General features: G+C 68.5%; 57 protein-coding genes and 1 tRNA gene (2 of these 58 cut by a window edge). 22 read left to right on the plus strand and 36 right to left on the minus strand.

Going from position 1 to position 56119, the window contains the following annotated elements:
- The 4 genes from C5C17_RS15215 to C5C17_RS15230 all read left to right on the plus strand — a co-directional run.
- Window positions 1-461, plus strand: the end of a protein-coding gene (locus tag C5C17_RS15215) for a CPBP family intramembrane glutamic endopeptidase (protein WP_104254246.1). It extends 592 nt beyond the left edge of the window; only the last 461 of its 1053 coding nucleotides appear in the window; its start codon lies off the left edge, out of view; the stop codon is at window positions 459-461.
- A 107-nt stretch (window positions 462-568) separates the two neighbouring features.
- Window positions 569-1642 (plus strand): YbdK family carboxylate-amine ligase, encoded by a 1074-nt coding sequence (locus C5C17_RS15220; protein ID WP_104254247.1) that lies wholly within the window; start codon window positions 569-571, stop codon window positions 1640-1642.
- A 35-nt stretch (window positions 1643-1677) separates the two neighbouring features.
- Complete coding sequence (locus tag C5C17_RS15225; protein ID WP_104254248.1) at window positions 1678-2142, plus strand: hypothetical protein; 465 nt, start codon at window positions 1678-1680, stop codon at window positions 2140-2142.
- A 9-nt stretch (window positions 2143-2151) separates the two neighbouring features.
- Complete coding sequence (locus C5C17_RS15230) at window positions 2152-2958, plus strand: IclR family transcriptional regulator (protein ID WP_104254249.1); 807 nt, start codon at window positions 2152-2154, stop codon at window positions 2956-2958.
- Window positions 2959-2983: 25 nt separating this feature from the next.
- On the opposite strand, the gene C5C17_RS15235 is transcribed toward C5C17_RS15230, so the two are convergent.
- From C5C17_RS15235 to C5C17_RS15245, 3 genes are read right to left on the minus strand one after another with little or no spacing between them, the layout of a single operon-like run.
- On the minus strand, window positions 2984-3922 hold the full coding sequence (locus C5C17_RS15235) for a hydroxymethylglutaryl-CoA lyase (protein WP_104254250.1): 939 nt from the start codon (window positions 3920-3922) through the stop codon (window positions 2984-2986).
- On the minus strand, window positions 3919-5190 hold the full coding sequence (locus C5C17_RS15240) for a CaiB/BaiF CoA-transferase family protein (protein WP_104254251.1): 1272 nt from the start codon (window positions 5188-5190) through the stop codon (window positions 3919-3921). The genes C5C17_RS15235 and C5C17_RS15240 overlap by 4 nt, the downstream gene beginning before the upstream one ends.
- A gap of 41 nt (window positions 5191-5231) precedes the next feature.
- The gene (locus C5C17_RS15245) at window positions 5232-6680 is read right to left on the minus strand and encodes a GntP family permease (protein ID WP_104254252.1); all 1449 of its coding nucleotides are present in this window, start codon (window positions 6678-6680) and stop codon (window positions 5232-5234) included.
- A gap of 135 nt (window positions 6681-6815) precedes the next feature.
- Here C5C17_RS15245 and C5C17_RS15250 point away from each other — a divergent pair, with 135 nt between their 5' ends.
- Window positions 6816-7757, plus strand: coding sequence for a 2-hydroxyacid dehydrogenase (locus tag C5C17_RS15250; protein ID WP_104254253.1), 942 nt, complete (start codon window positions 6816-6818; stop codon window positions 7755-7757).
- A 55-nt stretch (window positions 7758-7812) separates the two neighbouring features.
- Here the strand turns inward: C5C17_RS15250 and C5C17_RS15255 are convergent, their stop codons facing one another.
- Both C5C17_RS15255 and C5C17_RS15260 read right to left on the minus strand, forming a co-directional pair.
- Window positions 7813-9492 carry a methyltransferase gene (locus C5C17_RS15255; RefSeq protein ID WP_104254254.1) on the minus strand — a complete coding sequence of 560 codons (1680 nt, stop codon included), beginning with the start codon at window positions 9490-9492 and terminating at the stop codon, window positions 7813-7815.
- Window positions 9493-9495: 3 nt separating this feature from the next.
- Window positions 9496-10560: an LLM class flavin-dependent oxidoreductase gene (locus tag C5C17_RS15260; protein ID WP_104254255.1), complete on the minus strand. Its 1065-nt coding sequence runs from the start codon at window positions 10558-10560 to the stop codon at window positions 9496-9498.
- A gap of 166 nt (window positions 10561-10726) precedes the next feature.
- Here C5C17_RS15260 and C5C17_RS15265 point away from each other — a divergent pair, with 166 nt between their 5' ends.
- Both C5C17_RS15265 and C5C17_RS18680 read left to right on the plus strand, forming a co-directional pair.
- Window positions 10727-11812, plus strand: coding sequence for a serine protease (locus C5C17_RS15265; protein ID WP_104254256.1), 1086 nt, complete (start codon window positions 10727-10729; stop codon window positions 11810-11812).
- Entirely contained in the window at window positions 11812-12717 is a 906-nt protein-coding gene (locus tag C5C17_RS18680) for a hypothetical protein (RefSeq protein ID WP_181028629.1), read from the plus strand. Before C5C17_RS15265 ends, C5C17_RS18680 begins: the two co-directional genes overlap by 1 nt.
- On the opposite strand, the gene C5C17_RS18685 is transcribed toward C5C17_RS18680, so the two are convergent.
- The gene (locus C5C17_RS18685; protein ID WP_181028630.1) at window positions 12714-13088 is read right to left on the minus strand and encodes a hypothetical protein; all 375 of its coding nucleotides are present in this window, start codon (window positions 13086-13088) and stop codon (window positions 12714-12716) included. The two genes, C5C17_RS18680 and C5C17_RS18685, sit on opposite strands and share 4 nt — an antisense overlap.
- Before the next feature lie 153 nt (window positions 13089-13241).
- Here C5C17_RS18685 and C5C17_RS18690 point away from each other — a divergent pair, with 153 nt between their 5' ends.
- Window positions 13242-13892, plus strand: coding sequence for a DUF4333 domain-containing protein (locus tag C5C17_RS18690; protein ID WP_181028631.1), 651 nt, complete (start codon window positions 13242-13244; stop codon window positions 13890-13892).
- Window positions 13893-14293: 401 nt separating this feature from the next.
- Here C5C17_RS18690 and C5C17_RS15275 read toward each other — a convergent pair whose 3' ends face one another.
- The 4 genes from C5C17_RS15275 to C5C17_RS15290 all read right to left on the minus strand — a co-directional run bounded on the left by C5C17_RS15275 (window position 14294) and on the right by C5C17_RS15290 (window position 17578).
- Window positions 14294-14890 carry an NUDIX domain-containing protein gene (locus C5C17_RS15275; RefSeq protein ID WP_104254257.1) on the minus strand — a complete coding sequence of 199 codons (597 nt, stop codon included), beginning with the start codon at window positions 14888-14890 and terminating at the stop codon, window positions 14294-14296.
- Between the two features lie 5 nt (window positions 14891-14895).
- A complete protein-coding gene (locus C5C17_RS15280) occupies window positions 14896-16014 on the minus strand; it encodes a VIT1/CCC1 transporter family protein (protein ID WP_104254258.1) in 1119 nt (372 codons plus the stop codon).
- Between the two features lie 139 nt (window positions 16015-16153).
- Window positions 16154-16759, minus strand: coding sequence for a dCTP deaminase (dcd, locus tag C5C17_RS15285; protein ID WP_104254259.1), 606 nt, complete (start codon window positions 16757-16759; stop codon window positions 16154-16156).
- Window positions 16760-16870: 111 nt separating this feature from the next.
- Window positions 16871-17578 carry a hypothetical protein gene (locus tag C5C17_RS15290; protein ID WP_104254260.1) on the minus strand — a complete coding sequence of 236 codons (708 nt, stop codon included), beginning with the start codon at window positions 17576-17578 and terminating at the stop codon, window positions 16871-16873.
- A 157-nt stretch (window positions 17579-17735) separates the two neighbouring features.
- Here C5C17_RS15290 and C5C17_RS18695 point away from each other — a divergent pair, with 157 nt between their 5' ends.
- Both C5C17_RS18695 and C5C17_RS15295 read left to right on the plus strand, forming a co-directional pair.
- Window positions 17736-17909, plus strand: a complete 174-nt coding sequence (locus C5C17_RS18695; RefSeq protein ID WP_181028632.1) for a hypothetical protein — start codon at window positions 17736-17738, stop codon at window positions 17907-17909.
- 85 nt (window positions 17910-17994) lie between these two features.
- Window positions 17995-18068 (plus strand) — tRNA-Gly (locus tag C5C17_RS15295).
- A gap of 100 nt (window positions 18069-18168) precedes the next feature.
- On the opposite strand, the gene C5C17_RS15300 is transcribed toward C5C17_RS15295, so the two are convergent.
- Window positions 18169-18327: a hypothetical protein gene (locus tag C5C17_RS15300; protein ID WP_219820520.1), complete on the minus strand. Its 159-nt coding sequence runs from the start codon at window positions 18325-18327 to the stop codon at window positions 18169-18171.
- Between the two features lie 15 nt (window positions 18328-18342).
- Here C5C17_RS15300 and C5C17_RS15305 point away from each other — a divergent pair, with 15 nt between their 5' ends.
- Window positions 18343-18798, plus strand: a complete 456-nt coding sequence (locus C5C17_RS15305) for a hypothetical protein (RefSeq protein WP_181028633.1) — start codon at window positions 18343-18345, stop codon at window positions 18796-18798.
- 74 nt (window positions 18799-18872) lie between these two features.
- On the opposite strand, the gene C5C17_RS15310 is transcribed toward C5C17_RS15305, so the two are convergent.
- The 10 genes from C5C17_RS15310 to cls all read right to left on the minus strand — a co-directional run bounded on the left by C5C17_RS15310 (window position 18873) and on the right by cls (window position 25984).
- Complete coding sequence (locus tag C5C17_RS15310; protein ID WP_104254263.1) at window positions 18873-19364, minus strand: hypothetical protein; 492 nt, start codon at window positions 19362-19364, stop codon at window positions 18873-18875.
- Window positions 19365-19571: 207 nt separating this feature from the next.
- Entirely contained in the window at window positions 19572-19880 is a 309-nt protein-coding gene (locus C5C17_RS15315; protein ID WP_104254264.1) for a hypothetical protein, read from the minus strand.
- Between the two features lie 42 nt (window positions 19881-19922).
- The gene (locus tag C5C17_RS15320) at window positions 19923-20834 is read right to left on the minus strand and encodes a DUF3800 domain-containing protein (RefSeq protein ID WP_104254265.1); all 912 of its coding nucleotides are present in this window, start codon (window positions 20832-20834) and stop codon (window positions 19923-19925) included.
- 280 nt (window positions 20835-21114) lie between these two features.
- Complete coding sequence (locus C5C17_RS15325; protein WP_104254266.1) at window positions 21115-22008, minus strand: hypothetical protein; 894 nt, start codon at window positions 22006-22008, stop codon at window positions 21115-21117.
- A 255-nt stretch (window positions 22009-22263) separates the two neighbouring features.
- The gene (locus C5C17_RS15330; RefSeq protein WP_104254267.1) at window positions 22264-22470 is read right to left on the minus strand and encodes a hypothetical protein; all 207 of its coding nucleotides are present in this window, start codon (window positions 22468-22470) and stop codon (window positions 22264-22266) included.
- Window positions 22463-22660, minus strand: coding sequence for a helix-turn-helix domain-containing protein (locus tag C5C17_RS15335; protein ID WP_104254268.1), 198 nt, complete (start codon window positions 22658-22660; stop codon window positions 22463-22465). The genes C5C17_RS15330 and C5C17_RS15335 overlap by 8 nt, the downstream gene beginning before the upstream one ends.
- Window positions 22660-22869: an AlpA family transcriptional regulator gene (locus tag C5C17_RS15340; protein WP_104254269.1), complete on the minus strand. Its 210-nt coding sequence runs from the start codon at window positions 22867-22869 to the stop codon at window positions 22660-22662. The genes C5C17_RS15335 and C5C17_RS15340 overlap by 1 nt, the downstream gene beginning before the upstream one ends.
- 259 nt (window positions 22870-23128) lie before the next feature.
- On the minus strand, window positions 23129-23365 hold the full coding sequence (locus C5C17_RS15345; RefSeq protein WP_104254270.1) for a DUF3072 domain-containing protein: 237 nt from the start codon (window positions 23363-23365) through the stop codon (window positions 23129-23131).
- Between the two features lie 98 nt (window positions 23366-23463).
- The gene (locus C5C17_RS15350; RefSeq protein WP_104254271.1) at window positions 23464-24381 is read right to left on the minus strand and encodes a VOC family protein; all 918 of its coding nucleotides are present in this window, start codon (window positions 24379-24381) and stop codon (window positions 23464-23466) included.
- A 124-nt stretch (window positions 24382-24505) separates the two neighbouring features.
- Window positions 24506-25984 (minus strand): cardiolipin synthase, encoded by a 1479-nt coding sequence (cls, locus tag C5C17_RS15355; RefSeq protein ID WP_104254272.1) that lies wholly within the window; start codon window positions 25982-25984, stop codon window positions 24506-24508.
- 113 nt (window positions 25985-26097) lie between these two features.
- Here cls and C5C17_RS15360 point away from each other — a divergent pair, with 113 nt between their 5' ends.
- Both C5C17_RS15360 and C5C17_RS15365 read left to right on the plus strand, forming a co-directional pair.
- Window positions 26098-26721, plus strand: a complete 624-nt coding sequence (locus C5C17_RS15360; protein ID WP_258066243.1) for a TetR/AcrR family transcriptional regulator — start codon at window positions 26098-26100, stop codon at window positions 26719-26721.
- Window positions 26722-26779: 58 nt separating this feature from the next.
- On the plus strand, window positions 26780-28546 hold the full coding sequence (locus C5C17_RS15365) for an MDR family MFS transporter (protein ID WP_104254274.1): 1767 nt from the start codon (window positions 26780-26782) through the stop codon (window positions 28544-28546).
- A 44-nt stretch (window positions 28547-28590) separates the two neighbouring features.
- Here C5C17_RS15365 and C5C17_RS15370 read toward each other — a convergent pair whose 3' ends face one another.
- The 3 genes from C5C17_RS15370 to C5C17_RS18700 all read right to left on the minus strand — a co-directional run bounded on the left by C5C17_RS15370 (window position 28591) and on the right by C5C17_RS18700 (window position 31439).
- Complete coding sequence (locus C5C17_RS15370; protein ID WP_146079205.1) at window positions 28591-29268, minus strand: hypothetical protein; 678 nt, start codon at window positions 29266-29268, stop codon at window positions 28591-28593.
- Window positions 29269-29272: 4 nt separating this feature from the next.
- Window positions 29273-30961, minus strand: coding sequence for an HNH endonuclease signature motif containing protein (locus C5C17_RS15375; RefSeq protein ID WP_181028634.1), 1689 nt, complete (start codon window positions 30959-30961; stop codon window positions 29273-29275).
- Window positions 30962-31277: 316 nt separating this feature from the next.
- Window positions 31278-31439 carry a hypothetical protein gene (locus C5C17_RS18700; protein ID WP_181028635.1) on the minus strand — a complete coding sequence of 54 codons (162 nt, stop codon included), beginning with the start codon at window positions 31437-31439 and terminating at the stop codon, window positions 31278-31280.
- A 98-nt stretch (window positions 31440-31537) separates the two neighbouring features.
- On the opposite strand from C5C17_RS18700, the gene C5C17_RS15380 reads away from it, so the two are divergent.
- The 3 genes from C5C17_RS15380 (at window position 31538) to C5C17_RS15390 (ending at window position 34118) form a co-directional block, all read left to right on the plus strand.
- A complete protein-coding gene (locus C5C17_RS15380; RefSeq protein ID WP_104254277.1) occupies window positions 31538-32257 on the plus strand; it encodes a DedA family protein in 720 nt (239 codons plus the stop codon).
- A gap of 174 nt (window positions 32258-32431) precedes the next feature.
- Window positions 32432-33628, plus strand: a complete 1197-nt coding sequence (locus tag C5C17_RS15385) for an MFS transporter (RefSeq protein ID WP_104254278.1) — start codon at window positions 32432-32434, stop codon at window positions 33626-33628.
- A gap of 283 nt (window positions 33629-33911) precedes the next feature.
- Entirely contained in the window at window positions 33912-34118 is a 207-nt protein-coding gene (locus tag C5C17_RS15390; RefSeq protein WP_146079207.1) for a hypothetical protein, read from the plus strand.
- Between the two features lie 16 nt (window positions 34119-34134).
- Here C5C17_RS15390 and C5C17_RS15395 read toward each other — a convergent pair whose 3' ends face one another.
- The 6 genes from C5C17_RS15395 to C5C17_RS15420 all read right to left on the minus strand — a co-directional run bounded on the left by C5C17_RS15395 (window position 34135) and on the right by C5C17_RS15420 (window position 41043).
- The gene (locus tag C5C17_RS15395; protein WP_104254280.1) at window positions 34135-34680 is read right to left on the minus strand and encodes a CPBP family intramembrane glutamic endopeptidase; all 546 of its coding nucleotides are present in this window, start codon (window positions 34678-34680) and stop codon (window positions 34135-34137) included.
- 233 nt (window positions 34681-34913) lie between these two features.
- Entirely contained in the window at window positions 34914-36374 is a 1461-nt protein-coding gene (locus C5C17_RS15400; protein WP_104254281.1) for a GntP family transporter, read from the minus strand.
- A 93-nt stretch (window positions 36375-36467) separates the two neighbouring features.
- Window positions 36468-37403 carry an NAD(P)-dependent oxidoreductase gene (locus tag C5C17_RS15405; RefSeq protein WP_104254282.1) on the minus strand — a complete coding sequence of 312 codons (936 nt, stop codon included), beginning with the start codon at window positions 37401-37403 and terminating at the stop codon, window positions 36468-36470.
- 47 nt (window positions 37404-37450) lie between these two features.
- Complete coding sequence (locus C5C17_RS15410; RefSeq protein ID WP_374953925.1) at window positions 37451-38941, minus strand: four-carbon acid sugar kinase family protein; 1491 nt, start codon at window positions 38939-38941, stop codon at window positions 37451-37453.
- Window positions 38942-39141: 200 nt separating this feature from the next.
- Window positions 39142-39849, minus strand: a complete 708-nt coding sequence (locus tag C5C17_RS15415; RefSeq protein WP_104254284.1) for a FadR/GntR family transcriptional regulator — start codon at window positions 39847-39849, stop codon at window positions 39142-39144.
- A gap of 333 nt (window positions 39850-40182) precedes the next feature.
- Entirely contained in the window at window positions 40183-41043 is an 861-nt protein-coding gene (locus tag C5C17_RS15420) for a MerR family DNA-binding transcriptional regulator (RefSeq protein WP_104254285.1), read from the minus strand.
- Between the two features lie 134 nt (window positions 41044-41177).
- Between C5C17_RS15420 and C5C17_RS15425 the strand changes: the two genes are divergently transcribed.
- Entirely contained in the window at window positions 41178-43277 is a 2100-nt protein-coding gene (locus C5C17_RS15425) for a heavy metal translocating P-type ATPase (protein ID WP_104254286.1), read from the plus strand.
- Between the two features lie 156 nt (window positions 43278-43433).
- Window positions 43434-45764 (plus strand): FdhF/YdeP family oxidoreductase, encoded by a 2331-nt coding sequence (locus tag C5C17_RS15430; RefSeq protein ID WP_181028658.1) that lies wholly within the window; start codon window positions 43434-43436, stop codon window positions 45762-45764.
- Between the two features lie 60 nt (window positions 45765-45824).
- Here the strand turns inward: C5C17_RS15430 and C5C17_RS15435 are convergent, their stop codons facing one another.
- The 3 genes from C5C17_RS15435 to fdhA all read right to left on the minus strand — a co-directional run bounded on the left by C5C17_RS15435 (window position 45825) and on the right by fdhA (window position 48339).
- Window positions 45825-46109: a DUF3253 domain-containing protein gene (locus C5C17_RS15435; protein WP_104254287.1), complete on the minus strand. Its 285-nt coding sequence runs from the start codon at window positions 46107-46109 to the stop codon at window positions 45825-45827.
- Window positions 46106-46927: an alpha/beta fold hydrolase gene (locus tag C5C17_RS15440; RefSeq protein WP_104254288.1), complete on the minus strand. Its 822-nt coding sequence runs from the start codon at window positions 46925-46927 to the stop codon at window positions 46106-46108. Before C5C17_RS15440 ends, C5C17_RS15435 begins: the two co-directional genes overlap by 4 nt.
- 197 nt (window positions 46928-47124) lie before the next feature.
- Window positions 47125-48339, minus strand: a complete 1215-nt coding sequence (gene fdhA, locus C5C17_RS15445; RefSeq protein ID WP_104254289.1) for a formaldehyde dehydrogenase, glutathione-independent — start codon at window positions 48337-48339, stop codon at window positions 47125-47127.
- Window positions 48340-48597: 258 nt separating this feature from the next.
- Between fdhA and C5C17_RS15450 the strand changes: the two genes are divergently transcribed.
- Window positions 48598-49455, plus strand: a complete 858-nt coding sequence (locus tag C5C17_RS15450) for an NAD(P)H-binding protein (protein ID WP_104254290.1) — start codon at window positions 48598-48600, stop codon at window positions 49453-49455.
- Between the two features lie 519 nt (window positions 49456-49974).
- Here C5C17_RS15450 and C5C17_RS15455 read toward each other — a convergent pair.
- A complete protein-coding gene (locus C5C17_RS15455) occupies window positions 49975-51150 on the minus strand; it encodes an FAD-dependent oxidoreductase (protein ID WP_104254291.1) in 1176 nt (391 codons plus the stop codon).
- Between the two features lie 52 nt (window positions 51151-51202).
- Here C5C17_RS15455 and C5C17_RS15460 point away from each other — a divergent pair, with 52 nt between their 5' ends.
- From C5C17_RS15460 to C5C17_RS15470, 3 genes are all read left to right on the plus strand, one after another.
- Window positions 51203-51745 carry a TetR/AcrR family transcriptional regulator gene (locus C5C17_RS15460; RefSeq protein WP_181028636.1) on the plus strand — a complete coding sequence of 181 codons (543 nt, stop codon included), beginning with the start codon at window positions 51203-51205 and terminating at the stop codon, window positions 51743-51745.
- Between the two features lie 155 nt (window positions 51746-51900).
- Window positions 51901-53424 carry an APC family permease gene (locus C5C17_RS15465; protein WP_104254606.1) on the plus strand — a complete coding sequence of 508 codons (1524 nt, stop codon included), beginning with the start codon at window positions 51901-51903 and terminating at the stop codon, window positions 53422-53424.
- Window positions 53425-53550: 126 nt separating this feature from the next.
- Window positions 53551-54789: a saccharopine dehydrogenase family protein gene (locus C5C17_RS15470; protein WP_104254292.1), complete on the plus strand. Its 1239-nt coding sequence runs from the start codon at window positions 53551-53553 to the stop codon at window positions 54787-54789.
- A 165-nt stretch (window positions 54790-54954) separates the two neighbouring features.
- On the opposite strand, the gene rbsK is transcribed toward C5C17_RS15470, so the two are convergent.
- Together rbsK and C5C17_RS15480 are read right to left on the minus strand one after the other, a co-directional pair.
- Window positions 54955-55884, minus strand: a complete 930-nt coding sequence (gene rbsK, locus C5C17_RS15475; RefSeq protein ID WP_104254293.1) for a ribokinase — start codon at window positions 55882-55884, stop codon at window positions 54955-54957.
- Window positions 55881-56119: the 3' portion of a DUF6157 family protein gene (locus C5C17_RS15480; protein WP_104254294.1), read on the minus strand. 172 nt of this gene lie beyond the right edge of the window; only the last 239 of its 411 coding nucleotides appear in the window; its start codon lies off the right edge, out of view; its stop codon occupies window positions 55881-55883. The genes rbsK and C5C17_RS15480 overlap by 4 nt, the downstream gene beginning before the upstream one ends.

The following is a 56119-nucleotide window of genomic DNA, read 5'->3' on the forward strand; positions in this document are numbered from 1 at the left end:
AGCTCCTCCGGCTCGGCACCGTTCCCGCGCTCCTCATCTCCGGGGTCATCTGGGGACTCTGGCATGCACCGTTGATCCTCCTCGGCTACAACTACGTGGATGCGCCTGGCTGGCTCGCGCTGACCATGATGACGGGCATGTGCGTCCTCGTCGGTGCCGTGTTCGCCTGGCTGCGCATCCGCTCCGAGTCGGTGTGGCCCGCGGCCCTCGCTCACGGAGCGTTCAACGCGGCCGCCGGTTCGTACCTGCTCTTCGCCGCGGCTGGCGAGCGGGTCGACACGACGCAGGCCACGATCCTCGGCTGGACGGGGTGGATCGTGCCGCTCATCCTCGTCGGCGTGCTGCTCGTGACGAAGCAGTTCTCGCCCCCGAAACCCGTCGAGCTGCCGGCTGACATGCCGGGCCAGCTACCGGGCCAGCCGGCACAGCCGCACTCAGCATCCCCCTCGTCAACCCCCTGACGAACCTCAGGCCCTCTCTGCTTTGATGCAGCCACGAAGAGCCACCCGCTGCGGGCTGACCTGCACAGCGCCAGCGCGGGCGCCAGGGGACGGGGAAGGGGACCTCAATGGAGACGTTCGGTATCGAAGAGGAAGCGATGCTCGTCGACTCGGACACGCTCGAGCCGCGACCCGTCGCGGAGACCGTGCTGCGCATCCTGCGCCGCGACGCGGAGCTGCGCCCGTTCGTGACCCGCGAGTACCTGCGTTCGCAGGTCGAGTACTGCTCGCCCGTGCTGCGTTCCGCTCAGGAGGCGCACGCACAGCTCACCAGGCACCGCCGCGCGCTCGACGACGCGGCCAGCGAGGTCGGGGTGACCCGGTGGCATGGTGCGGTCCCCTTCGTCCACGGTGAACCGCAGGCATCACCCACCCCCAGGTACACGGAGATCGCGAGTGAGTACCGGGGGCTCGTTCGCGAACATCAGATCAACGCCATTCACGTGCACGTGGGCATCCCGTCGCGAGAGGTCGGCGTGCAGGTCATGAACGCCGTCAGGGGGTGGACGCCGGTGCTGCTCGCCCTGAGCGCGAACTCGCCGCACTGGCGCGGCCAGGACTCCGGGTTCGACAGCTGGCGGACCATCCAGATGCGTCGGTGGACGACCCACGACTGCCCGCCGGCGTTCGCGGACGCGGACGACTACCAGCGGCGCATCGAACGTCTCGTGGGTGTGGGCGGCACGATCGACGCCGGCACCGTGGCCTGGAACCTGCGCCTGTCCGCGAACCATCCGACGATCGAGTTCCGAGTCTTCGACGCGCAGCTCGAGGCGCGGGAGACGGTGCTGCTCGCGCTCATCTGCCGGGCGCTCGTGACGGCGACCGTGGCGGGGGATGCGGGCGGGGCGCTCGCCGACCTGCCTCCCGAGCTGCTCGAGGCCTCGCTCTGGCAGGCGGCCCGCGATGGAATCGATGCGCGCCTCCTCGATCCGGTCACGGGTGAGCTGTCGGGAGCGCGCGCGGTTGCCGACGCGCTCCTCGCGCATCTCGGGCCGGCGGCGGAAGCGCTCGGCGACGGCGATGAGATCCGTTCGGGCATCGATCGGCTCTTCCGCCACGGCACCGGGGCCGCGAGGCAACGGCAGCGCCACCTCGAGGGTGGCCCGCACGCGTTGCGCGCCCTGCACGAGGCCTGCTGAGCGGACGGTCCACCGGGAGGGCGCAGACTGGTCCGGTGGCCCAGACAACTCCCCCAGCCAAGCCCCGACGCACGTCCCCGCCTCGGACCATCGGCCGTGTAGTCCTTGGCGCGTTCCTGCTGTTCGCCGGCGTCGCGCACCTGAGCTTGGCCCGCGAGGAGTTCCAGGCGCAGGTGCCCACGTGGGTGCCGTTGGATGCTGACCTCGTGGTGCTCGCATCCGGTGTCGTCGAGGTGCTGCTCGGGGCGGCGCTCATCGCGGCCTGGCGCTGGCGCGTCGCGGTCGGCTTCACGGTCGCTGCGTTCTTCGTGGCCGTCTTCCCCGGCAACGTCTCGCAATACGTGACGGGCACGGACGCGTTCGGCCTGGACACGGACCTGAAGCGGCTCATCCGGTTGCCCTTCCAGGTGCTCCTCGTCGCACTCGCGCTCTGGTCGACGGGCGCGTGGCGCGACCGTCGCGAGCTCCTGCAGCCGTTCCGCCGGAGGCGGATGCTCTAGATTTCTCCTATGACAGATCCCGGCAGCGCAGCCTCGCCCGCCACCGGAACCTCCGGGGTCGCCCCGCTGCTCGTGCTCGGCAAGATCACCGACATCCTCGACAGCTTCACGCTCGAGTCGCCGTCGCTGTCACTCGCGGAGATCAGGACGAGGACGGGGCTCCCAACCTCCACCACGCAGCGCCTCGTCACGAATCTCGTCGCGCAGGGCTTCCTCGACCGGGATGAGGATCGCTTCCGGATCGGGTTGAAGATGGCGTACTGGTCGGCGCCAGCCGTGCGAGGCATCAAGGCCATCGACCTGCTCGCACCGCTGCTCCGCGAGCTGCGGCAGGCGACCGGCGAGAGCGCGACCCTGTTCAGAGCGGACGACGACTACCGCGTCTGCATCGCCGTCGACGAGACCCGCCACGAGCTGAAGCAGGACGTGCACGTCGGCAAGGTCGCGCCGCTCACGGTCGGTTCCGCGGGGCGTGTCCTTCTCGCCTGGAACGATGACCTGCGCGAGAGCATCCTCGCCCAGCCGATCCCCGACCTCGCGGCCAGCACCATCACCGACCCCGCCGAACTCCGGACCGTGCTCGATCAGACGCGGCGGGACGGATTCGCGATCACGCGCAATGAGCGCATCGACGGCCTCGTGGGCCTCGCGGCCCCGGTGTTCGAGCCGAGCGGGCGAGTGCGCATGGCCATGGGCGTGAGCGGGCCCGCCGCCCGCATCCAGCCACACATGCTGGAGGAGTGGGCCCCGATGCTCGTCGAGATGGCTGAACGCGCGACTCGCCTGATCGGCGGGCGCGCCCCCGCCGCAGCCTGACAGGGGGGCACCCCGCTGGCAGCCGTCAGAGCGAGGCCGGCAGGACCCACTCGAACGCCGGAGCCTTCGAACGGGCGCCCTGCCTCGCCTTCGATCGGTTGGGTTCGCCGAGGTCGTCGAGCAGCGCCTCCGACTCGCGGACGATCTGAGCGAACGCCGCCGGAGTGAGCCAGTCGGGGCGCATGGCGAAGAGCAGGTCCTCCGTGGCCGTGTTGCCGCTGGCGCCGGGGGCGAAGGGGCAGCCACCCAGGCCGCCGAGAGCGCCGTCGACGACGCCCGCGCCCGCGAGCACTGCTGCGATCGAGTTCGTTACACCGGCACCCCACGTGTCGTGGCCGTGGAAGACGATCTCGCGCCGAGGGGTCTCGGCCGCGACCCGCGAGATGAGCGACGACACCTGCCCGGGATGCGCCTGCCCGAGGGTGTCGCAGATCACGATGTCCGCAGCGCCCTCCGCTCGGGGGTCGTTGGCGATCTGGATGACCCGGTCAGGGTCGACCTGCCCATCGAACGGGCACGTGAAAGACGTGGCGAGGCACAGCTGGATGCGCCCGCCGGCCTCACGGGTCAGGGCGACGGCATCCGGCATCGCTGCGAGGCTCGTGTCGGTGGTGCGGCCGATGTTCGCCTGGTTGTGGGCGTCGGAGACGGAGAGGCAGTACTGGAAGTTCTTCGCCCCGGCGGCCGCGGCCTTCTCGATATGCCGCGGGGTCGCGACCCACACCCAGCTGCGCTCGAGCTCCTGAGGCGTGAGCGCCTCGATCACCTCGAGCGTGTTGGCCATGGGCGGGACGAGGTCGCCGCGCGCCATCGAGCCGATCTCGAGCTCTGGCACCCCGGCGGCGAAGAGCTGGCGAGCGAGGGCGACCTTGCGGTCCGTCGACAGGAGCTTGCCGGTGAGCTGCAGGCCGTCGCGCAACGTGACGTCGCGCAGGCGCGCGGCGGTGATCGGGGTCTGGGTCATCGTGTCTCCACCTTGCTGTCGTCGTCGAGCTGGGTCCTGTTGTCGTCGCGCGGCTCCCGCTGCGCGTGGCCGGCGTAGGCGGCGAGCACCGCCTCGGTGTCCTGGCCCAGCTGGGGCGCGAGTGTGCGAATGGGGAGGGACGCGCCGCCGAGCACCGGGACGATGCCGGGGAACCCGACCCCCTCGACCGTCTGATCGCCGTCGGCCACGTCGAACTTCTGGATCATGTCGCGGGCCGCGTACTGCGGGCTCTCGCTGATGTCCTCGGCCGTGTAGATGGGGCCGGATGGGACGCCCGCGTCGTCGAGGATGTCGAGGACCTCCTCGGCGTGCAGGGTGGCCGTCCACGCGCCGATCGCCGCGTCGAGCTCATCGCGGCGCTCCCAGCGGAGGTTGTTCGTCGCGAGCCCAGGGTCGCCCGCGAGATCGTCGCGGCCGATGATGCCCATGAAGCGCACGAAGATCGCATCCGCGTTGCCTGCGATGACGACGCTCTTGCCGTCACCGCACACGTAGGCGTTCGTCGGGGCGATGCCCTCCATGCGTCCGCCGACCCGCTCGCGGACCACGCCGTGGGCCTGGTAGTCGGGGATGAGCGACTCCATCATGGAGAACATTGCCTCGTTGAGGGCGACGTCGATGACCCGCTCCTCGAGCGGCGCGGGTTCGAGGCCGGCACCGCGGCGCTGCTCGCGCTGGAACAGCGCCATCATCACGCCGTAGGCGGCGTACACGCCCGCGATGGAGTCGCCGATGGAGACGCCGACGCGCACGGGGGCGCGGTCCGGGTCGCCGACGAGGTTCCTGAACCCGCCCATCGCCTCGGCGACCGCCGCGAACCCGGGCCTGCTCGAGAGCGGTCCCGTCTGCCCGAACGCGGAGATGCGGCCGATGACGATCCCGGGGTTGATCTCGTTGAGCACGTCGGGTCCGATGCCCCACCGCTCGATCGTGCCTGGCCGGAAGTTCTCGAGGATGACGTCGCAGTCGGCGGCGAGCGCGCGCACCGCATCCCTCCCCTCCTCCGTGCGGAGGTCGAGGGTGATCGACTTCTTGTTGCGGTTGATGGTGTGGAACAGCATCGACGTCGTCGAGCCGGGATGCAGTCGCCACGAGCGCAGCTCGTCCCCCGTTCCGGGCCGCTCGACCTTGATGACCTCGGCGCCGAAGTCGGCGAGCATCCGCCCTGCCGTGGGGGCCGCGATGAAGTTCCCGAGCTCGAGCACGCGGACTCCCTTGAGCGGGGCGATCTTGGCGTTGGTGTGCATGTCGGTCCTTTCCGGACGAGTGATCGGTCGAGGCCTGCGGGTCAGAGGAAGATGCTGAGGACGAGCGTGACGAGCAGCGCGACGATCGAGGCGACGGAGACACCGACGGTGCAGGTCTTCAGTGTGCCTCGTGTCGTCTGCCCGAGCAGCGATTGCAGCAGCCAGAAGGTGTTGCTCGTGACGTGCACGGCGAACAGTGAACCGGCACCGGCCGCGAGGGCGATGAGGATCGGGTCGAGGCCGATGACCGAGGCGATGGGCGCGAGGATGCCCGCGGCGGTGATGGCGGAGATCGTGACCGAGCCGACGGCGATATGCAGGACGGCGGCGATGGCCCACACGATGAGCAGTGGCGCGAAGCTGTTGGCGTTGAACGCCTGCCCGAGGATGTCGCCGAGACCGGTCGCCGCGACCGTCGCGGCGAGCGACCCGCCCACCCCCGTGAGGATGAGGATCTGGCCGCTCTCGCGGAAGCCGGCGACGACCGACTTCTCGACGGCCTTGCCGCCGACCGTGAGCCGACCGATCACACTCGTGCCGAGCACGGCGAGGAGAAGGGCGAAGACTGGGTCGGTGATGAGGACCAGGGCGTCGATCTCGACGCCGGCGATCTGCAGGATCGCGCCGGTCGCGATGAGGCCGAGGCAGAGGAGGAGGGGCGCGAAGAGCAGGATCAGCTTCGGCTCGGAGGTGGTGGTTCGCTCGGCGACCGCGACGCCTCGGGGCACTCCGCCGACCTTGCTGAGGCGGTCGCCGACCGGGATGCTCTCGGTCTTGAGCGGCCCGACGGGCTCGCGGGAACCGTCGATGCTGTCGTCAGCCGCGTCTGCACCGTCGACGGGCTGCGTCTCGTCGAGCTGCTCGTTCCAGAGTCCGATTCGGAACAGCAGCGTCATGATGAAGATCGAGATGACGATGGTCGGGACGATGACGATGAGGCCGAAGAGCAGCATCTGGCCGAGCGGGACGCCGAGGACGCCAGCAAGCGCGAGGGCCGCGACACCCGGCACCATGAAGACGATGCCGCACTCGAGACTGATGGCGAGGGCGGTCGCGATGCGCGGTGTGCCGTGCTTGCCGATGAGGGGCGCCATCTTGCGGGCGAGCGGCGCGGAGATGACGAGGAGCACGTCGAGGAAGATCGACTGGAGCACGGTGCCGATCGTGAGCCCCATCGCGTACGGCAGCCCCTTGGGGCCGAAGATGCGCAGCAGGTGCGAGACGAGGCGCTGGATGGCGTTCATCTCGCTGAGCATCGACCCGAGCAGCACGCCGAAGGTGATGAGGAGGCCGACCTCGGCCATGATCTCGCCGAAGCCGCCGGTAATGGTGCCGATGGTGTCGGTCGGGGAGTTCCCCGTCGCGAGCCCGAGGTAGAGGGAGCCGATGACCAGCGCGACCGCGGGGTTCAGGCGGAAGCGGGTGATGAGCACGACGACGCCGAGGATGGCGATCGCCGTGTGGATGATGGTGATGATCTCTGACGTCATTGTCGTCCAATCGTGGTGGGTCTCGCGCGGTGCCCTGGCCGGTTCGAGGGGAAGCGGTTGAGGTCTTGGCCTGAGGCCGCGTCTGGTTTACATTATGTGCATGAACTCAGAATGTAAGCAAGGGCTCACATCGTGATGTGTGATTCGCGGGTCAGCATCTCCCTGCCGACACCGGCACTCGCGGCGGCCGTCGCGGACCTCGACCTCGCCGACCGCGTGGAGTCCATCGCCTGGGATCTGACGACGCCGTCACCCTCCGCGCACATCGACCTCGTCGTCCTCCCCTACCAGCAGGACCCGCGCCGTGCCGCCAATCTCGGGGCGACGGCAACCCAGCTCGTCCAGGCGCAGACCATCGGGTACGAGGATGTGCTCGCCAATCTGCCGCCCGGCCACACGGTCGCCAACGCCCGCTCGGTGCACGAGGCTTCGACGGCAGAGCTCGCCCTCGGACTCGCGCTCGCCTCACTGCGACGCTTCCCGGAGTACACACTCGCCGCGCAGGGAGGACAGTGGCAGCAGCTCCCCGGCCAGAGCCTCGCCGACCGCACCGTCGCCCTCGTCGGCTACGGCGGTGTCGGACAGGCCATCGAGCAGCGCTTGAACGGATTCGAGGCGCGAGTGCTCCGCTTCGGGCGCACCGCCCGCTCCGGCGGGCCCGACGGCGCGGGCCGCGTCCGCGAGATCTCAGACCTGACAGGCCTGCTGCCGGAGATCGACGTGGTGATCCTCACGGTTCCCCTCACCTGGGAGACCAGGCACCTCGTCGACGACGCCTTCCTGGCGGCCATGCGCCCCGGCGCGCTGCTCGTGAACGTCGCGCGCGGCCCCGTCGTCGATACGGACGCGCTCGTCCGTGCCCTCGAGGCCGGCCACGTCCGCGCCGCCCTCGACGTCACCGACCCGGAACCGCTGCCGTCAGGCCACCCGCTCTGGAGCCTCGACGGCGCGCTCATCACGCCGCATGTCGGGGGCGCTTCCTCGGCCATGCACCCTCGCATGGTCGCCCTCATCGAACGGCAGGTTCGTGCGCTCCTGAACGGGGAGACTCCCGAGAACATCGTGGCGTCGTCGTGACGCGAAGCTGACCGCCAGGCACCGCTGACCGCCAAGCACGGTGGCGGCTCCGCCCCTACCGCCAGCGCGGCGCGAGGAAGCCGAGCGCGACGAGCTCGCGCACGTCGGGGACGAGGCTCTCGCGCAGCGCCTTCTCCTCGACATCGACGAGCGAGGCGATGGCGGTGACGATCTGCGAGCCGACCAGCTCGCCGTCGCACACCGACACGAAGCCCGTGAGCTCGGTCGACATCGACATCGTGCGGCGGAACCCGGCGCCCTGGCGCAGCATGATGATGCTCGGGTCCTCGTCTCCTGGCCGCGAGTGGCGCTCCTCGGTGACGTCGCCAGCGACGATGAGCGGCTCGTCGAACAGCTCGGCGTCGTCGAGCCCGCGAAGCCAGGTGAGGGCCTCGAAGCCGTCGCGGATGTGCTCGGCGAGCGGGTGGCCGAGGGCGTGCGTGAGGTGCTCGAAGCGCCGCAGCGGGCCGCCGACGGCGCCCTCGTGCGTGCGGCGGAGGAAGAACATGCCCATGCCGATGCGCTCGACGTCGCGGCTCGCGAAGTCCTGCAGGTAGCGGCGGAAGGCGTGCTGCCAGCTCGACAGCTCGGCGTTCTCGGCCGCATCCTTCAGCCACATGTCCGCGTACTCGACGGGCGTCGCGTCCTCGCGCTGCACGACCCACAGGTCGACGTCGCTCGCCGGCCACGTCTCGAGGCGCGCGTGCCAGTTGGCGTCGCCGGCGCGCACCTCCCAGTTGCCGAGCATGCAGGCGACGCCACCGGGTGCGAGCACCGCGCCGAGCTCGCGGACGAGCCCCTCGACGATGCTGTCGCCTGGCTTGCCGCCGTCACGGTACGTGTACTGGTCGCTGCCCTCCTCGCCCTCGCGGCGGGGCGTGATGACGAACGGGGGGTTCGACACGAACAGGTCGAACTGCTCGCCGGCCACGGGCTCGAGCATGTTGCCGAGGCGCAGGCTGACCCGGTCGTCCAGACCGCCTGGCGCGATGCCCAGCGCGGCGGCGTTGAGCAGCAGGTTGAACTTCGCGAAGGCGAGGGCGCGCTCGGAGATGTCGGTGGCGACGACGTGCCGGGTGTGCGCGAGCAGGTGCATCGTCTGCACGCCCATGCCGACGCCCAGATCCAGCGCCCGGGCGACCGGTTCGCGAGGGGTGAGCTGCGCGAGCAGGGTCGTCGCCGGGCCGATGCCGACGACGTGGTCGCGGCGCAACGGCTGGTCTCTTCCCAGCTGCACGCCGCCGAGGTCGGACGCGACCCACATCTCGACGTCGCCGTTGACGCCCTCGCTCGCGTACGGACGCACATCGACCAGCGCGGCCACGAGCCCCTCGGCGAGCTGCTCGCCGGAACCATCGACGCCCGCATCCGCCGGTGCCACACGCGGCAGGCGTTCGACGAGGCGGGCCGCCAGCAGCTCCTCGAGGGCGGGCACGTCGCCTGCCTCGACGGGCTCGGCGAGCACGAACAGGCGGATGAGCGCTGCGAGCGCGTCGTCTGGCTCGCGTGACAGCGCGAACGATGCGGGCTCGAGCAGGTCCCGGTGCAGCGCATCCGCCGCCTCCGCGCCGAGGCGCGACTCGACGCCGTCGACCGTGAAGCCGACCTCGGCGAACGTCACCGCGAGCGCGCGGAGGAGGGCCTCGTCGGTGCTGTCGGGAGCGTCGCTCGGGTCGTCGAAGGTGAAGGCGTCTCGAGAGGAGGCTGAGCTGGCATGGCGCGCGTGGGAAGTCACCCGTCAATTATGCGGATGCGCACCGACACTCGTGCGCGCCTCCCAGGCAGCGGGGTCCCGAAGCCCGGCGAGCGCCTCGATGGTGCGGATGCGCACGTCGACGTCGTGGGTCGTGGCGGCGAGGATGACCTCGTCGGCCCCCGTTCGCTCGACGAGCCGGTCGATACCGTCCGCCACCATCTCGGGCGTCCCGACCAGCTGCGTGCCGGTCGTCGCGTCGAAGAGCGAGCGGTCCTGCATGCGCGCGGCGTACGCCGCGGCGCCGTCTGGCGTGAGGACCCGGGTGGGTCGACCGAAGCGGATCTGATGCATCGCGGCGCGGCTCGGGAGCGCGAGATGCGTGGCCTCCTCGACGGTGTCGGCGGAGATCGCGGACACCGACACCATGAAGTGCGGCTCTGCCAGCACCGGAGACGGCACGAAGTGCTCGCGGTAGTGATCGGCCGCAGCCTTCGGGTCGGCGTGCATCGCGAAGTGGTGGGCGAACGTGTATGGCAGACCGAAGGCGGCGGCGAGCTCGGCCCCGTAGAGGCTCGAGCCGAGCAGCCAGATCTGCGGGTGGGTGTCGGCGCCTGGCGTCACGCGGAGGCGGGCGAGCACCTCGCGGTCGTGCTCGTCGCGCACATCGCCGAGAAACCCCATCAGCTCGAGCACGTCGTTCGGGAACTCGTCGACGCGGTCGCGCGAGAGATCGCGGCGCAGGGCGGCGGCCGTGAACGGGTCGGTGCCTGGGGCACGCCCCAAGCCGAGGTCGATGCGACCGGGATAGACGGATTCGAGGGCCGCGAACTGCTCGGCCACCACGAAGGGTGCATGGTTGGGCAGCATCACGCCACCCGAACCGAGCCGGATCCGGCTGGTCCCCGCCCCGAGCGCCGCGAGCAGCACCGGCGGGGTGGTCGAGGCGACGAGCTCCGTGTTGTGGTGCTCGGCGACCCAGTACCGGTGGTAGCCGAGCTCGTCGGCACGCTGCACGAGACGACGTGATGCGGCGATCGCGTCGGCGCTCGTCTGCCCCTCGGAGACCGGGATGAGGTCGAGCACGGAGAGCTTGGTCGTTCCTGGCATGGCATGGGCAACGTGTGCCACCCCGCCGCTATTCCTGGGTGGCCTCGGCGGACTCCAGGGGAGAACTCCCCGTCACCTGGGTTTTCGGCCAGTTCGCGGCCCGACTGTCGGTGGCCCTGCGTAGCATGACCAGGAACGGCATACCCAGCGTGCCGAAGGAGACCCCATGACTCGACACCGTCGCCGACCGCGGGCGCTGCTCGCGAGCATCGGCGCGCTCGCCGCGGTCGTGTTACTCGCAGGATGCTCGGTGAGTGCGACCGCGGTGCCCTCGGCCAATGGCTACGACGCGGTGGACGCCCCCATCGAGGGTGGAACGGTCAGCCTCCGCGACTCGTTCGAGTCGTCCCCCCAGGAGTCCCACGACTTCTGGTCAGACCCCGACATGTTCAAGAACGCCGAGGGCTTCGACTACACCTCTCCAGACAACGGCATCACGGTCGGTGTCGGCGACCCCGCGACGGGCGCATTCGTCGCCCCGACGACGGCGGTGCCTGCCGCCGAGTCACCGAATGGCTACGGCGACGTCACGGAGGCCGTGCCGTTCGACCGGGCTGGGCTCGGCGCATCCACCTTCGGCCGCCTCTACATGTCGTTCGCCAGCGGGCTCGCCGTCTGCTCGGCGACGGTCGTGAACTCGGGCGAGCGCAACATCGTGGTCACGGCGGCGCACTGCCTCGTCGACTTCGAGAGCAACAAGGCCGTCGCGAGCAACGTCGTCTTCATCCCGGGCGATCGCGGCGACGGCGCCGAGCAGCCATACGGGCGCTGGGCGGCGACCGACTACAGCATCCCGCAGCACTTCCTCGACAACGCCAACTACGGCGACCAGGGCGTGTATGGCGACGGGTGGAACAACGACTTCGCGTTCCTCGTGATGGAGGAGAAGGACGGGCAGCGCATCCAGGACGTGACGGGCGGCCAGGGCATCGCGTTCGGCGTGCCAGCGAAGGCGATCACGCAGGTCGGGTATCCGAGCGCGAGCCCTTACGACGGGTCGGAGGAGTACATGTGCGCCTCAAGCCAGTGGAAGGAAGGCTCGGCCGGCGGGTACACGCACATGTGCAGCATGACGCCGGGAGGGTCCGGCGGAGCGTGGCTCGTCTACTACGACAAGAGCGTCGGGGCAGGCTACGTCGCCGCGACCTCCTCGACCGTCCTATCGTCAGCGAATCCCCCGTTCCGCTGGGAGGGTTCGGTGCTCGGCCAGACCGCGCTCTCCCTGTACGACGAGCTCGGCGGAGGAGCCTGATGAGCACGCGACGGCTGGTGGCAGGCATGACGGCGCTGCTCGTCGGGCTCGTGCTGACAGGATGCGCGACGACGACGCCCACCGCGGTCGCGAACCACGAGGCCAAGCTCGAGTACCACGCGGACACCGGCGCGGAGCTGCTCGGCGACTCCCTCGTCGAAGGGCTCGCGGGTGTCGAGAACTTCTCCGCGACCGCTTACACGCACGGCAAGGCCTCGACCGGGGCGACGCTCAGCACGCAGCACGAGACGACCGTCGTCGGCGCCTCCTACGTCACGAAGGAGTCGACGGCCGAGCCGGGAACGTCGATCGACGAGGTCCACATGGCGGGCAGCGGCTTCACCTACTACCTGTTCGGCAGCGCGTACACGACGGTCGTGGCGACGCCGTGGGCCCGGCTGCCGATGGGCGACCTCGACCGGGCGAACGACCCGCAGCGCACGTGCATCCTCGGCACCGTCATCTTCATGTGCAACCTCGTCGAAGCCTGGCAGCTCTCGAAGGAGAGCAACGGCGAGGAGCTGCCCGAGAAGCTCGAGGTGTCCGCAGACGGCAGCAAGCACTTCACGTCCGCTGTGACCTTCGACTCGCTCGAGGAGGCCGGCCTGTACACGTTGGGGGACGACCTGCGATCGCAGCTCAGCGAGGACGAGCTCGGCACGCTCCTCCCCCTGCACGTGTGGGTGGGCACCGACGGCATCGTGCAGAAGATCGAGGTCAACGGCACGATGGACGCGGCTTCCCTCGACGTGGAGGTGCAGTTCGGCTTCGAGATCACCGGCACGCCGACCGCGGACGACCTGCCGGACGACCCCGCGTCGCTCGCGCCGCAATACGTGACGAACGTCACCGCAGACCAGGCGAGTGCCTTCTGGGATGCCATCGGAAATGCAAGGACCGGCTAGGGGTCGGCCGAGCTCATGAACGCAGCAGCAAGCAAGCTGGAGGCAGCACGATGACCTTCCCACCGCAGGGCGGCCCGCAGCGGCCACACGATCCGCGCAACCAGAACGATCCGCGCAGCCAGAACGATCCGCGCAGCCAGAACGATCCGCGCAGCCAGCATCCTGGACAGGCGCAGCCGAACGGACAGCCGGGTGGGGCAGGGCAAGGGCACGGGACGCCCAATGCTCACCCGCCGCAGCACGGGCAGCACGGGCAGAACCCGCAGCAGGGGCAACACGGGCAGAACCCGCAACCGGGGCAGCACGGTACTCCGACCGGTGCAGCCGGCGCCGCCGGCGCGCAGCAAAGCCGCCCAGGGCAGCCGGGCCAAGCAGGACAGGCGAGCCAAGTAGGCCAGCCCGGCCAGGCGTCTGGTCGCCCCACGTATCCCGGCGCTTCGGCCACGCCGCCAGGTGGCGCGGGCCAGAACGCGGCTTGGGGCGGCGGCTCGAACTTCTCTCCGAGTTCAACGCAGGGCTCTTCATTGGGCCACAGCACACCTTCTGCGTACGGTTTCGGGTCGCCCTCGACTGGCGCAGCCGCGGCGAGCGCTTCCACGGCGGCGGGTGCTGGCTATGGGTCCGGTTACGGCGGGAGCTCGAACTCCAGCTACGGTGCGCCTGCGGCGACGGGTTCCGGCTCCGCGACGCCGAGCACCGGGTACGGACCGCGGGGGTCGGGGTACGGGTCTTCGGTCGGGGCCCCGCCTGCCGGGGTCCCGCCGACTCAGGGGTTCGGGTACCAGCAGTCGACGGGGTACGCGACGCCAGGGGCACCGGGCTCCGGTTTCGACGCGGCCGGCTCCGCTCAGAACGGCAAGCCGCGTCGCAGCTCTCGTCTCCTGCTGATCCTCGCCATTCCAGCGGCGGCGCTCATCGCTGGTCTCGGCGGCTACTTCATCGGTGAGAGCAACGGCAGTGTCCTCGCGGCGGAGCCCCTGCAAGCGGAGGTGACGCGCGTGCTGCAGGAGGACTTTGGCCTCGTCGAGGTGAGCGACGTCGCCTGCCCGGAGCAGGTGAAGGCCGACCAGGGCGCCGAGTTCCAGTGCACGTTCACCTACGCGGAGCAGGACCAGTCGGTGACGGTCACGGTCTCTTCCGCCGACGGCCAGGTCGTCGTCGGCGCGCCGGAGTAGACGCCACCGGGCACGGAGCAAAGCGGACGCGGGTCACCGGAATGCTCGGCTGAAGGCAAGCCATGAGTCCGGTCATGCCTGCCGGTACGCGCGCAGCACGCGCACCACATCTTCGTGGGCGACACCGTGGCGTTGCACGCTGGAGACGGTCGCTCACCCCCGCGCCGCCACCTCTCCCGGCAACAGCTCCGACTCGGCATGCCGAGTCCCGCGTCCCGCCCGTCCGCGTGACTCCCGGCGCCGCCAGGAAGCTGTCCAACATCAGTGCAATATCAGTGCGTTGAGCCCCTCCAGGCCTCGATTGGCTGGAAATCGCACTCATCTTGGACACGGCGCGCTCCGAGTCGGGCCTGTCACAGCCGTGGGCAGCCCATCATGCCCACGGTCGTGACTCGAAGGCGCTACGCGGTTCCGTTCGGCGCGACGATCGGCAGCGCGACGCCATGGACGAGCAGCTCGCACTCGGGGCGGTCGGCAACCGCGACTGCGACGCGCGACGCGAGGTGCTCGGGCATGTCGGGGAGCGCATCCACCGGGAACCAGGCGACGTCCACCGACTCGTCGTCGCCAACGGCAGCCTCTCCGGAGACCCACGTGCATCGGAAGACGAGGTCGCAGTACTGAGCCCGGTCGCCCGTCGCGTGCACGATCTTCGGCGAGACGCTCAACCGCACGAGCCGGTCGACGCGCACCTCGACCATCGCCTCCTCAAGGCTCTCCCGCACGGCCGCCGTGGCGGGATGCTCACCGGGGTCGACGATGCCCGTCACGGGACTCCACACTCCGTTGTCTGAACGGCGAACCAGCAGCACTTCTTCACCGGCGGGCACAGTCTCACCGGTCCGCACAGACTCGGCAGGCGTCCGAGCCCCTTCGAACGGCATCGCGCCGGAGCCTGCACGGGGACGAATGATGACAGCGGTCGCACCGGCAAGCCAGAGCGGATGCTCCGGCCCGATCTTGGCGCGCAGGTCGGCGACGAATTCAGGAATCGGCATGGGGCCTATCCAACCGCAACGCCGAAGATGAGGCCCAGGACGTAGGTGACGGCGGCTGCCCCGTATCCGATGAGCAGCTGGCGTCCAGCGCGACGCCACGGCGGGCCGCCGGAGAGCACGCCGACGATGGCTCCGGTCGTGAGCAGCGCGATGCCGACGATGATCGCGGAGACGATGACGGCCGTCAGCCCGCTCAGGCCGAAGATGTAGGGCAGCACTGGCAGGAGTGCGCCGGCGGCGAAGAAGCCGAAGCTCGAGAGCGCCGCCGTCCACGCCGTGCCGAGCTCTTCGTGTTCCTCATCCGCCGCTTGCAGGGCGATGGGGCCGGAGGCGGGGTCAGCTCCCTGCAGCGCGAACACACGATGCGCGTACCTGCGCGCCTCGGCCTCGTCCATGCCGCGCGCGCGGTACACGAGCTCCAGCTCGTTCGCGTTGACGTCGAGCCGCTGAATGGTCTGCGGCGTGTCCGGACTGGGCGTGGATGCCTGCAGCAGCTCGCGCTGCGACCGCACCGACACGTACTCTCCGGCCGCCATCGAGAGGGCACCGGCGAGCAGACCGGAGAGCCCGGTCGCGAGGATGATGACGGTCGACGCTCCGGTCGCGCCGATGCCGAGTACCAGGGCCAGGTTCGAGACCAGGCCGTCGTTCGCTCCGAACACGGCGGCCCTGAACATGCCGGACATGCGGGACCGGCTGCGCATCGCGAGCCCGCGCACGACCTCTTCGTGGATGCGCTCGTCGGCGGCCATCTCCGGCGTCGCATCCGCTTCCCGCTCGTACGGGGACCTCGACTCGGCGCGCTGGATGAGGGCAAGCACGAACAGCGAGCCGAAGCGGCGAGCGAACCAGCCGAAGAGGCGCGTGCCGAGGTGAGCGCGGACGCCGCCGTCACCGGCGGGCCCGAGGAGCCGCAGCCAGTGCTCTTCGTGGCGCACTTCGGCGTTCGCGAGGCCGAGAAGAATCTCTCTCTCCTCACCGTCACGCTTCGCGGCGAGGTCCCGGTACACGGACCCCTCGGCGCGTTCATCGGCGAGGTAGCGACGCCAGCGGCGGATGTCCGCGGAGGTGGGTTCCCGTGTGAGATCCCCGGTCCCCGGAACTGGCGGTGGTGTCTGTGGCATGGCCGTGCATCCTTCGTGCGGATGCCTCGAGCCCAGTGGAGCACGGGCATCGTTGGCAACGTTCAGCCAACGCTACGCGCGCGCCTCCTGGTTTCCGCAACCTCGCGCAGATGTTCGGCGCACCTGAGCGGAGTCGAACTCACTGTCCGGGAGCGCCGGCCTCGGTCACGGAGACGTCCGCGCGTGTGAAGTTCATGAAGGAGCGGGATGCGGTCGGTCCGCGCTGCCCGAGGTACCTGGAGCTGTAGATCGCTGACCCGTAGGGGTGCTCTGCGGCGCTCGAGAGCTGGAAGAAGCAGAGCTGCCCGATCTTCATCCCGGGCCAGAGCTTGATCGGCAGGGTCGCCACGTTGGAGAGCTCCAGGGTCACGTGGCCGGTGAAGCCGGGGTCGATGAATCCCGCCGTCGAGTGGGTGAGGAGCCCCAGTCGACCGAGTGAGCTCTTGCCTTCGAGGCGGGCGGCGACGTCGTCGCCGAGCGTGACCCGCTCGAACGTCGAGGCGAGGACGAACTCACCGGGATGCAGCACGAACGGCTCGTCGGGCTTCGACTCCACGAGTCGGGTCAGCTCTGGCTGCTCCTCCGACGGGTCGATGAACGGGTACCGGTGGTTGTCGAACAGCCGGAAGTACCGGTCGAGGCGCACGTCGATGCTCGATGGCTGGATGAGCCCTGGCTCGTACGGCTCGAGGCCGATTCGGCCCGTCTCGACGCCCTGCTTGATGTCCCGATCACTGAGAAGCACGTGGCCAGCCTAGTTGCTCGATGGTTGCTCGCGGCAGGCGTGGATGCGCAGCACGTCGCTCGGGAGGGGCCGCGCCCACGCGCTTGCCGCGAGCGTGTCGTCGTCTCCTGCTTACGCGGGCGCGAGTGACGAGTCGATCCCGGCGGACGTGTCCCCCGTCATGCGCGAGAGTCGCCCGCTGGGCTCCGTGGACGGAAGGTTGGGCGGGGTGTTGTCGTTGAGCGGCGTGTAGTCGCTCTGGTCGCGTCCGCGGCGGAAGGCGAGCTCGACTCCGTCGACGATCACGTACCGGTCGATGTAGAAGGAGGGTCGCTTGTCGAACGACATCTCGTCGGACTCGAAGAACATGTCGTTCCGGATCTTGGTGACGCCGTTCGCCGGCGTGACGGACCCGACGTAGTCCATGCGATACGTCTGGTGGACGACTCCGTCGATCGTGGTCGTTCCGTCGGGCTTGAGGTCGCTCCAGCTCGAGCTCTCTGCACGAGGCGACCACGCCGCCGGTCCGGGCTGGTAGTGCAGGTAGATCCTGATGCCGGTGATCGTCGATGTCGCCTTGGTGTTGGTCACCCAGAGCCCGTAGGTTCCGTACGCGTGGGCTCCGGTGTCGTACCCGTGCACCGTGTAGCTGGAGGTCGTGTCGGCATCTGGGTGAGCGAAGGCGATCCACCCCTGGAGCCCGGCTGGCTGCTGACCCGGCGATGCTGCGTGCGCTGGAGAGGCGACGGCCAACGCGATGGTGGGCGCCGCCCAGGCTGCCGCCTTCACGACGGCTCGACGGTTCAGCAGATTCGTTTCGGAGCGCGGTGAATCGCTCATGATTTCCCCCCGGAGTTCATGGAAGTCGCGGCGCGGTTCCCCCCAGCGCCCACGACCTGGTACCGGTCCAGAATTCCACGCTTTGCGTTGCTACTGCAACATGGCGGGGAGTTCGACGGGCACCTGCATTCGACGGCCGTGGGTCTACCCTCGATGCGTGAGCAGAAACGTGTGGAGCATCGTCGGGGTCGTCGTCGCGGTCGTGGTCGCCTGGTGGCTCGTGGATGTGCTCTTCCACCTTGCCTGGTTCGTGGCCAGGCTCAGCATCGTCGCGATTGTCGCGGTCGTCGTGTTCTTCGTGATCCGCGCGCTCGTCTCCAAGCGCGATTGACGCTCCCGGGTCACCGGGTGCACGCTACTGACCTCACGTCGCTTCGATGTACGATGGTCGAGTTCGCAGGCGGTCCTGTGAGTGCGCGGATGTAGTTCAATGGCAGAACTTCAGCTTCCCAAGCTGATAGCGCGGGTTCGATTCCCGTCATCCGCTCCACGAGAAAGGCCCGGTCCGGAGCAGAGAATGCGCCGGCCGGGCCTTTTTCTTTGTCACGAGCAGGTGCCCAATTTGTCACAAAGCGTTGGGAAAACGTGCACTAAACGTGCACCAGCGCGCGCCTTAGTGCCTCGATTCCCTCGACGCGGTCGTCGCCGATGACATGCGCGTAGACCTTCATCAGAACAGCCGGCGTGTGCCCGAGCAGCCCGGCGACGACGTGCACCGGCACCTTCGCTTTCAGCATCGTCGTAGCCACACTGTGGCGGATACCGTGCAACTCTCAGGAGAGTTCGGGCGCGCGTTCGTTCTGGTGACGGCGACCGCGCCGGACTTCATCGTCGAAGCGGAGATCGGTGCGTACACGGGTGATTGGGCGAACGCTCCGATCCTCGTCATCCGCGGCACGAATAGTGAGAACTGTGTCGGCCTGTCTGTGACTGCTACAGGGCGGGTGCAGATCGTGAAGCGGTCGGGAGGCTCGGGAAGCACGCTCTCGCTGGCACCGACCGGGGTCGTAGCTGTCGGCGACAAGCTGTCAGCCTTGGCCAAGTCGGACGGCACGTTCTCCGCGTACCTCAATGGAACTCTGCTGACGACTGCCTCTGACACTCAGTTTCTAACGACCGGCACGCGCTGCGGAGTGGGCTTGGCGTTCAGCTCGCCGACTGCTCCCAAGACGATCGGGTGGGACAACTTCGTGTCCCGGGTGCCGGGCGACCTCCGGTAGCGACGTTCCGTAGCAGCACTGATGCGAAACGCGGCCCTGGTCATGTGACCAGGGCCGCGTCGTTCGTCTCAGCGTCAGAGATGGCTCGACAGCGTCTCGTAGACGGTCGTGGTGATGCTGGCTCGGTAGCTCGAGTTGATGTCTTTCAAGTACGGCTCGAACTTGAACCACCCGTCCCCGAAATCGGCTTCGATCTCCAGGCTTCGGGGCCAAGCGGGCAAGCCGAACTCCGTGGAGAACAGCGAACCAGCGGTCGCCACCTTCAGTCGCTTGAGGTCTCGTAGGCTACGAACCTCAACGAACGGCCTGGCCGCGGGGTCTTGCCGCCGCTCGTACTGGGCCACCAACACGAGCTTGTCGGTGAGGACAAAGAACTTGTGCACTTTGTCCCCTGGTGCGACGAGGGCGGCTCGGATCTCACTGCCTCGCAGGGCGAATGCGATGGATGAGTACACGCGCTTGTATGAGGCGTCCTCGGTGTGCTGATTCCACTGGTTGTTGCACGCGAAGTGCTCGAACAACTGCATGGCGGTGTTCTTGTCTAGCTCCTGTGCGTCGTCGGACACGTGGGCTCCGTTCGTCGGTTACGCGGGGGTGTGATGCACACAGAGTTGCATCAGGGGTCAAGGGCTGCAACGAACCGGGGATTTTCGGACAGGCCAAACCAACGTCAGATGCCGTAATGACAGACCGCAAGAACTCCGTGTGCAAAAAACGCGACTACGCCGGGGAAGGCGCTGGGCGCCGGGACGGGAGGGGCGGGGCGGGTGCCCCTAGGCCTCGTCGTCCCAGCTTCTGACGACTTCCGTCTCACCCTTGTGTTGGATCAGGGCGAGGCTGCTCTCCTGCTCACACATCTCACATCCGATATAGAGGACCACCTCGTAGCGTCGCCCGTTGGCGGTCGCGCGGAGGGGTTGTGCCTTCACGATCGACGCGTCGTCTTCACCCGAGGCAATGACTCGCAGGCCACTGCCTGAGGAGCTCGACACGTCGACTTTGTTGACCCATGTGTGCTCGTCACCGCAGTTCGGGCAGAGGAGGCGGTGGTCGTCCCTGAGTGGCAGCGCGTTTATCGTCATGACGGGATGGTCGCATAGACCACCGATAATCTGAGGTGCGGCTCAGCGAACCTTCGCGCGCTCAGCGGCTGCCTTCATAGCTTGGAACTGTGCGGGCGTGACCACGTCCATCACGCGGTTGGCCCCGTCGCGACCAGCAATGGGTCGGGACTTCTGGAACGCCGCACCGCCGTGAATGTCAGGGAGCGGGTTCTTGAAAAGATGCAGCTTCGACTCGGCAGTGAACGCCCGTCGCATCGGATCAGCCAGCACGGGCGGAACCCATGAGCTTCGCTCCTGCTCGCTGGCAAGCAGCTGGCGTTCAATAGCTCGTGTCGTTGCCGCCGCAACCCAGTCAGCGAACTGCACGTTGGCGCTGAGGGCACTGTCGATGTGCATGGGCGGCTCGATGATGCGCTTCATCTCCGGATGCTCAGATGATCGCCCGAAGATGTGCCCGTACATCAGTGGGAGCCTCTTGGCGCGCTCCTTCTCGTTGATCTGGTCGATCATGACCATCAACTGCTGGTCCTTGCTCTCCGCGTAGGTACACAGGCGGTTCAGTGCCTCGCGCATACCAGCGGTCTCCCGCGCGTCCTTGTCGAGCTTGGTCTGATTTGGCGTTCCGATGGGCTTCTCGTTCGCGTAGTAGAACAGCCGCCCGCCGTACCACTCGCGCAACTGCCGTGTGAGGCCAGTGAAGAGGCGAATCTGTTCCGGGTAGTTCGCAGCGGTGTAGTGGTGGAAGACTTCTGAGCCCTTCTTCTCCCACCGGCCCGGGTGCTCCGCTTCCGCGACCTCCTCAGCGAACAAGGTGCGCTTGTCGTGAGTGAATCTCTGCGCGAACGAACGCGCGTGCTTCTCCGGCACGATGAACCCGGCGTAGCCGAACGCCGGGCTGGTCTTGAACTTTTTGTCAGTCTTGGAGACGAACGCGCCCGTCTCGCCGATCTCGTCGATGTAGGCAAGCAGCATGCAACGATTATGCCGTTAACGCAGAAACCCACGCACATGGCGTGGGCTTCTCGAAGTGGCGCTCTGGTGCCTATTGCATCACCCGCTACCGCCACCAACGATACACGGCGTCTGCCCACTACGTAACCACCGAGTCCATGTCACCAACATATTCGTCGGGACAGATTTTCCGTTGGTGACGCCGTTTTTGTCGGCGGCCCGTGTCACACTCCCCCGCATATCTGATGTTGCGAAACGTGTGCCGACCGAGATGGTGATGAGACTCGCGCATGGCGCCGGCCTACTGATGCCGGCTAGGACTGCACACGGGGGCACTCAACCACAGAGGCAGCTCCATCTTCTCCTCGCTGCTGACCCTCGGCTGTCCTCGCTGCTCGAACAGGTTCATGAGCCGGACCAGATGCTTCTCTGCGCAATCGTAGATGTTCCAGACAGAAGAGAGCGACGCCGAGAGCACGACGTTGACTCGACCTTCACTGGCCCCCGAGATCCGCCTGTCCAGCGCGTTCGTGCTCATCGACCTGCGCCCGTGCGCGAGGCCACTGGCGACCCGCCACATCCCGGTGATGCGGTCCATGCCATGGCTGCCGTAGTGGTCGTCCACGTACTGGAGCCGTTGAGTGATCGAGGCGACCGATTCGTATCTGCGCCCAACGAGCGCGGGTCGGGCATCGCGAAGCTCTTCGATGCGTCCGCGGAGCGGGTCATCAGTGGGGATCGTGTCATTCGCCTTGGGCCTACTCCCGGTCATCTCCGCAGCTGCGACTCTCAGGTCGCGTTCCGACTCGTACATGACCTGGAGGGACTGCATGACGCGTAGGTCTCGTGATGGCGGGAGCAGTTGCCACAGCGCGCTGCCGACTGCTTCCAGTGCTGGACGTGTGATCGAGTATGCGCCGAACGTGGGCAAGGTCTTGCCGTGGGCGATGAGACCCTGCAGTGCGCCCATATGGTCCGTCGCGACAACGAGCGCGCCTTGGACTTGATGCGAGATGGGGTCCCGAGCCGTCGCACGGTCGTCGGCACTGAGCGATGAGGACGTGGATACGCCGAGCGAATCGATCTGCTCAACGTACTTCTGTAGCCGCTCGAAGGCTGCGCCGAAGCGTCGACCGGCCTCCTCGAACTGCTCGCGCGACTCTGCACGATCGAAAGCTCCTGCGACATCGCTCATGCGCTGTATCGTGCCACTTCTGCTACGAAACGAGGGGTCAAACTTAACGACCCCTCCCGCCTCCGGGAACCTTCTGGCGTGGGCGCGGCTAGAGGGAACGCCTCCGGTCCCGGGACCGGAACGGGGTGTCCGCCGCGTGGACGGCCTCGAGCTTCGATTTCAGATCCGAGCTAGGTGATGCACTTGCATCAGCTCGCATCCCAAACGAGGGATGCACTTTGCGTGATCCCATAGAGTGCGCGCAAGGACATCACGTCAGCGATGACGCCTGTTGCTCTTCGTCGTCTCGGTCTGTCGGAGCCACTCGATGTACGAGTGCCAGTCGTAGAGCACGACCTTGGCGTTGGCTTTCATGAACGGTGGGCCGGTTCCGCGGTAGCGGGACTTCTTGAGCGACTCGACAGTGAGGCCGGGGACTCGCTCGCACAGCTGCTCCGGCGAGAGGAGCTCAACGTCACACATCGATGTCACCTGCCGCGTCGATCCATGCCGAGACCTCGGTCGCTCGGTACCTGACGGCTCGTCCGAGCTTCTTGAACGGCGGACCGCGACGACCAGCATCTTTCTTGTCGAGGTCGCGCCACTCTCGGAGGAGCTGCTGCCGCAGCTGGAGTAGCTCGGCTGTCTCCTTTTCGGTGAGCAGCCGTTCCATCACGCGGGCACCACATTGTTCTTGATCCACGCCTCGAGTCGGATGCTCTCGTACCGCAGCGAGCCGTCGAGGAGGACCGCGGGCGGGCCTTTGTGGAGTCCGCGCCAGTTGTAGAGCGTCTTCGGCGTGTAGCCGATGCGCTCAGCCACCTGGCTCACGGTCAAGTAGCGCTGAACGGGCTGGCAGTTGCAATCGCAGGACTGAGTCATGCGGGCAGGCTACGCGTGGACTGTGTCACGAGATCCCTCAGATATGTCACAAACGCTCTGGAACGCCATGGACTCGTCGCTACCAACGCTCACCACTTCCGCATGATTCCGCACCACTCGGACGACTCCCCACGCCCTGATCGGCTTCCCAAGCTGATAGCGCGGGTTCGATTCCCGTCATCCGCTCCACGACGAAGGCCGGGACGGCGCAGATTCTGCACCGCCCCGGCCTTCTTCTCGTCGGCGAGCCCGTCAGGGGTCAGCTCTCGCCGCGACCGGTCTCGTGCTGCAGACGGTCGATGTGCTCCGACGCCTCCGCCTTCGTGATGTCCGCAGGTATCTCCTCGCCCGCCTCGCGAGCGAGCGTGTCGAGGTAGCTGCGCTGCGCGCCGGTCATCGGCTCATCGCCGGTGACCCACGTCGACGGGTCCTTCTCCGTACCGTTCTCGCCGGGCTCGGTCGCGCCGAGCATTTCGCCTTCGTGTGTCTCTGCCATGTCCGCGACAGTAGGCGGCGCTCCTGGCCGATGGCCCGACGAATGCTGGGAATATGTGTTCGAATCCCGGCGGCGAGCACACCTCGGAATGCTAGGAATCAGAAGTCGGCGATGACCAGCTTCTTCATCTGCATCATGTGCTCGTACCCCCCGGGCCTCGCCATCAGCTCGCCCATGTTCTGTGGCACGATCTGCCAGCTGACACCGAACTTGTCGGCCAGCCATCCGCACTGCTCCGCCTCGGGGACGGCGCTCAGCGCGTCCCAGTAGCGGTCGATCTCTGCCTGGTCGGAGCAGCCGACCTCGAGCGAGACACCGCAGTCGAAGCCGAACTCCTGCCCGGCACCGTTGTCCATGGCGGCGAACCACTGACCCGCGAGCTGGAAGTCGGCGTACATGATCGCCCCGGCCACGGCCGGGCCAGATGGTGCCGGATACTCGGCGATGGTGCCGACACGGGACTCTGGGAACAGGGACACGTAGAGGTCGATGGCCTCGCGCGCCCTGTTCTGCGCCTCGCGACCGAACATGAGGCTCGGCACGATGAAGGGACGGGGCTCGTCAGCCGTGCTCAGCCCGTCGGAGTCGACGAGCATGAGCTGCCAGCTCACGCCGTACCGGTCTTCGATCCAGCCGTAGTGCGGACTGAACGGGTACTCCTGCAGCGGCATGAGGGCCTTGCCGCCCTCGCTGAGCCCTGCCCAGACCCGGTCGATCTCCTCGCGTGCCGACGCCGCGTCTTCACCGAGCACGCGGGGGTCGAAGTTGAGCATGAACGAGATCGACGGATTGGGCCTGAACTGGTCGCCCGCGTTGATGAGCGTGAACCGGTACTCGCCGATGTCCACGCCCACGACGAGCGGAAGACCGGCGAACTCCTTCTGGAAGTCGAGGAGGTCGGTCTCGGGATATCTGGCCTCCACGGACGTCGTCGTCTTCGGGAAGATGGAAGCGTAGAACTCGCCAGCTTCTTCAGCGTTCTTGTTGAACCACAGGTTCGGGATGATCTTCTGCATGACTCGTTACTCCTGCACGCGTCGGTAGTTCTGGGCTCAGTTGAACCCACTGGCAAAGTTACTCCCGACTACCGACATCGGCCGCGCGCCCGGACCCCAGTCGGGGAGAACACCCAGGCTGCGCCTACTGCAGTCCCGCCGTGAGCCGCGCCAGGTTGTCGAGCACGGTCGAGCGCATCGGCTGCTTGCGCCACTCGAACATCGTGAGCTCGCGCGAGTGCTCGCGGTAGTCCTGCTGCACCTCGCGGAGGTCCTCGACGAAGTCGGCGCTGCGCACCATGAGCGACACCTCGAAGTTGAGGGAGAACGAGCGCATGTCCATGTTCGAGGACCCGATGACGGCGACCTCGTCGTCGATCGTGAAGTGCTTGGCGTGCAGGATCGTCGGCGACTTGTACATCCAGATACGCACCCCCGCGAGCAGGAGCGCCTCGTAGTAGGAGCGCTGCGCGTGGTAGACCATCGCCTGGTCGCCGATCTCGGAGACGAACAGCTCGACGACCACGCCGCGGGCCGTTGCGGTGGTGATCGCGTAGAGCATCGACTCGTCTGGCACGAAGTAGGGGCTCGTGATGATGATCGACTTCTGGGCGACGTAGAGCAGGTTGAGGAAGAGGCGGAGGTTGTTCTCGCTGGGGTAGCCGGGGCCGCTCGGTACGATCTGGCAGTCCATCCGCGCTTCCTGCGGCATGGTCTCGACGTCGGTGAGGTCCTCGGGGATGATCGTGCCCGATTCCGAGTACCAGTCGGTGATGAAGACGGCGCTGACGGCGTGCACGGCTGGACCCTCGAGGCGCACCATGAGGTCGTGCCAGTGGAGCCCGCGGCGGATGTTGCCGCGCTTGTTGTATGTGGAGTCGACGACGTTCTGCGAGCCGAGGTAGGCGGAGTTGCCGTCGACGATGAGCAGCTTGCGGTGGTTGCGCAGGTCGGGCCGCTGGTACTCGCCGCGCCACGGACGCACGGGCAGCATGTAGTGCCACTCGGCGCCTGCCCGCTCGAGGGCCTTGAGGCGGGACAGCGTGTGCTTGCGGTATCCGGGCACTCGGATGGACGCGATGTGGTCGAGCAGGATGCGCACGCTCACGCCACGAGCGGCTGCCCGGTCGAGGGCGTCGAAGATGGGGAGAGTGGTGTGGTCGCAGGCGAGGATGTAGAACTCGATGTGCACCCACTTCTCGGCCGTGTCGATCTCGGCGGCCATCGCCTGGATCGTCTCCTCGTAGCCGCCCTGCAGTACCACCTCGTTGTCGCTGATGAGCGGCATCGCCGTGTACGTGCGATTGAGGGCGACGACGGAGTCGAACCACGGCGGGTCGGTGTGCTCGGTGGGTTCGACCTCCACGCTCGAGACGGCCATGTTGATGAAGGTCGTGACCTCCTGCTGGCGCTCCATGCGCTTGGCGGGGAGGCGGAAGCTGCCGAGCAGGAGGAACGCGACGACACCGACGTACGGGATGAGGAAGATGGCCATGAGCCAGGCGATGCCGACGCTCGGCTTGCGGTTGCGGGGCACGACGATGATCGCGATGACGCGAATGATCAGGTCGATGATCGCGAAGATGAAGCCGGCGCTGATCGTGATGTGCGGAATCTCGGCCATCTGGTCTCCTTGGGTACTCGGGGACAGCGTAGGGCAACGGATGCGCACGGGGAGGCCCCACATCTCCTCGCAGAGCCCGTTGCACTTTCCACGAAAAGTGCAATACTGCACTAGTGACAGAGAGTGCAATGAGCCTGCGTGCCCGCAAGATGGCGCGAACGAGCCGCGACCTCGCGGCGGCCGCCCGCAGGCGAGCCCTTGATGCGGGACTCGCCGGCTTCACGATCGAGGAGCTGTGCGAGCAGGTCGGGATCTCCCGGCGGACGTTCTTCAACTACTTCGCGTCGAAGGAAGACGCAGTTCTCGGCATCTCCGCCCGGCGCGACACGGCGCACCTCGACGAGGACTTCGCAGCTGGCGGCGACCCGCACAGCAAGCACCTGAGCCCCGACCTCCTGGAGGCGCTCACGCGTCTCGCCCTCGAGCGGTGGCGGATGGACGACCCTGAGCCCGACCCGGAGCGGGTGCGCGAGGTCATGGCTGTCATCGACCAGGAGCCGCGCCTCTTCAAGCGGGTGCTCGAGCACATGTCGAGCGACGAGAAGCGCGACGTGGCCCTCGTCGAGCGCCGCGAGGGGCTTCCTGCAGGTGACCTCCGCGCCTCCGCGGCGGTGCAGATCCTCATGTCGGTCATGCGGGCGAGTGCGTTCGAGTTCTTCACGACCGACAACGCCGACGACATGGAGACGGTTGTCGGCAGGCGCGTCGACGCCGTGCGCGCCGTGCTGCACGGCTGACCTTCTGCCATCCCCGCGGTTCGCCGCATTCCCCATCACTCTTCGAACGGACCAACGCATGACCTCCACCGCACACGCGCCTGCCGAGCCGCAGTTCCTGCTGACGAAGCGCAGGATCTGGACGATCTTCGGCGCCCTGATCGCCGGGATGCTCCTCTCGAGCCTCGACCAGACGATCGTCTCGACCGCGATGCCCACGATCGTCGGTGAGCTCGGCGGTGTCGACCACCAGGTGTGGATCACCACCGCATACCTGCTCGCGACGACCATCGTCATGCCGATCTACGGCAAGTTCGGCGATGTGCTCGGGCGACGGAACCTGTTCCTCATCGCCATCGCGATCTTCACGCTGGCCTCGGTCGGGTGCGCCTTCGCGGACAGCTTCTGGGCGTTCGTCGTGTTCCGTGCCCTCCAGGGGCTCGGCGGCGGTGGCCTCATCATCTTGTCGCAGGCGATCATCGCCGACATCGTGCCGGCCAGCGAACGCGGCAAGTACCTCGGCCCGCTCGGCGCGGTCTTCGGCCTGTCCGCCGTCGGTGGCCCCCTACTCGGCGGCTACTTCGTCGACCACCTGACGTGGCAGTGGGCGTTCTACATCAACATCCCCGTCGGCATCGCCGCGTTCGTCATCGCGGTCGTCGCGCTGAAGCTGCCGAGCAAGAAGGCGACGAAGCGCATCGACTACCTCGGCGTCATCTTCCTGTCGGCCGCGACGACGTGCCTCATCTTCTTCACCGACTTCGGTGCGGATGCTGAGCATGGCTGGGGCTCGATGGTCACGTGGGCGTGGGGCCTGGGCCTGCTCGTCGCGGCGGCACTGTTCGTCTTCGTCGAGTCGCGTGCCGAGGATCCGATCATCCCCCTCGGCCTCTTCAAGAACCCGATCTTCGTGAACGCGACGGCTATCGGGCTGACGCTGGGTATCGGCATGTTCGCGGCGATCGGGTTCGTGCCGACGTTCCTGCAGATGTCGTCCGGCACCTCGGCGGCGGCGTCTGGTCTGCTCATGCTGCCCATGATGGCGGGACTCATGGGCACGTCGATCGCGTCGGGGATCCTGATCTCGAAGACGGGCAGGTACCGCATCTACCCGATCGTCGGCACGGTCCTGACCGGGCTCGCGATGGTCGCCATGACGACGCTGACCGCGGAGACGCCGGTGTGGTTGATCTGCGTGTTCCTGTTCTTCTTCGGGGCGGGGCTCGGTCTCATCATGCAGGTGGTGGTGCTGGTGGTGCAGAACGCGGTTCCGGCTGCGGAGATCGGCACGGCGACGAGCACCAACAACTACTTCCGCGAGGTGGGTGCCGCACTCGGCACGGCGGTGTTCGGCGCGATCTTCACGACGCGCCTCACCGAGAACCTGACGTCGGTGTTCACGGCGAGCGGGGCGAGCCCGGCGGATGCGGCGGCGGCGACGTCGTCGATCGACCCGCAGACGCTGTCGCAGCTGCCCGACGGGGTTCGAGATGGCATCGTCACGGCGTATGCGGATGCGCTGGCTCCCGTGTTCTGGTATCTCGTGCCGTTCATCGCGCTCGCGTTCCTGCTGTCGCTGTTCCTGAAGCAGATCCCGTTGTCGGATGTCGCCGGGCTGGTCGCCCGCGGTGAGGCGGTTGGCGGCGATGAGGCTGAGGAGCTGGATGCGGCGGCCCGGGGCGCTCGTGCAGGGCGTGACGGTGTCGCAGAGACGCCAGGGGTCGGCGCGGCGTCGGCGACGGGCGCGTCGACGACGGTTGCTTCGGCCCCGGTTACCTCGGCCCCGGTCACCTCGGCCGCAGAGGGGTCCGATCAGGTTGCGGGCACCTCGACGCAACGCGACTAGCGTTCCTCCGTCACGGGCCGGCTCGCCGAGGGCTTCTGCCCTGCTCAGGCGGCTGGCCCGTTGGCGAACGTCCTGGCTGCTCGGAGCGCGGCCTCCACGTGCATCCCCTCGAAGGGCAGGACGGCGGCGAGCGCGTCGCACGTGAGGTCTGGGCCTAGCTGTGCGGCGCGGAGAACGGCTTCTGCGTCCACGCGTTCTGGTGCTGATTCCGGGTCGTCGAGTTCCATGGCGGCGCCTTGGAACCAGTCGTCTGCGGCGTCGAGCGTCCGCTGTTCGGTGAGCACGGGCAGCAGGTGCCGGTCGAGGCCGTCGGCGACGCCGTGGTCGACGGTGTGCCAGTTGGCTTCGCCGCGGTCGAGCCAGGAGACGAACCCGAGCCAGGGCTGCTCGTCACCCCTGGTCCACTCGCGACCCGATTCATCGCGAACCGCGGCCTCGACGTGCTCGATCACCCAGTCGGGGAGGCCGGCGGTGGGGTCGATGCCCGTCTGATGCGTCTCGGAGTGGTCGCGGTCGATGCCGCTGAGCACGGCGCGGCCGTCGGCGAGTGGAGTGAGGCGAGCCCAGCTGCCGCCGCCGTCCGAGTAGAACCAGCCGTGGCGGTCGGCGCGCGCGTTCTGGCTGTTCTCACCGAGAATCGCCGTCTCTATGGCGGCCGCCAGTGCCCAACGACCTTTCATCACTTCGAGGGGTGGGAAGTGCAGTTCGCGGATTCGTGGCATGCGCCTAGTCTCGCAAGCCGCCGGTCGACAGCGCCTGGGCGGCGGTGCCGGCGACGGGGTTGGCGGCGGGGTTGGCGGCGGTGCCGGCGACGGCGTTGGCGGCGGTGCCGGCGACGGCGTTGGCGGCGGTGCCGGCGACGGTGCCGGCGGCGGCGTTGGCGGCGGTGCCGGCGACGAGCTCGGGTACGGAGGTACTGAACTCCACGGCGCGCGCCGCGCTGTCACGCGCGCGAATCTGGCTGCGCCTGTTCCGTGGCCCCGTTGCGGGTTCGACGTTCCATGCGCGGTCGGTCGAGGGCACGATGGCAAGCCTCTCCAGGTGGACTTCGTGGTGGTGGAAGCTGCACAACGCGATGCCGTTGCGGGTGTCGGTGAGACCGCCCTGCCACCAGGGTCTGACGTGGTGGAATTCGACCATGTCGTCGGGGAACTCGCACCCGGGTGCCCGACACCAGCCGTCTCTGGCGAAGATCGCTCTTCGCTGAGCGGGGCTGAAGAGTCGTCGCTTGCGACCCAGCTTGAGCACTTCTCCGTCGTCGTCGACGAGGGCGGCCCGGACGATTCCGTCGCACAGGATGCGCCTTGCGACTTCGATCGGGGCCGGTTCGCCGGAGTGCTCGAAGCGCGGCCCATCGGTCAGGCTGTCGATGGCTCCGAGGAGCCCTGTGCGAGTGACCGAGACGACCAGGGTCGGAGCCTCGCCGCCCGTGCGCGGCGCGCCCGGGGACTCAGCATGCTGCGCGAACACCGACACGAGCGCGTCGATGCGCCGTTGGGATGGGCTGCGCTCGTTTTGGATCGGCGCCTCAGGCTCGTGCACACCGGACGCATCGGGCACACCGACTGCACCGGACGCACCGACTGCACCGGACGCACGAAGCGTGGCGTCATGGCCGGCGTCTTCCTCGTCGCAGGCGTGATCGCGCCTCGACGAGAGGTACGCGTCGAGGACTCGCTGCAGGATCTCGCCCTGCTCGGGCGTCGCGAGGAGTCGCCCCTGCACCATACCGTCGGAGCGGCGCGTGAAGGAGAGACCGCGCTTCTCGGCTTGGCGCTCCGCGTTCGGCTCCGCACCGTCGGGGTCGAGGAAGGCAACCCACACGGCCGCCTGCTTGGCGAGGCGCTCCGGCGAGGCGGGCTCGTCGTCTTCTGGCGTGAGTCCACAGGCTGCCTGCACGAGCTCGTACTCCGCACGATCGAGACCGGAGGCATCAGCGCGACCATAGGCCTCACGGAGCCCTCTGACGATCGCTGATGCCTGTGAGAGGGTCACTCGCCCTTCTGCGACGGCGACCGCGACGTGGCCCCGCGTCGGCTGCAGCGGCTCACCCGTCATGCTGATCGTCTCGCGAGTCGCGTCCGCGAGCTCTCGCAGGACGCCCGCCTCACCTCGACGGAGCCCGAGCGTCTGCTGCACGGCCTCGTGCACCGACCGGAAGCCGCCGCGCCGCACCAGCGACCCCGAGAACGCCAGGGGGGTGACCTCGTCGCGCCCGAGCAGCTCGGCAGTCATCTCGAGGAGGGTCGCGTCCAACATCCGCTTGCGAGCGGCGAGCTCTTCGAATGCGGCGAAGAACTCGGCGTCGAGGAGGGATGCGACGGGACGGCGCCCGTCGATGAGCGCCTCGATTCCCGGAGTCGCGTTGACAGCGGTCTCGCGAACAGACGCCGCAACACCTGCCGGAAACGGCACGTCACTCATCCGGGGTCCGACTCCGGCCTCCCCCGGGGCATCGGAGCAAGGACGAACAGCCGAAGCAGGAGAACCACCGAGCGCGCCCGAGCACGAGGCCTCGTCGCCGCGCAGATTCTGCGTTTCATCTCTCATCTCGACCTCCCCCAAGATCCAGCTCCACTCTACTATTTTCTCGAATATATCTACGAGATATCCACAGTAGATTCTCTCCGACGCGGCCCCACGCGCAGGAGCGCCGACGCACTCACCGCCGCCTCCTCAAGCTACGACCCACCGCCGACATCCCGACCCCGCGGTGCCACTCGCGGCCCGCCTACTGCACCGCGGAGGTGGTGACCAGCCTGAGCCACGGCCCCGGCGGCACGTCCTCGACGTCGACACACGCCCAGTCGACGAGGTCGGCGACGGGGAGACACCCGCGCACGTTGGCGAGCGATTCCCCCTGCCTGGACGTCCAGACCGCGAGCTGCACCACGATCGACGCCCGCGCTTGGCGGAATCGCCCCCTCTTCGCCCATCCGCAGGGGATACCCTTCGTTCACCTCAAGAATTCTGCGACTGGATGCATCTTCCGTGGTTCCCACACTCTTCCCCTGGCTCGACCCCGAAACGATCATTCACGGCGCGGGCCCCTGGGCGCTGCTCGTCGTCTGCCTCATCGTGTTCTCGGAGACCGGCCTCCTCGTCGGATTCCTGCTGCCCGGCGACACACTGCTCCTCATCACCGGCCTCCTCGCCTTCTACCCCGGCATCGGCTTCGACATCTGGTGGGTGTGCCTCGCCATCGGCTTCGCCGCGTTCCTCGGAGGCGAGGTCGGCTACCTGATAGGCCGTAAGGCCGGCCCGAGGATCTTCGAACGCAAGGAGAGCGGCCTCTTCAGCATGAAGAACGTCGAACGCACCAACGCGTTCTTCGAGCGCTTCGGAGGCCTCGCCGTCATCGTCGCCCGCTTCGTGCCCATCGTCCGCACGTTCGCTCCAGTCGCGGCCGGCGTCGGCAAGATGGACTACCGCAAGTACACGATCTACAACCTCATCGGCGCCCTCATCTGGGGGTCCGGCCTCACCTTCGCCGGTTACCTCCTCGGCTACGTGCCCGTGCTCGGCGACTTCATCCGCGAGTACATCGACGTGATCCTGATCCTCGCCGTCCTCGCGACCGTCGTGCCCACGAGCATCCACTACCTCCTCAACGCACGGAAGTCGCGGCGCGAAGCTCAGCAGCTGAGCCGTGAGGAAGCCGAAGCGCTCGCCCTCGCGCCGAAGGACTTCGACCAGAAGCTCGGCGACTGAACGCCGAACGAGACGAAACCGGACCGCGCGAACCGCCCCTCACAACCCCCGCCTCGACTCGTTGCGGCACGTTTCGCAGCGCCGCCCCACGCCTCCCGCGAGACGTAGGCTGGGTTTCCGCGGCATCGTCTGCCGCGTCTCTGACGGCGTTGCAGTGAGGAGTTCAGTTCTCAGATGAGCGGCATCTGGCGGTACCAGTCGACTTCGATCCCCCTCAGACTGGCGAACGCCGGAGCGGTCGTCGCTCTTCCCCTCCTCGCCGTCGAACAGCTCGGAGATGTCGCGGTCGGCGGGTTCCTCGTCGCCGTCGCCCTCTTCCCGAGCGTCATCGCGGCGCCGCTCGTCGGCGCGCTCCTCGACCGGATGCGCCGACCCCGCCTGCTCCTCATCATCGGCGGTGCCATCACCGCCGCCGCGTACCTGTTCGCGTCGCAGCTCGGCACCCTGCCGATCGGCGTGATCGCGCTCATCCTCGCGGTTGCCGGCTTCGTGACCCCCGCATACATGGGCGGCCTCTCGAGCTTCGCGCCGGACAACATCGAACCCGTTCGGAAGGCGTATGCGCAGGACGCCCTGTCCTACACGATCGCTTCGGTCGGCGGGCCCGCACTGGCCGCGCTCGCGATCCCGCTCGCCGGGTCCGCTCGGCTCGCGATGGTGCTCCTCGCAGCCCTCGCGTTCATCGGGGCGATGGCCGGATTCGGCATCCGGATGCACCCCAAGGAAGGCGCCGTCGAAGGGCTCGGCCGCACCATCGCCCGCGGCATGACCTACCTCGTGCGGCACAAGCCGATCGCGATCGTCACCACGGCCGGCACCGTCAGCCAGATCGCCGGTGGCGCGCTCGGCATCGCAGCGATCGCCATCTCCCTGGAACGCACCGGCTCCGAAGCATCCGCCGCCTGGATCGTCACGGCCTACGCCATCGGCGGCCTCGCCGGCGCGCTCTTCATGGCCATCAGGACCTGGACCACGCGTGGCCCCGTGTGGGTCATGGGCATGGGCTTCGTCGCGACGGGCGCGTTCCTCCTCATCGCCGTCCCTGCGCTCCCGGTCGGCTTCACGTTCGCCGCCGTCTTCGTCGCCGGCCTCTTCGCGGCGCCCGCGAACGCCGCCATGATGCTGCTGCGCGACAAGGAGAGCAAGCCGAACGTGCGCTCCCAGGTCTTCACCATCGGGGCAGGACTGCGCGTCACCGCCGCCGCGATCGGCGCAGCGGTCGCAGGCCTCATCGCCGGGTTCGACGCTGGTTGGCTCGTCGCCGGCATGGCCATCATCTGGATCCTCTCCGGCGCCATCCTCTGGTTCTTCCCGAACCCGCCGGCCCGCACGGGCGTCATCCCCGTGCAGAAGGGGCCGCAGGCGCCGTAGGTCTGCCCCGGGCCGCGGGCGCATGCTCGCGGCCGCGGTTCCGAGTGGATGCGTCCATGCGCTAGACACGGCCCACTCGCGTATCGCTGCCAGCCAAATGGCCCCTACCGCGACCTCGCCCTCGATCGCTGCCAGCCAAATGGCCCTTCAGACCACCTCCAGAGGGCCACTTGACTGGCTGTGATCGCGCCTGGGATGGCGCGGATGCAGGAGCCCCCGTCGGGCTGGCGTGCGAGGATCGCCGGAAGACGCGCGCCCAGCGCCCGAGCGAGCGGAGTATCCCGTGGCCGAGAACCCCCTGCTAGTGGTCGCTGTGATCGCGCTCGGTTTCCTGGCGGTCACCTTCCTCGTCGTGTGGATGGTTCGCGCAGCACCTCGTCCGCCTCGCGACTCAGAACTCTCCCCCGACGAGCGCCGGCGCCGGGCCGAGAACCCGGGGCCTCCCCCGACGCGCATCCGCTTCGACCAGGGCAACAACTCGGGCTACTGAGGACCTGCCGACGGGATCATCCTGCGATGAAGCCAGCCGCGAGGTTGGCTACGACATGCACGACGGCACCTGGACCGAACGTGCCCGTCTTCTCGCGCAGCCAGCCGAGCATCCACCCCGCCGCGAACTGCACTGGGATGATCGGCCACAGGCGGACGTCGATGAGCAGCAGTGCAGAGTGCGGGAGTACGAACAGCGTCGCCTGAACGAGGTTCCCGACGGCGAAACCGAGCCGCCGAACGAAGATTCCCCCGAGCAGACCCCGGAAGAGGACTTCCTCACCGACCGCGCGCAGCACCACTGACGCCGCGACGCCGACCGACGTGACCCGAGCGACGGTGACTCCAGGCGCGGCGAGCGCCTCCTCCGGGATGAGCACTATCGCGAGCCAACCGGTGAGGAGCAGCGGCAAGAGGAGCAGCGCCGCCCAGCGGTAGGCGGAAGCTGAGCCCCAGGATGCGCCGAGCCTCTCGAGCGCTGAGCGCAGCGTTCGGTGCTCCCCACGCGACTGCACCAGGACGTACACCAGCCCGGGGAGGCAGAACACGACGAACTCGACCACGGCCCGAGCCTAGCTGCGGGGTTGTGGCGCCCGCGGTACCCACCCGGTATCCGTCCCCACGCCCGCGCCCGCAGCATCCGTTCGGCAGTCGCTGCCAGCCAAGTGGCCCAATTGCCGCCGCACGACTCCATCGCTGCCAGCCAGGTGGCCCTTCAGCCTCTGCCATAGGGGCTACTTGACTGGCAGCGATCGAGTGCGGCGGCGGATGCGTGCGCGGGTCGGGTGGGGTGGGGCTACGCGATGCCCACGATCAGCCAGACGACGGAGCAGAGCAGGAAGCCGACGAGGCCGAGCACCGTTGTGAGGACCGTCCAGGTGCGGAGGCCATCCGCGACGCTCAGGCCGAGATAGCGCGTCACGACCCAGAAGCCGGAGTCGTTGACGTGCGACAGGCCGAGGGCGCCGAAGGACATCGCAAGTGCGAGGAGCGCGACCTGGATCGTGGAGTAGTCGCCGCCGAGGACCGACGCGCTGAGCAGCCCGGCCGTCGTGAGGATCGCCACGGTCGCCGACCCTTGGGCGGCTCGCAGCGCGAGCGAGATCAGGAAGGCCATGAGCATGAGCGGCATTCCCGTCTCGAGGAGCGTCTCGCTGAGCGCCGTTCCGATGCCGCTCTCCGTGAGCACGCGGGCGAACGACCCACCGGCTCCGGATACGAGGATGACGATCGCGACGGGCGGCAGGGCCGATTCGATGACCTCGCCAAGCTGGGTTGCGTTCCATCCTCGGCGGAATCCGAGGAAAAAGCTCGCGAGCAGCACTGTCACGAGCAGCGCGAACAGGGGCGCGCCGATGAAGCCGAGCACGTTGCGGACGGGGTCGCCCGATGGGAGCAGCGTGGCGCCGACCGTGCCGAGGGCGATCATGACCAGCGGGGTCAGGATGAGCGCCATGATCATTCCCGAGCTCGGGGGTGCGACGGTGCCGGTCTTCGTCGAGGTTGCGACAGGGGACGTCAGCGCGCCAGATCCGTCGACGACCGACTCAGCGCCTTTCTCGGTTCCGAACGCCGCGAAGGAGGCAGCGGTGCTCGGCAGCATCGTGAAGTCGCGACGGTTGAGCCACTTCGAGAGGAAGTGCGCCACCACGGCTAGGGGCAGGCACACGGCGAGGCCCAGGATGGTCACCCAGCCGAGGTCGGCCCCGAGGATGCCGGAGCCGCCGACGATGCCCGGGTGCGGTGGGACGGACACGTGCACGGCGAGCATGATGCCGCCGATGGGGAGGCCGAACTTCACGGGGTTGACGCCGGCGGCCTTGCAGAAGCCGTAGATGATCGGCACGAGGATGATGAAGCCGACGTCGAAGAACACGGGGATCGCGAGGACGAGCGCCGCCGCGGTGAGTGCGCCGGCGACGCGCTTCGGGCCGAGGATCTTCGTGAACCGGCCGGCGAGGCTCGACGCGCCGCCGGAGATCTCGATGATCTTGCCGAGCATCGCACCGAGTGCGACGAGGATGGCGACCGAGCCGAGCACTCCGCCCATCCCGGCGATGATCGATTCGATGATGCCGAGCCTCGCCGGTTCAAGGTCGGTTTCGGGGATCGTGACGAGCGGCAGTCCCGTCGCGAGACCGACGAGGATGCTGACGATGAGCAGCGCCAGGAAGGCGTGGACCTTGAGTTTGATGATCAGCAGCAGGAGGAATGCGATTCCTCCGACGCCGATGGTGAGCAGCAGCAGGGTGGACAAGTCCGTCTCCTTTGACGAGAGCGTGGGTGTGACGAGAGCGGGGTCGGCGAGAGCAGGACTCTCGCCGGCGGGGTGTCTGGGGCCGTCTGAGTCCTAGTCGGTGGCCTTGGGGGCGAGGGCGAGGATGACGGCTGAGTCGTCGGATGCGCCGAGACCCTGCGCCTGGCCGAGGAGGTACAGCTGCTCGGCGGCCGCGGCGACCGGCGTGGGGAGTCCGACGGAGCGGCTCGCCTTGCCGACGATGCCCATGTCCTTGACGAAGATATCGAGTCGGCTGAGCACTTCGGCGCCGTCCTCGTCGTAGGCCTGCAGGATGCGCGGCCCGCGGTTCGCGAGCATGAACGAGCCGGCGGCTCCCGCCCCGAGCGTCTCGAGGGTCTTCTCGGGGTCGAGCCCGAGGCGCTCGGCGAGGGCGAGCGCCTCCGCCGCGGCCGCGATGTGCACGCCGCACAGCAGCTGGTTGACGGTCTTGAGCGCCTGCCCGTCGCCGGGGCGGTCGCCCACGACGGTGAGCGTGGATGCGAGCAGCTCGAGCACGGGCTGCGCCTTCTCGCGGGCGGCGGGCGTCGCGCCGACGACGATGAGGAGGTCACCCTGGCCCGCGCGGACGGGGCCGCCCGACAGGGGCGCATCCACGAGCTCGACGGAGTGCTGCTCGAGGCGGGCGACGACGTCGGCGATGCCGTCGGTGCCGACAGTGCTCGTGAGGATGACGACGGCTCCCTCGTCGAGCTTGTCGGCGATGCCGTTCGCGCCGAAGAGCACGTCGTGCAGCTGCTCGCCGTTGCGGACAGCGAGGAGGACCGCGTCGACGCCCGCGACGGCGCTGGCCGCCGAGTCGTGCGGCGCGATGCCCGCGGCGGCCGCGAGGTCCAGGCGCGGCTGCGCGATGTCGAAGCCGTTGACGGTCAGCTGGCTGCTGAGGCGCGTCGCCATCGGCAGGCCCATGGCGCCGAGTCCGAGGACGGCGACGGAGTAGGAGGTGGAGGTGGAGGTGGAGGTGGAGGTGGAGGTGGAAGTGGAAGTCATGGTTGCTCGTTTCTCGGTGCGTGTTGAGGTCTCAGCGCTGTTGCTGATCAGTTGGCTACGGGTGCGGATGCGGATGCTGCCGCGCCGGCCGCGGGGCCGACGCCGGTCTCGGCGCTCGCGTGGAACTTCTCGACGACTCGCGCGAGCGAGTCCTCGTCGCCGACGTTGCCGGCGAACACGACGTAGGGGATGCCGTCGGCCGGCCCCCCGACCGCCTGCCAGAGGGAGACGATGCCGGGCAGCATGGGGCCGCGCACGACCGCGTGGCGGATCTCGAGGCCGTTGGTGGCGACGTCGCTCGAGGTGATGCCACCCTTCGCGATGACGAAGCTCGGCGGCGTCTCACGCAGCGCGTGGGCGACGACCTCGCAGACGGCGGCCGAGACGTTCCTCGAGATCGCGAGCGACGCATCCGCGTCGTCGGTCTTCACGAGCTCGCGGCTCGTGTGGAGGATGACGTCGCCTGTCGCGAGCGCCTCGATGACGCGCGCCTTGGCGTGGTCGAGGTGCGCGTCGCGACGGTCGGCGTCGATGATCGCCGAGACGGAGAGCTCGACGGTCGGGAGGTCGGGGTGCTCCCGGTGCAGGGCCGCGAGCTGCCGGGTCGTGAGGTCGACGTGCGAGCCGACGACGATGAGGCCACCGGCGGCTGACGCGTCCGCACTGTCGCGAGCGAGCTGGGCCGGCTCGAGGGGCGTGGCGATCTCCTGACCGATGCGGGCGCGCACGAACGGCGGCCCGACGCGGTACAGGAACTGCTTGCCGTCGGCCTCTGCGAGCTCGAGCCCGAGGGCGACGATGCGGATGTCGTCCTCGATGACCACGTCGACGACGATTGGCTGGCCGCCGCGCGCATCCTGCAGCGTGGCGGCGACCGCTTCCGGCCCGCGGCGGATGATGTCGAGCGAGAGCACGGTGACGTCGGCGGCCGCCCAGCGGCCCTTCGTCTTCTCCTCGACCCATTCGGGGAGAGCGGAGCTGCGGAACCCGAACGTCGCATCCTTCGCGAACTCCGTCTCGGCGACGGGCACGAGCGCGCCGTTCTGGCGGTAGTAGTGGATGCCCCCGATGGTGACCCTGCCGGCGTCGGGGAAGGCGGGGACGATGAGGACGCCGTCGGGAACCGGGCCGCCGAGCTCTTCGAGCGTCGCCGCGATGACGTCGGTCTCGAGCGGGTAGTGGCCGCGCAGCGTGCTGTCGCCGCGGCTCACGAAGGCGACGCGGCGCTCGAGGCGCTCCGCTGCGGCGAGGGCCGCGGTGACGATCTCGCGGTTGCGCGCTGCGGCGGACTCGGCGTCCAGGCTTCGGGTGTTGGTCAGCACGTAGACGGCGTCGCGGCCCTGTTCGAGCGCCCAGACGAGGTCGTCCTGCTCCCAGCGGGTGAGGACGGGGAGGTCGGCGACCGACTGCGTCCCGGTCGGGTCGTCGTCGAGGACGATGAGGGTCACTCCGGACTCGCGGACCCGGTCGGCGACCTCCGCGGCATCGACGCGCACTGGTGCGGGGTACTGCTCGAGCAGTCGGGTTTCATCCATCAGAGAACTCCCTTGTAATCGGATATCAGATATCTTGCGCCCGCCAGAGGGGGTTGTCAAGGAGATATCTGATATCCCGGATCATGGGGGCACGGATGAGCGGAGAACCAGCGCGCCCGTCGTGACAGCTGACCCCCGCCAGGCCAGGAGACTTGGCCGTGCTGGAAGACGGCGAGCGGCCAGGCGCGGGGTCATGCGTGCGCTCAGGCGCGAGGCCTCAACACGTACTGCTGGAGATCATCCGCCGTCTGCTGCATGTGCGACTCCATCGCCGCGCGCGACGCTGCCGCCTCGCCCGAGCGGAGCGCCTCGAGGATCGCTGCGTGCTCGCGGATCGCGTTCACCTGCACCTGCGGCACGGCCGAGGTCTCGTACCGACGCTCGTACAGGAAGCGACCGAGCGGTTCGAGCAGCACGCGCAGGAACGGGTTGCCGCTGGCCCGCAGCACCACGTCATGGAACGCGATGTCGGCCGTCACGAACGTGTGCACGTCGTCGGCGGCGGATGCGGCGCGCATCTCCTCGAGGCACGCCTCGAGCCGCTCGAGGTCGTCATCCGTGCGCAGGGGCGCCGCGAGCTCGCACGCACCGGTCTCGATCATCCGCCGGAGCTGCACGAGCTGCACCGACGCCTGCGCCTTGCCTTCGGTCGACGTCGCGGCACGCAGCAGCGGCTCGATGCCCGTCCAGTCCTCCATCGGGAGCACGCGGCCGCGAGTGCCGGGAACCGGCTGCACGACGCCCTGCGCCTGCAACGTCTTGAGCGCCTCGCGAAGCGTCAGACGGTTGACGCCGAGCCGCTCGGCGAGGTCGATCTCGCGCGGCAGCGGCGCGCCCTGTGGCAGCTCCCCCGAGATGATGTCGTCGAGGAGCCGGTCGCTGACCGACTGAACAAGCGATGCTCTCGCCATGGTGACCTCCGAACTCGCAATGGTAGTAGGCGGGGCCGCGCCCGCGCCCGCGCACCCACGCGAACGCCCGCCCGTTCACCCCGCACCCACTCACCCTGCACCCGTGCCCCGTGCCCGCGCATCCGCCACCCGATCGCTGCCACCGTTTCCGCAGTCCCGAGCTGCAACATGCTTCGAGGGCGATCGCTGCCAGCCAAGTGGCCCCTGAGCCACCGCACGCCTCGGTCGCTGCCAGCCAAGTCGCCCTTAAGCCTCGGCCATACGGGCCACTTGACTGGCAGCGATCGGGCGGATGCGCGGCGACGCCGGACATTGGGGCGACGCGGGGCAGCGTCACGGCAGCGTGACGGCGACCTCCACGACGAAGTTCTGTGCATCTTCGCCGACGACACTCTGGCGCACCTCCGGCGACGTGAGTGCCATCCCGCGCTCCGCGAGCGCGTCGAAGAGAGCGACAGCGGCAGGATGCACGGAACCCTCGGGCAGATCAGCACCGTCCGACCGCCACACGGCAACAAGCTCGGTCCGTGGCGGCAGCTCGCCGACGAGCGTGCGCTCGTCGTCCCACGACGCGTCGCCCGGTTGCGGGATGCGCGCGATCGGCCAGCAGAGCAGCATCTGCAGCTCAGATGCTCTCGCCGTGCTGCCCGGGGCCTCCCGGAAGGTCGTCCAGAACCCGGACCCCGGCTCGAGCCCAGCCTCGACGATGCGCCCATGCAGTTCGACGAATCCCCGGTTGGCGTCCTCGTCAGTCGGCACCGCGCGGCCGCCCCCGAGGTCAGCGCCAGCTGCACCCAGGTCGGCGGGCAGCGAAATGACGAGCGCCACGAAAGGTGTGGCGCCAAGATGCCGCTCCTCGACGACAACCGGGCGCGCAAATGCGGTGAGCACTGCATCCGCTGCCGTCATGACCGCATCCTCGGCGTCACGTTGTTGCAGCACTTCCGCCCGATGGCGAAGCAGCACCTCGGCCGTGTCGCCGTCTCGAACAGCCTTCGCGGCGGCAGGCAACGGCACGCCGGCGACCCTCAGCGTCTGCAGGAGGGCACCGTCGCGCACCTGCGATTCGGCGTATCTGCGGTACCCGGTCGCCGCATCCACCTCGAACGGGACGAGCGCCTTCGTCTCGTCGTAATGCCGCAGCGCCTTGACGCTGATGCCGGTTGTCGTCGCGAACTCCCCGATGGTGAGCATGCCTCAAGCCTGCCGCCTCCCCTAACGGGAGAGTCAAGTTCGGGAATGCATCGGCGCCGTGCCCCGTTGACCCATGTACCCCCACGGGGTATCACAGATGGATGCACCACGTCGCGCATGCCGAGGAGAACCACATGAGCACCCAGCACGAACCGCACGCCCACGAGCACGGCCAGGAAGGACACGCGACTACCGCGAACCAGGCAGGCCACGCGGGTCACGCCGGCCATGGCGGCCACGCCGGCCACGGCGCGGATCACGTCGCCCAGTTCCGGCGCCTCTTCTGGATCAACCTCGTCATCGCCGTGCCCGTCGTCGGCTTCTCGAGCATGTTCGCGATGCTGCTCGGCTACGAGATCCCCGGCTTCGCGGGCGCGGGCCTCGTCGCGCCCATCCTCGGCACCGTCATGTACGTCTGGGGTGGCCGCCCCTTCCTGACCGGCGCGGTCAGTGAGCTCAGGGCCCGCAAGCCCGGCATGATGCTGCTGATCGCGCTCGCGATCACCGTCGCGTTCGCCGCGTCGTGGGGTGCGAGCCTCGGCCTTCTGCATCACGACCTCGAGTTCTGGTGGGAGCTCGCGCTGCTGATCGTCATCATGCTGCTCGGCCACTGGATAGAGATGCGCTCGCTCGCGCAGACGACGTCGGCGCTCGACTCCCTCGCTGCGCTGCTGCCGGACAGCGCCGAGCGGGTCGAGGGTGATCGCATCGTGCAGGTCTCCCCCGCCGAGCTGGCGGTGGGCGACATCGTCGTGGTTCGCCCAGGTGCGAGCATGCCGGCGGACGGCAGGATCACCGAGGGGCGGGCCGACGTCGACGAGTCGATGGTGACCGGCGAGTCCAGGCCCGTGTCCCGCGGCGTCGGCGACACAGTTACGGCGGGGACGGTCGCGACCGACTCCGGCCTGCGCATCCGCGTCACGGCGACTGGCGACAACACGGCCCTCGCCGGCATCCAGCGACTCGTCGCCGACGCGCAGAGCTCAACGTCGCGAGCGCAGCGGATCGCCGATCGAGCTGCCGCCTGGCTGTTCTGGTTCGCCCTCGTTGCCGCCGCCGTCACGGCCGTCGTCTGGACGCTCGTCGGCAACCCGGACGCCGCCGTCATGCGCACCGTCACGGTCCTCGTCATCGCCTGCCCCCACGCTCTGGGCCTCGCGATCCCACTCGTCGTGTCGATCGCGACGGAGAAGGCGGCGCGCAGCGGCGTCCTCATCAAGGACCGACTCGCGCTCGAGAGCACCCGCACCGTCGACGCCGTCCTCTTCGACAAGACCGGCACCCTCACGATGGGCGAGCCGACGCTCACCGAGATCGCGATCGCAGGCGGCTCGACAAATGCACCCACGGCCGACGCGGTACTCGCGATCGCGGCCGCCGCGGAGACCGACAGCGAGCATCCGCTTGCCAAGGCCATCGTCCGAGCGGCTTCGACGCGCGGCCTCACCGTGCCCACGGCATCGAACTTCAGCTCATCGCCGGCAGTCGGCGTCACGGCGACCGTCGACGGCCGCGAGGTTCGTGTCGGCGGGCCACGCCTCCTCGAGGCGCTTGACGCGTCCGAGATCAGCGAAGCGGATGCGTGGCGCGCAGATGGGGCGATCATCCTGCACGTCGTGCGAGACGGCGCGGTTGTGGGCGGCCTCAAGCTGGCCGACGAGATCCGTCCCGAGTCGCGCGATGCAGTGGATGCTCTCCACCGCCTGGGTATCGAGGTCGTCCTGATCACGGGTGACGCCGAAGCCGTCGCCCGCGCGGTCGGCGAGGAGCTCGGCGTCGACCGCGTCTACGCCGGCGTACGGCCCGAGGACAAGTCGGCGAAGGTCGCCGAGCTGCAGGCCGAGGGCAAGAAGGTCGCGATGGTCGGCGACGGCGTCAACGACGCCCCTGCCCTCGCGCGTGCCGACGTCGGCATCGCCATCGGCGCGGGCACGGACGTGGCCATCGCGTCCGCCGGGGTGATCCTCGCGAGCGACGACCCCCGCTCCGTGCTCTCCGTCATCGCGCTGTCGCGAGCGAGCTACCGCAAGATGAAGCAGAACCTGTGGTGGGCGGCCGGCTACAACCTGGTGTCTGTGCCGCTCGCGGCGGGCATCCTCGCACCCGTCGGGTTCATCCTGCCCATGTCGGTCGGTGCGGTGCTCATGTCGCTCTCGACGATCGTCGTCGCCGCCAATGCGCAACTGCTGCGCCGCGTCGACCTCGCACCGGATGCCAGTGCGCGCGTGAGGTAGCTGCATCCGGGTGATCGCCGCCTGTGTTCCCAACCGCCTGCGAGCCCGGGGCGTTGGGAACACAGGCAGCGATCGACACCAGCACTCCGCGCGTAGACTGACCGCATTCCCCCGGGAGGAGCAACGATGCCCGAACCGAAGCATCCAGAGAAGCACATGAAGCCGGTCGACGGTGTTGCGCGCATCGTGGAGAACATCGACGAGACCGCAGCGATGTTCTCGGAGCCCAAGATCACGGCCGTCGGCATCCCAGCTGTGCTGAACTCGCTCAAGGTCACGACGGCGCAGATGGGCCCGACCCGCACGGCCCGCACCCTGCTGCGCATCAACCAGAAAGACGGCTTCGACTGCCCCGGATGCGCGTGGCCGGAAGGCAAGCACCGCAGCCCCGCGGAGTTCTGCGAGAACGGCGCGAAGGCCGTCGCCGAGGAGGCCACGAAACGGCGCATCCCGCCGAGCTTCTTCGCCGAGCACTCCATCGAGGAGCTGCGCACATGGGACGACTACTCGCTCGGCCAGCAGGGCCGCCTCACGCACCCCATGCTGCTCGACGAGGGCGGCACCCATTACCGCGCCGTCAGCTGGGACGAGGCCTTCGACATCATCGCCGACGAGTTCGCGCAGATGTCGACCCCTGATGAGGCGATCTTCTACACGTCGGGCCGCACCTCCAACGAGGCCGCGTTCGTCTACCAGCTGTTCGTGCGCGGCCTCGGCACCAACAACCTCCCGGACTGCTCGAACATGTGCCACGAGTCGAGCGGCTCGGCCCTCGGCGAGACACTCGGCATCGGCAAGGGCTCCGTGAGCCTCGAGGACATCCACGAGGCCGACCTCATCATCATCGCCGGCCAGAACCCCGGCACCAACCACCCCCGCATGCTGACCGCGCTCGAGAAGGCGAAGATCAACGGCGGCAAGATCATCGCCGTGAACCCACTGCCGGAGGCGGCGCTCATGCGGTACGAGAACCCGCAGACCGTGCGCGGCATGGTGCTCGGCGGCACCGCCCTGAACGACCTCTTCCTGCAGATCAAGCTCGGCGGCGACCAGGCGCTCTTCCAGGCGCTCGGGCGCATCCTGCTCGACGCCGAGGAGGCGAACCCTGGCACCGTGTTCGACGCCGAGTTCATCGCCGCCAAGACGGAGGGGGTGGATGCGTACCTCGAGTCGCTCCGGCGGCTCGACTGGTCGGAGGTCGAGACCGCCACGGGACTCGCCGAGGCTGAGATCCGCGAGGCCGGCGAGATGCTGCTCGCGTCGAAGTCCACGATCGTCTGCTGGGCCATGGGCCTGACGCAGCACAAGCACTCCGTGCCGACCCTCCGCGACTGCGTCAACCTGCTGCTCCTGCAGGGCAACATCGGCAAGCCGGGTGCGGGCGTCTGCCCCGTGCGCGGGCACTCCAACGTGCAGGGCGACCGCACGATGGGCATCTTCGAGAAGATGCCCGAGTCGTTCCACGACAAGCTCGACGCCGAGTTCTCGTTCGCCTCCCCCCGCAAGCACGGCTACGACACGGTCGAGGCGATTCGCGCCATGCGCGACGGCAAGGCCAGAGTCTTCATGGCGATGGGCGGCAACTTCTCCCGGGCGACGCCGGACACGGCCGTGACCGAGGCCGCCATGGAGTCGCTCGCCCTCACCGTGCAGGTGTCGACGAAGCTCAACCGATCGCACGTCGCGACGGGACGCCGGGCCCTCATCCTCCCCACCCTCGGCCGCACCGAACGCGACCGCCAGGCCGGGGGCACGCAGCGCGTGACGGTCGAGGACTCCATGAGCGCGGTCCACGCGTCGCGCGGGCGGCTCGAGCCGGCGAGCGATGAGCTGCTCAGCGAGGTCGCGATCGTGACGATGCTCGCCGAGCGGGTCCTCACGCGCTCGCGGCCGAACGTGCCGCAGGTGAACTGGGCCGAGCTGCGCGCCGACTACGCGAACGTGCGCGCGTCCATCTCCCGGGTCATCCCTGGCTTCGAGGACTTCGAAGCGAGGATCGACGAGCCGGGCGGGTTCATCCTGCCGAACGGTCCGCGCGACGGCCGCGACTTCTCGAACATCGGCGGCACCGCGAAGTTCACCGTCAACGAGCTCGAGTTCCCGTTGGTGCCGGAGGGCCGCCTCCTGCTGCAGACGCTGCGCTCACACGACCAGTTCAACACCACCATCTACGGCAAGGACGACCGGTACCGGGGTGTGAAGAGCGCGCGGCGAGTCGTGTTCGTCAACGAGGCGGATGCGCGCGACCTTGGCCTCGCGGATGGGGACCACGTCGACATCGTCTCGGAGTGGCCCGGCCGCGACGGCACGCTCGAGGAGCGCCGCAGCGAGCGACACCGCATCGTGTTCTACTCGACGCCCCGCGGCTGCGTCGCCGCGTACTACCCCGAGACGAACGTGCTCGTGCCGCTCGACTCGACGGCCGACGTCAGCAACACCCCGACGTCGAAGTCGGTCATCGTGCGGTTGGAGAAGGTGCAGTCCTGAGGCGATCCCCCGCCGCACGATCACACGCCGGAGCTGAACTTCGGTCGTCGCCCTGAGACCTCAGCGGCGGCGGATGCGGATGGGCCCCTTGGCCGTCGCACCGTCGATCACCTCACCGCCCTGCGTGATGTCGACCTCGCCTGCGTCGACAAGGCGTTGCGCGGCGGCCCTCGCCGCGTCCATGTCGTCTCGCCATTCGTCGCCGCCGACGGCACGCGCCGCCTCCGATGGGCAGATCGTCGCCCCCTTCGCACGGTTGTCCAGGAGGTCGAGGATCACCCGCTCGAGCTCATCGCCAGCGCGGCCCCGGGGGCGCCCACCCTTGGCGGCGCCTGCGGCGCTCACAGCAGCCGCTCCGCCAGCACCTTCGCCGTGGCCTCCGGATGCACGCGGTGGCCAACCGACTCGGCGACCTCGACGAGCTCGGCGCCAGGCAGGGTCTCGGCAAGCAGCTTCGCGGCGCTCGCGAGAAACGGGAACGTGTCGCCGCCCACGACGATCGTCACGGGTGCTTGCACGGCGACCATCGCCTCCGTAGGCGTCGACACCTGCCGCACGAGCTGCGCGTCGTAGACGGTCGACTGCGCGAGCGGCACGAGCCCAGGGAAGATGGGGCTCTGCTTGATCTGCTCCACGAGAGCAGGGTCGAGGCCCACGCCTTCGAGCTGGAAGGTGGAGACCGCCGTCGCCTCGTCACCGTCGTCGACGAGGCGCTGCAGACGCTCGACGAGGTCAGCGGCGGGCTCGTGCTGCCCGAAGCGGAACGGCGGCTCGGAGAGGAACAGATGCTGCACGGGCACGCCCAGCGACGCGGCGAAGAGCGCGAGCACTGCACCCGAGGAGTGCCCGATGACACTCACTCGACCGCCGACCGCGTCGATGACGGCCGCCAGGTCTTCAGCCTCGCGCTCTGGCGCCGAGGGTTTCGTGTCGCCGCTGTCCCCGCGAGCGCGACGGTCGTAGGAGACAGCCGCGAAACCCGCCCCGACAAGCGCTCTCGCGAACTCCGTCACATCGCGCGCCGTCGAGAAGGCGCCGTTGACGATGACCACCACGGGCCCTTCCCCGCGGATCTCGTACGCGATGCGAGTCCCGTCGGCGGAGTCAGCGACCTCGCGGTCGACGCGGACCCCACCGACGTCGCTCTGCTCTGCTGCAACCATGTTCCTGCTCCCCTGCCCCTGCGAGTGCCGGCCTCGGTGCCCGCACTCGACTACGACCACAGTCTGCACCCGGCCACCGACAAAACGACGCGAAAGCTCCGACGAATACATCGAGCCCCGCGCTGCAGTCCATCCCTGCAGCACGAGGCCCGACGCCATCCACGCTCTGTCGCGGTCTGATTCTCCCCCGCGCAGAGCTACTTCACGTAGCCATTCGGGTTGAGCACGTACTTCTTGGGCGCGCCTGCATCGAAGTCCGCGTAGCCCTTCGGCGCCTCGTCGAGCGTGATGGGGGTCGCCTGCACTGCATCCGCGATCTTCACCTTGTCGAAGAGGATCGCCTGCATGAGCTGCCGGTTGTACTTCATGACCGGGCACTGCCCGGTCGTGAACGACAGCGACTTCGCCCAGCCGAGGCCGAGACGAATCGACAGCGAGCCGACCTTCGCGGCTTCGTCGACCCCACCCGGGTCGCCCGTCACATACAGACCCGGGATGCCAAGCGCTCCACCGGCCTCCGTCACCGTCATGAGCGAGTTGAGCACCGTCGCTGGCGCCTCGTGCCCGGCGTCCGAGCCGTGGCCGCGCGCCTCGAACCCGACCGCATCCACGCCGCACTCGACCTCCGGCACCCCCAGGATCTGCTCGATCTGCTCGCCCGGGTCGCCCTTCGAGACATCAACCGTCTCGCAGCCGAAGGATCTCGCCTGCGCGAGACGATCCTCGTTGAGGTCGCCGACGATGACACACGCAGCGCCAAGCAGCTGGGCGCTCACCGCCGCCGCGAGGCCGACGGGTCCAGCACCCGCGATGTAGACGGTCGACCCTGGGCCGACACCCGCCGTGTACGCACCGTGGAACCCGGTCGGGAAGATGTCCGAGAGCATCGTCAGGTCGAGGATCTTCTCGAGCGCCTGGTCGCGGTCGGGGAACTTGAGGAGGTTCCAGTCGGCGTACGGCACGAGCACGTACTCAGCCTGCCCGCCGACCCAGCCGCCCATGTCGACGTAGCCGTACGCACTGCCGGGACGGTCGGGATTGACGTTGAGACAGATGCCCGTCTTGCCCGCCTTGCAATTGCGACAGCGACCGCAGGCGATGTTGAACGGCACCGACACGATGTCGCCGACCTTGATGAACTCGACGTCGGGCCCCACCTCGATGACCTCGCCCGTGATCTCGTGGCCGAGCACGAGGTCGACCGGCGCCGTTGTGCGGCCGCGCACCATGTGCTGGTCGGACCCGCAGATGTTCGTGGTCACGGTGCGGAGGATGGCGCCGTGCCGCACCTGCCGTCCCACGTTCGCCGGGTTCACGCCCGGCCCGTCCTTCAACTCGAACTCGGGGTACGGGATGTCGATGACCTCGACCTCGTTCGGCCCCTTGTACGCGACAGCTCTGTTGCTCGCCATGATCTCTCCTTTGAGTTGAGCGGATGCTGCGTGCGGTGCGCGCGAACGCGCAGCCCTGCGAACGTCTCTGTTACGCAGTGTTTCGAGGCTATGGTCCACCGCCACGCCGCGCCAGGATCAGGGGCGGATGAGGGGTGGATGCACAGGCGCATGTCTGCGTGACCGACCGCGACGTTTCCACCTGTCCGCCCGGAATAGCCGCGACGATCCCGTGGTTGTTGTAGCTGCAAGCACCCCCCTCGGAAGGAACAGCACAGCATGGCAATCGTCATCACCGGCGCGACCGGACAGCTCGGCACCCTCGTCATCGACAGCATGCTCGAACGAGGCGCGGCCCCCGCCGACATCGTCGCGGGCGGGCGCAACGTCGAGCGCCTCGAGCAGCTCGCCTCGAAGGGCGTCCGCACTGCCGTCATCGACTACGCCCGCCCCGAGACAGCCGCAGACGCGATCAGCGCCGACGACACCGTGGTGCTCATCTCCGGCAACGAGGTCGGAACCCGGGTCGCGCAGCACGAGACCATCATCGACGCGGCGAAGGCCGCGGGTGCGGCCCGCATCATCTACACGAGCGTCCTCGGCGGCGACCCAGACGCCCTCATCCTCGCCCCGGAGCACGTGGCCACCGAGTCCCTCATCCGCGAGTCCGGCCTGCCCGCGACCGTCGTCCGCAACGGTTGGTACACCGAGAACTACGTTGCCGACATCGCCCAGGGAGAGACCACGGGCGTCATCGCGAACAGCGCAGGCACAGGCCGCGTCGCGAGCGCATCCCGCGCCGACTACGCGTCTGGCATCGCCGCGGTCGCCCTCGAAGACGGTCACGAGGGCAAGGTCTACGAGTTCTCCGGCGACAAGGCCTGGGACTTTGACGAATTCGCGAAGACCCTCGCCGACGCCATCGGCCGCGACGTCGAGTACCGCGCCCTGACAACCCAGGAACACCGGGCCGCGCTCACCTCCAACGGCGTCGACGAGCGCGCGATCGACTTCATCACCGGACTCGACACGAACATCCGCGACGGCGCACTCGGCCTCACGACCGGAGACCTCTCCCGCGTCTCCGGACGACCGACGACCCCCCTCGCCGAGACGCTCCGCACGCTCACCGCATAGGGCCTCGAGCTCGGCGCTCAGCGCACCGCCGTCCTGCCGCGGCTCTCGGCTTTCGGCTCTCGGCTTTCGGCTCTCGGCTTTCGGCTCCGGCCCTCGGCTTTCGGGATGGGTTCCACGCACGCGGATGGGTTGTAAAGCATCCGCGTGCGCGAAAGCCATCCCGAAACCGAAGTGGCAGCAGAACGGGCACAGGCGGCAGCATGCCGAGGCGACACCGTGCAGCCCGCCGCAGGTCCCGCAAGACCAGGCGAGCCGGTAAGGCGGGCACGCACGCATCGCCCCACTCGGGATGGAGAACTCACCTCGTTGCGGGAACTTTCCCCGCACGAAGCGACCTCCCCATCCCGAGACGACCCGGGGAACAAGCGAGCCGGTCAAGGCGGGCACGCACGCAACGCCCGACTCGGGCTGGCAAACTCACCTCGTTGCGGAAACTTCCCCGCACGAAGCGACGTTCCCATCCCGAGACGACCCCGGGGGCGGGGCGAGCGAGCGAGCGCCAGCGGATGCGCGAAGCGGCTACCGCAAGGGCTGCGCGGCGAGCGACCGCGGCCGGCTCAACGAGAACAGCTCGGGCGCCGCACCAGGGCCGTTCTCGGCCAGGTCAGCCCCGAGTCGCCCGATCGACGGCACGAACTTGAAGCCCTCCCCCGCGAATCCGGCGAGCACGACGATGCGGCCGACCCTGTCGACCACGAACCTGGCGTCGTCGGTGGTCGTGTAGGTGCAGCTGATCGGTTCGGCGCTGTCGGCGTCGACGCCGGGCAGCCAGTCCCGGGCGTACTGCTTGATCGCGTCGAGCTGCGCAGGCACCGGCAGGAAGTCGCGGGCGTCGGGGTCGACGACGGGACCCACGCCGTGCCAGCCCGCCTTGATTCCCTCGCCCGGCGTGAGCATCCCGTAGACGGGGGAAAGCCAGCCCTCGTACCCGGGGCGGCCGAAGGCAGGGAGGTGGTTGAAGCTCGGCCAGTCGATGTAGCCGTTGAACTCGCGGAAGTGCACGGGCGCTTCCTGCGTGACCCGCATCCGCGGCAGCTCGACGGTTCCGGCGAGCAGCGTGCGGGTCCACGCGTTGACCGCCGAGACGACGACCTTCGCCGTGATCGTCTCGCGTGCGTGGCCGCGGTGCTCCGGCGCCTCACCCCACGAGTGGGCCTCGACGACGACCCGACCGGCCTCCTCCACGACGCTCACGGCGCGCCTGCCCCAGCTCAGCTCCGCCCCACTCGCCGCCGCCAGCTCAGCCATGCTCGTGAGCGCATCAGCGGCTCGGACCCGGCCCGCCCTCGGCAGGTGCAGCACCTCGGTGTCGAAGCGGATGCCCGGCCACCGCTCACCAGCATCCTTCGTCGAGAGCAGCTCGGCCGCCTCCCCTCCCGCGGAGATGGCGGCGTGGACGTCCGGGCTCGCAGCTCCAGGCCCGTGATTGACGAGGCCGACGAGGTCGAGGATCTGCCGGCCGGAGTCGAGCTGCAGCTCGGTCCACAGCGCACGCGACTCGTGCAGCATCGCGACGAGGTCAGGCTGCGTGTACGAGGTGTTGAAGTTCCGGGTCGCACCGTGGGACGCACCCTGGTGGTGGCCGGGCTGGAACTGCTCGAGCAGCCGGACACTCCTGCCGCGCCTCGCCAGCTGCCAAGCGGTCGATAGCCCCATCGCTCCGCCGCCGATGATGAGCACGTCAACGTCAGTCATGACGCAACGCTACTCGCACTCACCCGGGTCACTTCCTGGGTACCATTGCCGAATGCTCACCGTCTCCGGTCAGCGGGAGAAGATTCTCACCGCGTACATGAACCTGCTCGTCGACTCCGGCGTGCGCGGGACGACGCTCGAAGCCGTGGGCACCACCTGCAAGCTGTCGAAGGCCGGTGTCCTGCACCACTTCGCGTCGAAGCAGGCCCTCGGCGCGGCGCTCCTCGCCGAACTGCAGGCACAGGCCCGGGTAGACGCCGACAACATGCTCGGCGACCTCGACAGCGCCGTGTCGTACTACATCGTGTCCTCGCAGGATCGCGACAGCCTCCTCGAGCGCCTCGTCGAAGCTGTCTACCGCCTTGCGCAGACCGGTGACACGGATGCGCTGGACGTGCTGCGCGAGTGTCGTGAGGGTTGGTTCGACGCGCTCGTCCGCGCCATCGGAGACCCCGCGGTCGCGCGCCTCGTGCTGTTCGTGGGAGACGGCATGAACCACAACGCGCTGCTCAGCGTCGGAGGGGTCAACGAGAAGTTCATCAACGCGGAGTCCACCGCGGAGATCCTCGGCGCCATCGAGAAGCTTCGCGCGTAGCCCGCCGTCCAGGCATCCTCCCCGGGCGTCCGCTCACGTCTGGAAACACAACCGTTACGACGGGATGCGTGAAATCCCTCGGCGCATCACCAACCGAATGGTAAGTTCGTGCTCACTCCGCGAACGCGGCAGGCCCTTTGATGCGGGAGACAATGATGACCAACGCACAACCCGGCCCGATCACCGAAGCACTGGCGACGCAGACGCCAATCGGTAAGGGCCTCGCCCCGGCACGACTCGGCATCTGGGGGTCGACCGTCATCGGCCTCGCCTCGACCGCCCCGCTCTTCTCCCTCGCCGCGACCCTCGGCTTCGTCGTCATCGCCGTCGGCGAGCAGGCGCCGATCGCGTTCATCCTCGCGTTCATCCCGATGATGTTCACCGCCTTCGCCTACCGCGAGCTCAACAACGAGCTCAACGACTGCGGCACCGTCTTCACCTGGGCGGCCAAGGCCTTCGGCCCCCGCACCGGATGGATGTCCGGCTGGGCCCTCGCGGTCGCCGGCATCCTCGTCATGGCGAACCTCGCCGAGATCGCCTCCGTCTACATCCTGCTGCTCATCGGCGATGGCTCCCTCGCCGAGAATCGCGTGGTCGTCACCCTCTTCGGGGCGCTCATCATCGCGGTCATGACCTGGATCTCGATGCGCGGCATCGAGCTCGGCGAGAAGATGCAGGTCGTGCTGCTGATCATCCAGTACGCCGCCATGGCCGCGTTCGTCGTCGGCTGCCTCATCGGCTACGCCAACGGCACCGCCCCCGACCCGACCCCCATCAGCATCGACTGGTTCAACCCGCTCCTCGCCGACGGACACGGCATGGTGCAGGCCATCATCCTCGCCCTCTTCATCTACTGGGGATGGGACACCTGCCTCGCCCTGACCGAGGAGACCAAGGACCCCAAGAAGACGCCGGGCCGGGCAGCCGTGCTCTCGACCGTGCTGCTCCTCATCACCTACGTCGGCATCACGATCGTCGTCATGATGTACGCCGGCCTCGGCGAGACCGGCACCGGCCTCGCGAACGAGGAGAACGCCGACGACGTCTTCTCCGTGCTCACCGACCTGGCGATGGGGCCGTGGGGCTGGTTCCTCGTGCTCGCCGTCGCCGTCTCGTCACTGTCGTCCTCCCAGACGACGATCCTCCCCACCGCGCGCGGCACCTTCGCGATGGGCGTCTACAAGGCCCTGCCCGCACGCTTCGCCGTCGTCAGCGAGAAGTCGAAGACCCCGACCTTCTCGACCCTCCTGATGGGCATCGTCGCGATCCTCTACTACGTCGGCATGAGCTTCGTCTCGAACAGCGTCCTCCAGGACTCCATCCTCTCCATCGGCCTCGCCATCGCGTTCTTCTACGGCATCGCGAGCTTCGCCTGCATCTGGTACTTCCGCACGAGCCTCTTCTCGTCGGCGCGCAACTTCGCGTACCGCTTCCTGTTCCCGCTGCTCGGCGGCGTGTTCATGGTGTGGGCGTTCATCCAGTCGGCAATCGACATGGCGAACCCCGAGTACGGCTACACGACCTTCTTCGGCCTCGGCAGCGCGTTCGTCATCGGCATCGGCTCGTTCGTCATCGGCTTCATCCTCATGTTCGTCTGGGCCGCGATGCCCGGATCGAAGGACTACTTCGAGAAGCGCACCATCAACCGCCACTCGGCGATCCTCGCCCCCGAGGACTGATTCCCTGCGTGAGGCGCCCTGCGATTCCGCGGGGCGCCTCGCTTGCTCACCGCCACCTACCAACCGCACGGTTCTCCCCCGCGAGCCGGACGCCATCCATCGCACGTGATCAACGAAAGGCCCATCGTGCACATCCTCATCATCGGTGCAGGAGGCGTCGGCGCAGCCGCCGCCCGCATCGCGAAGCGCCGCAGCTTCTTCGACTCCTGCCTCATCGCCGACTACGACCCCACCCGGCCCGAAGACCTCATCGCCGAGCTGGCTGACTCCCGCTTCCAGGCGGCGCAGGTCGACGCATCCGACCCCGCAGCCGTCGACGCCCTCGTGCGCGACAACGACATCACCCACGTCCTCAACGCCGTCGACCCACGCTTCGTGATGCCCATCTTCACAGGCGTCACCGCAGCCGGCGCGACCTACCTCGACATGGCGATGAGCCTCTCCAAGCCGCACCCCGAGCACCCGCACGAGCAGACGGGCGTGAAGCTCGGCGACGAGCAGTTCGAGCACGACGCCGCACTCAAGGAGCGTGGCGTGCTCGCCCTCTGCGGCATCGGCGTCGAGCCCGGCCTCTCCGACGTGTTCGCCCGCTACGCCGAAGACGAGCTGTTCTCCGAGATCGACGAGCTCGGCGTGCGCGACGGCGCCAACCTGACCGTCGAGGGCTATGACTTCGCCCCGTCCTTCTCGATCTGGACGACGATCGAGGAGTGCCTCAACCCACCGGTCATCTACGAGCGAGAGCGCGGCTGGTACACGACACCACCATTCAGCGAGGCAGAGGTCTTCGACTTCCCCGAAGGCATCGGCCCCGTCGAGTGCGTCAACGTCGAGCACGAAGAAGTGCTGCTCATGCCGCGGTGGACCGACGCGAAGCGCGTCACCTTCAAGTACGGGCTCGGCCAGGAGTTCATCGACGTCCTCAAGACGCTGCACATGCTCGGCCTCGACAGCACCGACCCCGTGAGCGTCAAGGGCCAGCAGGTGTCGCCCCGCGACGTCGTCGCTGCGGTCCTCCCCGACCCGGCCAAGCTCGGAGACCGGATGCGCGGCAAGACCTGCGCCGGACTCCTCGTGACCGGCAAGGGCAAGGACGGCGAGCCCAAGCAGGTGTACCTGTACCACGTCGCCGACAACGAGGAGACGATGGCGAGGGACAACTCGCAGGCCGTCGTCTGGCAGACCGCCATCAACCCCGTCATCGCGCTCGAGCTCCTCGCGACGGGTGCCTGGTCGGGCGCCGGCGTGCTCGCACCGGAGGCGTTCGACGCGAAGCCGTTCCTCGAGCTCCTCGGCGGCGCAGAGCCGGCCGGCTACGGTTCGCCGTGGCACGTGCAGGACCGCAGCGCCGAACTGACCGCGTAGACCCCCAGCTCGACAGCTCGCCTGACCAACTTCAGTGCAATATTGGCCCGAACGTGCCGCTTCGGCCCCGACTGGCCCGATATTGCACTGATGTTGGTCAGCGAGTCCGCAGCACGTCCTCGATCCGGCGCGGCGAGCGTCGATTCGTCCAGCGAGTTGGCCGCGTCAGCGGGCGAGCAGCGCCTCAATCGCGGCTGCGGTGGGGATGCTCGGCGAGGCGCCGCGCCTCGAGACGGCGAGGGCGCCGGCCGCCGCTCCGTAACGGATCGCGGCCTCGAGGGGCTGCCCGCCTGCGAGTGCTGCCCCGAGCGCGCCCGCGAAGGCATCACCCGCAGCCGTCGTGTCGACAACCTCAACCTGGACCACGGGGAACGTCTCCACGTGGTCCGTGGTCACAAGCGTCGTCCCAGCTCCTCCCCGCGTGATGAGCGCTGCGCCGACACCGCGGTCGAGGAACCAGCGCCCCGCTTGCGCGGCGCTCGCCTCGCTCTCGACGACGACACCCGTGAGCATGCGCGCCTCCGTCTCGTTCGGTGTGACGATGTCGACCGACGCCCACACCTTCCCGTCGAGGGCGACGGCGGGGGCCGGGTCCAGGATGGTCGTGAGCCCCGCATCCCGCGCCGTGCGCAGGATGCAGTCGGTCAGCCGCTCGGGCGTCTCCAGCTGGGTGAGCAGCACCGAGCTCGTCGCAGCGGCGTCGCCGATGCCCTGCAGCACCATGGACTCCTCGAGGGCGTCGTTGGCGCCCGGCACGATGACGATCGAGTTCTCGCCGGTCGCGTCCACGCGGATGTGCGCGATCCCGGTCTCCCGAGCCACGGCGCGCACGCCGCCGACGGCAACCCCGGCGGACCGCAGTTCCCGCACGACCATCTCACCGAAGGCGTCCTCACCAACGCACCCGATGAATGCAGTCGGTGCTCCTGCCCGAGCGGCCGCGACGGCCTGGTTCGCGCCCTTGCCGCCGAGCGCGAGGCTGAAGCTCTCACCGCGGAGGGTCTCACCGTGCCCCGGCGCGCGCGTCGAGAAGGCGGTGAGGTCGGCGGACACACTGCCGACGACAAGCACCCCGGCTCGTTCCAAGCCGCTCATGCGCGCTTCGAGCGCATCGCCTTGAGCTGCTTGAGCGACTCGTCGCCCGCCTTCTCCTCATACTCGTCGGTACCCAGCGGAACAAGCGCGATGCGCGCCTCCCCGTCGGAGTGGATGCCCCAGCCCCAGCGCTTCCCGAGCGGCGAAGCGCGCAGGCACGCCTGGTCCTTCGCGAAGAACGCTGCCCGCGCCGCCTCGCGCTCCTCATCCGGGATCGCGTTGCGGACGGCGTAGG

Origin of the sequence: Pseudoclavibacter sp. RFBA6 (assembly GCF_002931575.1) — a bacterium.
Classification (GTDB): domain Bacteria; phylum Actinomycetota; class Actinomycetes; order Actinomycetales; family Microbacteriaceae; genus Pseudoclavibacter; species Pseudoclavibacter terrae.

Coding starts and splice junctions, on each gene's coding strand:
- C5C17_RS15220 (WP_104254247.1), top strand. CDS start 569: ATGGAGACGTTCGGTATCGAAGAGGAAGCGATGCTCGTCGACTCGGAC.
- C5C17_RS15230 (WP_104254249.1), top strand. CDS start 2,152: ATGACAGATCCCGGCAGCGCAGCCTCGCCCGCCACCGGAACCTCCGGG.
- C5C17_RS15235 (WP_104254250.1), bottom strand. CDS start 3,922: ATGACCCAGACCCCGATCACCGCCGCGCGCCTGCGCGACGTCACGTTG.
- C5C17_RS15240 (WP_104254251.1), bottom strand. CDS start 5,190: ATGCACACCAACGCCAAGATCGCCCCGCTCAAGGGAGTCCGCGTGCTC.
- C5C17_RS15245 (WP_104254252.1), bottom strand. CDS start 6,680: ATGACGTCAGAGATCATCACCATCATCCACACGGCGATCGCCATCCTC.
- C5C17_RS15250 (WP_104254253.1), top strand. CDS start 6,816: ATGTGTGATTCGCGGGTCAGCATCTCCCTGCCGACACCGGCACTCGCG.
- C5C17_RS15260 (WP_104254255.1), bottom strand. CDS start 10,560: ATGCCAGGAACGACCAAGCTCTCCGTGCTCGACCTCATCCCGGTCTCC.
- C5C17_RS15265 (WP_104254256.1), top strand. CDS start 10,727: ATGACTCGACACCGTCGCCGACCGCGGGCGCTGCTCGCGAGCATCGGC.
- C5C17_RS18680 (WP_181028629.1), top strand. CDS start 11,812: ATGAGCACGCGACGGCTGGTGGCAGGCATGACGGCGCTGCTCGTCGGG.
- C5C17_RS15275 (WP_104254257.1), bottom strand. CDS start 14,890: ATGCCGATTCCTGAATTCGTCGCCGACCTGCGCGCCAAGATCGGGCCG.
- C5C17_RS15280 (WP_104254258.1), bottom strand. CDS start 16,014: ATGCCACAGACACCACCGCCAGTTCCGGGGACCGGGGATCTCACACGG.
- C5C17_RS15290 (WP_104254260.1), bottom strand. CDS start 17,578: ATGAGCGATTCACCGCGCTCCGAAACGAATCTGCTGAACCGTCGAGCC.
- C5C17_RS15315 (WP_104254264.1), bottom strand. CDS start 19,880: ATGACGATAAACGCGCTGCCACTCAGGGACGACCACCGCCTCCTCTGC.
- C5C17_RS15320 (WP_104254265.1), bottom strand. CDS start 20,834: ATGCTGCTTGCCTACATCGACGAGATCGGCGAGACGGGCGCGTTCGTC.
- C5C17_RS15325 (WP_104254266.1), bottom strand. CDS start 22,008: ATGAGCGATGTCGCAGGAGCTTTCGATCGTGCAGAGTCGCGCGAGCAG.
- C5C17_RS15330 (WP_104254267.1), bottom strand. CDS start 22,470: ATGTGTGACGTTGAGCTCCTCTCGCCGGAGCAGCTGTGCGAGCGAGTC.
- C5C17_RS15335 (WP_104254268.1), bottom strand. CDS start 22,660: ATGGAACGGCTGCTCACCGAAAAGGAGACAGCCGAGCTACTCCAGCTG.
- C5C17_RS15340 (WP_104254269.1), bottom strand. CDS start 22,869: ATGACTCAGTCCTGCGATTGCAACTGCCAGCCCGTTCAGCGCTACTTG.
- C5C17_RS15345 (WP_104254270.1), bottom strand. CDS start 23,365: ATGGCAGAGACACACGAAGGCGAAATGCTCGGCGCGACCGAGCCCGGC.
- C5C17_RS15350 (WP_104254271.1), bottom strand. CDS start 24,381: ATGCAGAAGATCATCCCGAACCTGTGGTTCAACAAGAACGCTGAAGAA.
- cls (WP_104254272.1), bottom strand. CDS start 25,984: ATGGCCGAGATTCCGCACATCACGATCAGCGCCGGCTTCATCTTCGCG.
- C5C17_RS15365 (WP_104254274.1), top strand. CDS start 26,780: ATGACCTCCACCGCACACGCGCCTGCCGAGCCGCAGTTCCTGCTGACG.
- C5C17_RS15370 (WP_146079205.1), bottom strand. CDS start 29,268: ATGCCACGAATCCGCGAACTGCACTTCCCACCCCTCGAAGTGATGAAA.
- C5C17_RS15385 (WP_104254278.1), top strand. CDS start 32,432: ATGAGCGGCATCTGGCGGTACCAGTCGACTTCGATCCCCCTCAGACTG.
- C5C17_RS15405 (WP_104254282.1), bottom strand. CDS start 37,403: ATGACTTCCACTTCCACCTCCACCTCCACCTCCACCTCCACCTCCACC.
- C5C17_RS15415 (WP_104254284.1), bottom strand. CDS start 39,849: ATGGCGAGAGCATCGCTTGTTCAGTCGGTCAGCGACCGGCTCCTCGAC.
- C5C17_RS15420 (WP_104254285.1), bottom strand. CDS start 41,043: ATGCTCACCATCGGGGAGTTCGCGACGACAACCGGCATCAGCGTCAAG.
- C5C17_RS15425 (WP_104254286.1), top strand. CDS start 41,178: ATGAGCACCCAGCACGAACCGCACGCCCACGAGCACGGCCAGGAAGGA.
- C5C17_RS15430 (WP_181028658.1), top strand. CDS start 43,434: ATGAAGCCGGTCGACGGTGTTGCGCGCATCGTGGAGAACATCGACGAG.
- C5C17_RS15440 (WP_104254288.1), bottom strand. CDS start 46,927: ATGGTTGCAGCAGAGCAGAGCGACGTCGGTGGGGTCCGCGTCGACCGC.
- fdhA (WP_104254289.1), bottom strand. CDS start 48,339: ATGGCGAGCAACAGAGCTGTCGCGTACAAGGGGCCGAACGAGGTCGAG.
- C5C17_RS15450 (WP_104254290.1), top strand. CDS start 48,598: ATGGCAATCGTCATCACCGGCGCGACCGGACAGCTCGGCACCCTCGTC.
- C5C17_RS15455 (WP_104254291.1), bottom strand. CDS start 51,150: ATGACTGACGTTGACGTGCTCATCATCGGCGGCGGAGCGATGGGGCTA.
- C5C17_RS15460 (WP_181028636.1), top strand. CDS start 51,203: ATGCTCACCGTCTCCGGTCAGCGGGAGAAGATTCTCACCGCGTACATG.
- C5C17_RS15465 (WP_104254606.1), top strand. CDS start 51,901: ATGACCAACGCACAACCCGGCCCGATCACCGAAGCACTGGCGACGCAG.
- rbsK (WP_104254293.1), bottom strand. CDS start 55,884: ATGAGCGGCTTGGAACGAGCCGGGGTGCTTGTCGTCGGCAGTGTGTCC.